Source organism: Skermania sp. ID1734 (genome assembly GCF_007489285.1).
Taxonomy (GTDB): Bacteria; Actinomycetota; Actinomycetes; order Mycobacteriales; family Mycobacteriaceae; genus ID1734.
Window position 1 is genome coordinate 286,840 of record NZ_VLIY01000002.1, and the last position, 57,671, is coordinate 344,510.

The 57,671-nt window shown below is 63.8% G+C and carries 42 protein-coding genes and 1 pseudogene (1 of these 43 running past the window's edge); 22 read left to right on the forward strand and 21 right to left on the reverse strand.

Going from position 1 to position 57,671, the window contains the following annotated elements:
* Positions 1–61: 61 nt before the first annotated feature.
* The 4 genes from FOS14_RS03385 to FOS14_RS03400 are packed head-to-tail and all read left to right on the forward strand — an operon-like array spanning position 62 to position 3,414.
* On the forward strand, positions 62–892 hold the full coding sequence (locus FOS14_RS03385; protein WP_221936650.1) for an alpha/beta fold hydrolase: 831 nt from the start codon (positions 62–64) through the stop codon (positions 890–892).
* A 5-nt stretch (positions 893–897) separates the two neighbouring features.
* Complete coding sequence (locus tag FOS14_RS03390; protein ID WP_143768841.1) at positions 898–2,556, forward strand: alpha/beta hydrolase; 1,659 nt, start codon at positions 898–900, stop codon at positions 2,554–2,556.
* On the forward strand, positions 2,549–3,022 hold the full coding sequence (locus FOS14_RS03395) for a MaoC family dehydratase N-terminal domain-containing protein (RefSeq protein WP_143768842.1): 474 nt from the start codon (positions 2,549–2,551) through the stop codon (positions 3,020–3,022). The genes FOS14_RS03390 and FOS14_RS03395 overlap by 8 nt, the downstream gene beginning before the upstream one ends.
* Entirely contained in the window at positions 3,019–3,414 is a 396-nt protein-coding gene (locus FOS14_RS03400; RefSeq protein WP_143768843.1) for a MaoC/PaaZ C-terminal domain-containing protein, read from the forward strand. The genes FOS14_RS03395 and FOS14_RS03400 overlap by 4 nt, the downstream gene beginning before the upstream one ends.
* Before the next feature lie 54 nt (positions 3,415–3,468).
* On the opposite strand, the gene FOS14_RS03405 is transcribed toward FOS14_RS03400, so the two are convergent.
* The 8 genes and pseudogenes from FOS14_RS03405 to FOS14_RS03445 form a co-directional block, all read right to left on the reverse strand.
* Positions 3,469–5,121, reverse strand: a complete 1,653-nt coding sequence (locus FOS14_RS03405; protein WP_143768844.1) for a long-chain-fatty-acid--CoA ligase — start codon at positions 5,119–5,121, stop codon at positions 3,469–3,471.
* A gap of 329 nt (positions 5,122–5,450) precedes the next feature.
* Entirely contained in the window at positions 5,451–6,608 is a 1,158-nt protein-coding gene (locus FOS14_RS03410) for a site-specific integrase (protein WP_221936651.1), read from the reverse strand.
* Positions 6,609–6,954: 346 nt separating this feature from the next.
* The gene (locus FOS14_RS03415; RefSeq protein ID WP_370512154.1) at positions 6,955–7,248 is read right to left on the reverse strand and encodes a helix-turn-helix domain-containing protein; all 294 of its coding nucleotides are present in this window, start codon (positions 7,246–7,248) and stop codon (positions 6,955–6,957) included.
* 38 nt (positions 7,249–7,286) lie between these two features.
* On the reverse strand, positions 7,287–7,565 hold the full coding sequence (locus FOS14_RS25415; protein WP_143768847.1) for a tyrosine-type recombinase/integrase: 279 nt from the start codon (positions 7,563–7,565) through the stop codon (positions 7,287–7,289).
* Between the two features lie 1,477 nt (positions 7,566–9,042).
* A pseudogene (locus FOS14_RS25120) lies at positions 9,043–9,508 on the reverse strand (DUF5134 domain-containing protein).
* Positions 9,509–9,712: 204 nt separating this feature from the next.
* Positions 9,713–11,140 carry a hypothetical protein gene (locus FOS14_RS03435; protein WP_143768850.1) on the reverse strand — a complete coding sequence of 476 codons (1,428 nt, stop codon included), beginning with the start codon at positions 11,138–11,140 and terminating at the stop codon, positions 9,713–9,715.
* A 34-nt stretch (positions 11,141–11,174) separates the two neighbouring features.
* Positions 11,175–11,729 (reverse strand): hypothetical protein, encoded by a 555-nt coding sequence (locus FOS14_RS03440; RefSeq protein WP_143768851.1) that lies wholly within the window; start codon positions 11,727–11,729, stop codon positions 11,175–11,177.
* Complete coding sequence (locus FOS14_RS03445) at positions 11,726–12,052, reverse strand: hypothetical protein (protein ID WP_143768852.1); 327 nt, start codon at positions 12,050–12,052, stop codon at positions 11,726–11,728. Before FOS14_RS03445 ends, FOS14_RS03440 begins: the two co-directional genes overlap by 4 nt.
* A 93-nt stretch (positions 12,053–12,145) precedes the next feature.
* Here FOS14_RS03445 and FOS14_RS03450 point away from each other — a divergent pair, with 93 nt between their 5' ends.
* From FOS14_RS03450 to FOS14_RS03465, 4 genes are read left to right on the forward strand one after another with little or no spacing between them, the layout of a single operon-like run.
* Complete coding sequence (locus FOS14_RS03450) at positions 12,146–13,618, forward strand: site-specific integrase (RefSeq protein WP_255450033.1); 1,473 nt, start codon at positions 12,146–12,148, stop codon at positions 13,616–13,618.
* Positions 13,615–15,351, forward strand: coding sequence for a hypothetical protein (locus FOS14_RS03455; protein WP_143768854.1), 1,737 nt, complete (start codon positions 13,615–13,617; stop codon positions 15,349–15,351). The genes FOS14_RS03450 and FOS14_RS03455 overlap by 4 nt, the downstream gene beginning before the upstream one ends.
* Positions 15,348–17,456 carry an integrase gene (locus FOS14_RS03460; RefSeq protein WP_255450034.1) on the forward strand — a complete coding sequence of 703 codons (2,109 nt, stop codon included), beginning with the start codon at positions 15,348–15,350 and terminating at the stop codon, positions 17,454–17,456. The genes FOS14_RS03455 and FOS14_RS03460 overlap by 4 nt, the downstream gene beginning before the upstream one ends.
* On the forward strand, positions 17,453–17,863 hold the full coding sequence (locus FOS14_RS03465) for a hypothetical protein (protein WP_221936652.1): 411 nt from the start codon (positions 17,453–17,455) through the stop codon (positions 17,861–17,863). Before FOS14_RS03460 ends, FOS14_RS03465 begins: the two co-directional genes overlap by 4 nt.
* Before the next feature lie 424 nt (positions 17,864–18,287).
* On the opposite strand, the gene FOS14_RS03470 is transcribed toward FOS14_RS03465, so the two are convergent.
* A complete protein-coding gene (locus FOS14_RS03470) occupies positions 18,288–19,580 on the reverse strand; it encodes an alpha/beta fold hydrolase (RefSeq protein ID WP_143768855.1) in 1,293 nt (430 codons plus the stop codon).
* Positions 19,581–19,907: 327 nt separating this feature from the next.
* Between FOS14_RS03470 and FOS14_RS03475 the strand changes: the two genes are divergently transcribed.
* The 3 genes from FOS14_RS03475 to FOS14_RS03485 all read left to right on the forward strand — a co-directional run bounded on the left by FOS14_RS03475 (position 19,908) and on the right by FOS14_RS03485 (position 22,316).
* Entirely contained in the window at positions 19,908–20,579 is a 672-nt protein-coding gene (locus FOS14_RS03475; protein ID WP_143768856.1) for a hypothetical protein, read from the forward strand.
* A gap of 199 nt (positions 20,580–20,778) precedes the next feature.
* Positions 20,779–21,288: an SdpA family antimicrobial peptide system protein gene (locus FOS14_RS03480; protein ID WP_185981589.1), complete on the forward strand. Its 510-nt coding sequence runs from the start codon at positions 20,779–20,781 to the stop codon at positions 21,286–21,288.
* Positions 21,273–22,316 carry a sporulation-delaying protein SdpB family protein gene (locus FOS14_RS03485; protein ID WP_255450035.1) on the forward strand — a complete coding sequence of 348 codons (1,044 nt, stop codon included), beginning with the start codon at positions 21,273–21,275 and terminating at the stop codon, positions 22,314–22,316. Before FOS14_RS03480 ends, FOS14_RS03485 begins: the two co-directional genes overlap by 16 nt.
* A gap of 353 nt (positions 22,317–22,669) precedes the next feature.
* On the opposite strand, the gene FOS14_RS03495 is transcribed toward FOS14_RS03485, so the two are convergent.
* Positions 22,670–23,707 (reverse strand): hypothetical protein, encoded by a 1,038-nt coding sequence (locus FOS14_RS03495; protein WP_143768860.1) that lies wholly within the window; start codon positions 23,705–23,707, stop codon positions 22,670–22,672.
* A gap of 88 nt (positions 23,708–23,795) precedes the next feature.
* Here FOS14_RS03495 and FOS14_RS03500 point away from each other — a divergent pair, with 88 nt between their 5' ends.
* From FOS14_RS03500 to FOS14_RS03525, 6 genes are all read left to right on the forward strand, one after another.
* Positions 23,796–24,341 carry a TetR/AcrR family transcriptional regulator gene (locus FOS14_RS03500; protein ID WP_143768861.1) on the forward strand — a complete coding sequence of 182 codons (546 nt, stop codon included), beginning with the start codon at positions 23,796–23,798 and terminating at the stop codon, positions 24,339–24,341.
* Positions 24,342–24,678: 337 nt separating this feature from the next.
* Entirely contained in the window at positions 24,679–26,115 is a 1,437-nt protein-coding gene (locus FOS14_RS03505; protein WP_143768862.1) for a serine hydrolase, read from the forward strand.
* A gap of 207 nt (positions 26,116–26,322) precedes the next feature.
* Positions 26,323–28,092: a glycoside hydrolase family 15 protein gene (locus FOS14_RS03510; RefSeq protein ID WP_143768971.1), complete on the forward strand. Its 1,770-nt coding sequence runs from the start codon at positions 26,323–26,325 to the stop codon at positions 28,090–28,092.
* 36 nt (positions 28,093–28,128) lie between these two features.
* Positions 28,129–28,836 carry a DUF4282 domain-containing protein gene (locus tag FOS14_RS03515; RefSeq protein ID WP_143768863.1) on the forward strand — a complete coding sequence of 236 codons (708 nt, stop codon included), beginning with the start codon at positions 28,129–28,131 and terminating at the stop codon, positions 28,834–28,836.
* 98 nt (positions 28,837–28,934) lie between these two features.
* On the forward strand, positions 28,935–30,212 hold the full coding sequence (locus FOS14_RS03520; protein WP_143768864.1) for a DUF445 domain-containing protein: 1,278 nt from the start codon (positions 28,935–28,937) through the stop codon (positions 30,210–30,212).
* 32 nt (positions 30,213–30,244) lie between these two features.
* Positions 30,245–31,123: an Abi-alpha family protein gene (locus FOS14_RS03525; protein WP_185981591.1), complete on the forward strand. Its 879-nt coding sequence runs from the start codon at positions 30,245–30,247 to the stop codon at positions 31,121–31,123.
* A gap of 59 nt (positions 31,124–31,182) precedes the next feature.
* Here FOS14_RS03525 and FOS14_RS03530 read toward each other — a convergent pair whose 3' ends face one another.
* The 3 genes from FOS14_RS03530 to FOS14_RS03540 form a co-directional block, all read right to left on the reverse strand.
* Complete coding sequence (locus tag FOS14_RS03530) at positions 31,183–31,638, reverse strand: hypothetical protein (RefSeq protein ID WP_143768866.1); 456 nt, start codon at positions 31,636–31,638, stop codon at positions 31,183–31,185.
* 148 nt (positions 31,639–31,786) lie between these two features.
* Positions 31,787–32,500, reverse strand: coding sequence for a rhomboid-like protein (locus FOS14_RS03535; protein ID WP_370512155.1), 714 nt, complete (start codon positions 32,498–32,500; stop codon positions 31,787–31,789).
* Between the two features lie 13 nt (positions 32,501–32,513).
* Positions 32,514–32,918, reverse strand: a complete 405-nt coding sequence (locus FOS14_RS03540) for a VOC family protein (protein WP_143768867.1) — start codon at positions 32,916–32,918, stop codon at positions 32,514–32,516.
* A 120-nt stretch (positions 32,919–33,038) separates the two neighbouring features.
* Between FOS14_RS03540 and FOS14_RS03545 the strand changes: the two genes are divergently transcribed.
* Complete coding sequence (locus FOS14_RS03545) at positions 33,039–34,907, forward strand: Na+/H+ antiporter (protein WP_143768868.1); 1,869 nt, start codon at positions 33,039–33,041, stop codon at positions 34,905–34,907.
* Positions 34,908–35,017: 110 nt separating this feature from the next.
* On the forward strand, positions 35,018–35,641 hold the full coding sequence (locus tag FOS14_RS03550) for a hypothetical protein (RefSeq protein WP_143768869.1): 624 nt from the start codon (positions 35,018–35,020) through the stop codon (positions 35,639–35,641).
* Here the strand turns inward: FOS14_RS03550 and FOS14_RS03555 are convergent.
* Entirely contained in the window at positions 35,638–35,961 is a 324-nt protein-coding gene (locus tag FOS14_RS03555; protein WP_143768870.1) for a hypothetical protein, read from the reverse strand. The two genes, FOS14_RS03550 and FOS14_RS03555, sit on opposite strands and share 4 nt — an antisense overlap.
* A gap of 181 nt (positions 35,962–36,142) precedes the next feature.
* Here FOS14_RS03555 and FOS14_RS03560 point away from each other — a divergent pair, with 181 nt between their 5' ends.
* Positions 36,143–36,493 carry an RNA polymerase-binding protein RbpA gene (locus FOS14_RS03560; RefSeq protein ID WP_143768871.1) on the forward strand — a complete coding sequence of 117 codons (351 nt, stop codon included), beginning with the start codon at positions 36,143–36,145 and terminating at the stop codon, positions 36,491–36,493.
* Positions 36,494–36,549: 56 nt separating this feature from the next.
* On the opposite strand, the gene FOS14_RS03565 is transcribed toward FOS14_RS03560, so the two are convergent.
* The 7 genes from FOS14_RS03565 to FOS14_RS03595 form a co-directional block, all read right to left on the reverse strand.
* A complete protein-coding gene (locus FOS14_RS03565; RefSeq protein ID WP_370512156.1) occupies positions 36,550–37,374 on the reverse strand; it encodes an ABC transporter permease in 825 nt (274 codons plus the stop codon).
* Positions 37,371–38,354 (reverse strand): ATP-binding cassette domain-containing protein, encoded by a 984-nt coding sequence (locus tag FOS14_RS03570; RefSeq protein WP_143768872.1) that lies wholly within the window; start codon positions 38,352–38,354, stop codon positions 37,371–37,373. The genes FOS14_RS03565 and FOS14_RS03570 overlap by 4 nt, the downstream gene beginning before the upstream one ends.
* Position 38,355: 1 nt before the next feature.
* On the reverse strand, positions 38,356–38,589 hold the full coding sequence (locus FOS14_RS03575; RefSeq protein WP_143768873.1) for an MbtH family protein: 234 nt from the start codon (positions 38,587–38,589) through the stop codon (positions 38,356–38,358).
* Positions 38,586–52,061, reverse strand: a complete 13,476-nt coding sequence (locus FOS14_RS03580) for a non-ribosomal peptide synthetase (RefSeq protein WP_255450036.1) — start codon at positions 52,059–52,061, stop codon at positions 38,586–38,588. The genes FOS14_RS03575 and FOS14_RS03580 overlap by 4 nt, the downstream gene beginning before the upstream one ends.
* Before the next feature lie 212 nt (positions 52,062–52,273).
* Positions 52,274–53,788: an apolipoprotein N-acyltransferase gene (gene lnt / locus FOS14_RS03585; RefSeq protein ID WP_143768874.1), complete on the reverse strand. Its 1,515-nt coding sequence runs from the start codon at positions 53,786–53,788 to the stop codon at positions 52,274–52,276.
* Positions 53,778–55,352: an amidohydrolase gene (locus tag FOS14_RS03590; protein WP_255450037.1), complete on the reverse strand. Its 1,575-nt coding sequence runs from the start codon at positions 55,350–55,352 to the stop codon at positions 53,778–53,780. The genes lnt and FOS14_RS03590 overlap by 11 nt, the downstream gene beginning before the upstream one ends.
* Before the next feature lie 18 nt (positions 55,353–55,370).
* Positions 55,371–55,832: an FxsA family protein gene (locus tag FOS14_RS03595; RefSeq protein ID WP_143768875.1), complete on the reverse strand. Its 462-nt coding sequence runs from the start codon at positions 55,830–55,832 to the stop codon at positions 55,371–55,373.
* 77 nt (positions 55,833–55,909) lie between these two features.
* On the opposite strand from FOS14_RS03595, the gene FOS14_RS03600 reads away from it, so the two are divergent.
* On the forward strand, positions 55,910–57,424 hold the full coding sequence (locus FOS14_RS03600) for a TldD/PmbA family protein (protein WP_143768876.1): 1,515 nt from the start codon (positions 55,910–55,912) through the stop codon (positions 57,422–57,424).
* Positions 57,425–57,624: 200 nt separating this feature from the next.
* A protein-coding gene (locus FOS14_RS03605; protein ID WP_143768877.1) for a metallopeptidase TldD-related protein crosses the window boundary here: on the forward strand, positions 57,625–57,671 show its beginning. 1,324 nt of this gene lie beyond the right edge of the window; only the first 47 of its 1,371 coding nucleotides appear in the window; the start codon lies at positions 57,625–57,627; the stop codon falls past the right edge of the window.

The window sequence follows — 57,671 nt, forward strand, 5'->3', positions numbered from 1 at the left end:
CCCGGCGAGGAGACCCCATGACGGAAGTACTCGAGACCGCGTTCAGCGCGCTGGACGAGCAGTGAAGGCAGCCATGACAGAGCCGGGGAGAACGTCGTACGTCGAGCAGGTCGATCTCCTCGGTTGTCGCGTGACGGTCACGCGATGGCCCGGCGGTGGCGATCGCACGCCCATCCTGCTGCTCAACGGCGTGGGGTCAGGCGCCGACCTCCTCGCGCCGCTGGCGGAGTCCCTCAGGGACGTCGAGGTCATCACGTTCGACTTCCCGGGCGCTGGATCATCGCGTCCGCCGCTGTTGCCCTACCCGATGGCGGCGGCGGCCGCCTTCACCGCCGCGCTGCTCACCCGGCTGGGATACCCGCGTGTCGACGTGTTCGGGGTCTCCTGGGGAGGAACCCTCGCGCAGCAGTTCGCAATCCAGCACCCCGCCCGCTGCCGGAGGCTGGTCCTGGCCGCGACCGCGGCGGGGATCCCCTCGATGCCGGGCCGCCCCCGCACGATTGCGCGGATGCTCACGCCCCGCCGCTTCAACGATGCGGACTACCGCCGCCGGATCGCCGGGAGCCTGTACGGCGGCTCGGCCCGCAACGACACGAGCGTCGTGGAGAACCTCGACCACGCCATGGCGTCGATCAGCTGGCGGGGCTACCTCTACCAGGTGCTCGCGGTCCTCGGCTGGAGCAGCCAGCCCGCCCTTCCGCTCCTGCGCCAACCGACGCTGATCCTCGCCGGCGACGACGACCCGATCATCCCGCTCGTCAACGCCCGCTGGATGGCCCGGCTGATCCCCGACAGCACCCTGCACGTCATCCACGGCGGCCACCTGTTCGCGGTCTCGGACAGCAAGCACGTCGCGGAGATCATGAACGAGTTCCTCCAGCAGGAAAGGTGAGACCGATGGCGATCGATGTCGAAGCAGCAGGTGAGGCGATCGGTGGCGGCATCGCCACCGCACTGGATCCCCTGGAGTTCCGGGAGGTCGCGCGACTGCTCGTGCGTCCCGGGGCTGTGCCGCGAGAGGCGGCCCGGTTCGCCGCAGACCTGCTGACCGTCGCCCTCGGCGTCTCTGACATCGACATCCCGGCCAAGGATCCCCTCTACCGCGATGAAGCCTGGCGCCGGCATCCGCTCTTCCGGCGGCTCGCGCAAGGCCACATCGCCTTCACCCGGGCGCTCGAGCGGGCGACCGAGGACAGCGAAGCCGACTGGAAGGCGGCGGAACGAACCCGCTACGTCCGCGAGATCATCGGCGGCGCGCTCTCCCCGGCCAACCTGCTCTTCACCAACCCGACGGTGTGGCGCCGGACCATCGAGTCTGGCGGCCGGTCCCTGGTGCGGGGAGCGCTGAACGCCGTCCACGACTTCCGGCACAACAACGGCATGCCGCAGATGGTCGACTCGAGCCCCTTCAGGGTCGGGGAGAACCTCGCGTGCTCGCCGGGTTCCGTCGTACACCGGGAGGAGATGTTCGAGCTCCTGCACTACCAGCCGGCCACCCCCGAGGTGCGCTCGCGACCGCTGGTGTTCATCCCGCCCGTGGTCAGCCGCTACTACGTGCTCGACCTCGCCCCCGGGCGATCCATGGTCGAGTACGTCGTGGCGCAGGGCATCGAGACGTTCATGGTCGTCTGGCGCAACCCCAGCCTCGACCCCGCTCAGGGACACGGCGCCTGGGGCATCGAGGACTACCTCGACGCCCAGATCCGGGCCTACCGAATCGTCAGCGAGATCACCGGCTCCGAGGACGTGAACGTCGTCGGCGTCTGCTCCGGCGGCGCAACCACGGCGCTGACCCAGGCCCACCTCGCAGCCAAGGAGAGCAAGCTCATCCACGCTGCGACGTACCTCGTGACGATGCTCGACGCTCGGCAGCCCAACATGGTGACGATGTTGGCCACCGAGGGTGCGGGGTCGGTGTTGGCGGAGCGGGCGCAGACGCGGGAGGTGATCCCGGCGCGGGCGATCTCCCGGAACTTCGCGCTGATGAGGCCGCGCGACCTCGTCTTCAGCTACGTCGTCAACAACTGGTTGCTCGGCCAGACGCCGCCGGCCTTCGACGTGCTCGCCTGGAACTGTGACGGCACGAACGTGTCGGCGACCTTCGCGCGCGACATCAACGCGCTGCTGGCCGACGGCAGCATCGCCGAACCCGGCGCCCTCGAAGTCCTCGGCACGCCGGTCGACCTGACGGCGGTAAAGGAGGACACGTTCATCGTCGCCGGCCTGACCGACCACATCACGACCTGGCGACCCTGCTACCAGACGACCCAGCTGATCGGCGGGAAGTCGGAGGTCGTCATCGTGAACAGCGGCCATATCCAGAGTCTCGTCAACCCGGTCGGCTCCTCCCGCTACATGTACTGGCACGGGCCCGGAGACACCTCCGACCCCGACGCGTGGCGCGCCGGCGCACAGAAGCAGCAGGGATCCTGGTGGCCGGCGTGGTCAGACTGGCTGATCGAGCGCTCCGGCCGGTTGAAGGTGGCACCGACCGAGCTGGGCAGCGCCGAGTACCCGGTGATCGCCGAGGCACCGGGGAGCTACGTCCATGAGTGACACAGTCGGAACGATCGACCGCGAGGCAGCGTTGGCCCTCGATTTCGCACCCGTGCGGACGATCGTCGAGCGCGGCCGCCTTACCTTCTTCGCCCGCGCGACCGGGCAGACCGACCCGATCTGGACCGACGTCGAGGCGGCACGCGCCGCGGGATATCGCGACCTCCCGGTCCCGCCCACGTTCTTCTTCAGCCTCGAGCTCGAGCGCCCGGCACCGTTCGGCTACCTCGACCAACTCGGCGTCGACATCGGCCGCATCCTGCATGGCGGCCAGAGGTTCCGGCACCACGCGACCGTGTACGCCGGCGACGAGCTCGTCCTGCAGACCAGGATCGTCGACGTGTCCGTCCGCAAGGGCGGGGCGCTCGAGATCCTGGTCAAGGGCACGGACGTGTTGCGCGGGGACGAGCTGGTCGCGGAGGCGACCGCTACCATCGTCGTACGCAACCCGGGCGCCTCTTCATGAGCCGCGCGCTACAGGTCGGTCAGGAGCTCGAGGCGCTGACGCCCGGCCCGGTCACTCGCACCCAGCTGGCTTTGTTCGCAGGCGCGTCCGGGGACCACAACCCGATCCACATCGACCTCGACTTCGCCCGCGCCGCCGGCATGGAGGATGTGATCGCACACGGCATGCTGTCGATGGCGTACGTGGGCCGGATGCTGACCGACGCGGTGCCGATCGGGAACCTCCTCGAGTGGGAGGTCCGCTTCGTGGCGATCACCCCCGTGCACGCCCGGCCCACCTGCCGCGGGACGGTCACCGCCATCGAGGACGACATCGCGACGATCGACGTCCGGGTCGTCCTCGAGGACGGGACCACGACTTTGACCGGCACCGCGAAGGTCCTGGTGGCCTGACCCAAGACCGAAGCGGGGCCCGACTCGTCGAATCGGGCCCCGGTGATTCACCGATCAGTCCGCGTAGACGTCCTTGTAGCTCTCCCGCATCACCTTCTTGTCGAGCTTGCCCACGCTCGTGCGAGCTAGGCTGTCGACGAATAGGACCTTGTCCGGCATCTGCCAGGTCGCGAACTGGGGCGCGAGAACGTCCTTGATCTCGCTCAGGGGCAGTTCGACTCCGCCGTCGGTCACGACTACCGCGATCGGACGCTCCTGCCACTTGGGATGGGGAACGCCGATGACGGCGGCCTCTCGCACCAACGGGTGCGAGGTCAGCGCGTTCTCCATGTCGATCGAGGAGATCCATTCGCCTCCGGACTTGATCACGTCCTTGATCCGGTCGACGATCTTGAGGTACCCGAAGGTGTCGATCGTCGCCACGTCACCCGAGCGCCAGTACCCTTCGTGGAACCGTTCCGGCTCGTTGAGGTCGTGGTAGCTGGCGGTGATCCAGGGGCCGCGCATCAGCAGTTCCCCCTGGGCCTTGCCGTCGAAGGGGACGTCCCGGTCCTCGCCGTCGACAAGACGGAAGTCGACGCCGGTCAGCATGACCCCCTGAGACCGCTTGCGGTCCCACTTCTCCTCCTCGGGCAGCTGGGCCAGCGAGGGCTTGATGCCTCGGTTCACACTGACCAGCGGCGTGGTCTCGGTGGCCCCGTATGCGTGGATGATGTCGGCGCCGGTCAGCTCGGCGTATCCGCGCATGAGGCTCAACGGCGGCTCGGATGCGCCGCTGAGGAACCGTGCGCGGCTCAGATCCGGCTTCGTCTCAAGCGTTTTGATGTAGTCCAGCATCGGGCCGAAGATCGCGGGTGCGCCGTTGGCGACGGTCACGGTCTCCTCGATAATCGCGTCCACCAGGGGGGAGAGCTCGCCGGCGGCGTAGCGCCCGGGGAGCACGACCTTGGCCCGGGCCTGAACCGCTGCCTGGGGCAGTCCCCAGCAGTTCGCGTGGAACATCGGAGTGATGAGCATGACGGAGTCGTAGGCGCTTATGCCGAGCTCGGCCACCATCGTCATCGTGTGCAGGTAGATGCAGCGATGCGAGTAGTAGACACCCTTCGGGCGTCCGGTCGTACCGGTCGTGTAGCAGGCGCTGTAGGCGGACGTCTCGTCGATCATCGGCCAGTCCGCCTCGGTGCTCGCTGCGGCCAGGAGATCCTCGTAGTGCAGCGGGTCCGGCAGGCTGGTCTCCACCTGCTCCAGCGGCTTGTCGGTCATGATGACCCATCGCACGTCGGGCACGGTGGGTGCGATCTTCTCGGCCACCGCGAGCAGGGTTTCCTCGACGAGGATCCATGACGTGCCGCTGTGCCGGACCACGAAACCGAGATCCTCCTCGCCCAGGCGCAGGTTCATCTGGAGCATGGCCGCTGCCGTCCCCGGGATCGACCAGTACAGCTCGAAGTGGCGTCTGCTGTTCCAGTCCAGGACGCCGACGACGTCGCCGGGCTGGATGCCCAGGTCACGCAGTGCGTTCGCCGAGCGAACGATCCGGCTGTAGGCATCCGCGTAGGTATAGCGATCCCACCTGCCGTCCGAGGTTCGGAAGACGATCTCCTGCTCGGGTGACGTCCGCGCCGCGTGCCGGATGAGGGTCGTGGTGTTGAGCGGGTAGCCGTCGCCCGATGTAGACGGCCGGCCCTTGACGAGTTCTGGGTTCACGGGTGCTCCTGGGATCGGGGAAGTTGCCTTCCATCACACCGACCTTCGCGGCCAGCGGAGTGTTCAGGAATTGAACAGACCTCCCGGCCATCTCGATCCGCCATGCCCTGTTCATGTGAGCACCGGAGTAGTAGTGGAGCGCGGGGAGCGCGCTAACGCCACTGCCGTAGTCGCACTGCTGCGAGCTTCTCGATGGCTCGTACGAGTGCTGCGGCGGAGGTTCTGCAGGTCGACGGCCACTTCCTCGAGGTTGGCGGGGTAGTGGAGAGCGGTCCGCGTGGTTGATTCGTCTGATGCAATACGCAGACTAACACTGGATATCGGTGTTATCAGTATCGGTCGTATTCCCTGTTCAGAGGCCGTTGGGTCGGGCGGTTGATGGCGGGGTAGGTGGCCATTGCCACTGCGGCTCGGGCGGCGTGGATGTTCATGACCTTGGTTGAGTAGCCGAGCAGATCGGCGAGTGAGGCCGGGTCTATTTCTTTGGTGAGGTCGTGCAACGCCGCGTTTCGGGCGGCTTGGATGTCGATGCCGAGGCCGCGTAAACGGTTCATCAGTACTTGTTCGGAGATGTGTTGTCCTGCATTGGTTCCGGGGAAGAGCCAGGTGCTGCCGTGGTTCATGGTCTGGTGGTTTCCCCGGCGCCCGAGGTGCTGGTGGAAGAGGGGGAGCAGGGCTTCTGGGATGGGGGCAGGGAGATCGCCCAGTGCGATGGTGGTTCTTGCTGGTGTTGCGTCGACATCGTCGAGTGTCAGCTGACAGATCCGGCTCACTGGGGTTCCGTAGAGCAGCAGGATCAACGCGGCGATTCTGGTCGAGAGTGCGACCTGCTCGGCTGCCACGACGTTCTTGATCAGGTCGAGGCGCTGTCGCGATGAGGCCAGTGGGGTAGTGCGTGCTGTGCGATACCGCGTTCTGAACGGTGGCGCGATGCCGGCACGTGCGCGCCATTGGATGAAGTTGCGGATGAGGGTGCGGGTCGTCGTTCCCTCGCTGAGATAGGCGTCCAGTTGGGCCTGCCGAAGGTCGTTGATGGTGGTGCTGTGTTCGTCAAGTAGCCAGCGTAGGAACTTGCCGGCTTCGGTGATTTCTTGTTTGGCGCAGCGCGTGGCGTTGTCCATATTGCGTGTGGGGTCGGTGTTTTCGCGCAATCGACGTAGGTGATGCCATCGCGCGAACTGCTCCAGCGGTGTTGCGATGGCGGGCTCGTCGCGCAGAGTCTCGAGCCGGTGGTCGAGCCAGCTTTCGAAGCGGGCCAGGCGTCGGTCTCCGCGGTTGGGCATCATGTGGTGATGAACCAGCATCTCGCGCAAGTGTTCCAAGCTGCGTGATGGCGGCAGGGCGTCGAAGGCTTCGTGGTTGAGTTGCAACTCGCGCGTGCCGATCTTGGTGAGCAGATCAGCGGTGACGGGGTGGCGCATCCAGGTGATGATGCTTTCCGGGCGGGGAACAGCCGCCAGCTCAGTGACCAGCCGTTTGATGCGCATGTCGGGCGGCGTGTGCGGTCTGAGGATCTGTTCAAGGTCGCTGGTGACGACGCAGCGAGCGCAGTGGTCGCCGCGTAGGCGTTCAGCTTCGCGCCCACAGTTGTCACATTCAAGATTGGTGGTGATGCCGGCACATTCGCGGCAGATGGGTTGCCCAGTCGGTGAGACTCCGGGCAGGAGTCGATCGGTTCCGCAGAATGCGCACTGGCCGTAGGTGCGTGCCGCGGTGGTGAAACACGGACCGCAGACCGGGCCCTCCGGCCACCGCACTCGGATCCGGGAGGGCTCATGGCATCGGCTGCATTCGGTAGTGCCGGCAGTGCGGGGCCGGCCACGTCTGCGTGGTTCAGTCATCGGTGATGATTCGCGCCTTCACCGGCCGATACGCATTGAGCAGCGGCACGTCGCTGGGCGCGTTTACGGCTTTCGTGCGGGTGTGACGGGCATCGCTGGCTGTGTAGGTGATCAGGTCGCCGGCCTCGATGCCGAAGATGTCGCATAGCGCCACAAGAACTTGGAACGAGATCCGTTCGGGTTCTTGCCCGACGATGCGATAGATTTGCGACTCGGAGAGCGTGATGCCCCGCTCGCGCAGGGGGCCGACCAGGTCACGGCTATTCTTCATGCCAGCTCGGGCCATGAATTCTCCTACCCGCCAGTGGTATTGAATCTCGCGCCTCATTGCGATTCCTTTCGGGTAGTCCCGGCCAGGTCGGCGTTACTGCGAGTCAGAGTCGTGCTGAGCACCCGCTCGAGCTCGCGTGCCCGATAGTCGGGGGCTGCCAACGTGTAGATCGAGGTGGTCGCGGCGTGCTCGTGTCCGAGCTGCAGCTGCACAAAACTGACGTCGTAGCCGTACTCGGTTTGCAGGTTGGTCGCATACGAGCGGCGAACGAGTGCAGATCGAGGCCGGGCGGAAAACCCAGTTCGTCGACGAAGTTGCGCATGCGCTGCCACAGGTTTCGTTCGGGCACTAGCCCACCCTTCTCGGTGGGAAACAGGTCATTGACTGGCTGGCCGTAGCGAGGCAGCCCGCGCTCGACCCAGTCGGCAACCGCCTCGGCGGCCCAGTCGAATACGGTCAGCACCGTGCGCTGTTTGGGTGGGGAACCGCGCATCGCTTTGCCGTGCCGGATGCGCACCAGGCCCCATTCACCGAAGAACGGAGCACGGGCATTGCGGGAGAAGTCGACCAGTTGCAGGTGTCGAACTTCGTTGCGGCGCAACCCCCATCCGTACAGCGTCTTGAACGCAACCGCATCGCGCCATGCCGCCAGAGCACCTTTTCGCCCGGCGTTGAGTATCCGTTCGGGTTCCAGGTCGGCGAGATCGAAGAACTGCTGCAGCTCGGTAAGAGTGAAGGGCCGTTTCAGCGCCCGCGAGTCGTCGACCTGGACATGCTTGGCCTTGTTGAACTCGGTGACGATTTGACTGAACACGGTGCCAAACAGCCGACCGCAGTGCTCATTCCAGTCGTAGGCCGGGTTGGTGGCGTAGTCGAGAAACACCTTCACGTCGGTCTGGTAGGCCCGCACCGTACTGTGTGCTCGATTGCGAACGCCGCGCATATGGCCGAAATAGTCGTCGGCGTCTACCGGTGTCCATTGCCAGGGGAAGGTACCGACGAAGTCCATCATCCGCATCACCGATGCGCTGCGGCGGGCGACGGTACCGCTCGAATGCCCCTGCGCCAGCTGCGCATGGCGCCAGCCGGTCAACACGTCGTCGAGAAAGGCGTCCGGATCCGGGCCCGATGTACCGGCCGGCAGGTACACCAGCCGACCCATCGATTCGTCCATCCGAGCCTCCTCGTTGAATGCATATTCTGCATTCAGACTGCGAATCTTGCAGGAGATTCGGGTAAACCTGCACGTCAGGCCGGTGTCGACGCCCCAGCGAGACACCCAAATCCAGCCCCAGCCGGCCCGTCGACGCACCAACACCATCGAGGCCAAATACGCTTTACGCCAACGCAACTCGCGCCTTGGTGGGGTGGTATCAGAAGTGGACCTATTCGCATCTGATGCGAATAACCAATTTACAAGATGACATAATGTAGATTATCGGCGTAAACGCTAGGGCCAGTTAAGACGGTGAGATGACTCGCCTCGCGATGACAAAGCTCGTTCCTGCAGCTTGAGTGATTATTCGCTGACCTTGACTACCTCGCCGGTCGTCGGATGCATCTCTCATCTCGTGTGAGTTTTCGCCACTGGCAATCGCTGTCAGCGCTCTTTGAAAAATCGGCCACTGACGCCGCGTGGCCGATTTTCCACAAGCGCTACTGGCCGAAATTCAAAGAGCGTCGACAATCGCGCCGGCGCACCGTCACTTGTCCGGACTCGGCTCCCGTATGGACTCTCAGCTGCCGGCTATCAATTCGTCACTGTGACGTTTATCCGCGTGAAGCGACGGACCTGAATCCAGTGGCTCTTCAGTTGAGTACTGCTCCCATCAGCATGGCCGCTGTACCGATATCCATGACAACGTGCGGGACGACGCTGGCCCGGACTGGGAGGGTTGATCCTGGTGTCGACGCTCGACGATTGTCGGCGGGAAAATCCACGGTGGAGACGATCACAACTGTTGCCACCGCATCGATCGCAAAGAGGACAGCGCAGACGATTCCCAGCACCGGGAGGGGTAATTCCTGCGACTGGACAGATCCCATGTGACTCATGTTGTGTCCCGAGTGGCTATGTTGTGTAAACCATCGCCGCCGCGGCAAGTGGATGGTAGGTCGCAGCTGCCGTGCGTTCGGCTGAGAACCGGGCTGTCCGGCACTGGCGGAGCCTCACGACGAGAATGCACCCGTACAGGGCGGTAAGGATTGCGAAAACGGTGAACCAGAGCCGATGTGAAGCGCTCACCACGAGCATGAGCAGCATCGCGCCGGACATCGCTATGTGTGCAACCTCAGACTCTCGGTCAGCCACGTAGGACACGGCCGTACCCGTGGGCAGCCGATGCCCTGATACGAGCAGCACGACCCCGAAACACAGGCCGAATGCCAGCAGGACCGCGAGCCCAACCCGCAGTGCGTCGTGGTGTTCGAAGAACTCCTGCAAGGTGCTACCCGGTGACGAGCTGCCGATGGTTTGTGCTCATGCCGCCGGCCAGACGCGAACCTCGCATCTGCCTGCAAGATCAACCTCAGCCAACGCGGTGCCGTCGGTTGCCGCAATGAGTTGATCCACCGTTGCCCCAGACACGTGGTAGGTCCGTCCCGGGGACAAGCGCGCAAACTTCAGCGTCGCGCGGGTTGGGCCGTTGCCTGGACGCAGAACCAGTTCCAGCGCGGCCCCATCGGTCACTGCCTTGGCGACGAGCACGTCTGGATAGGCGACTTGGGCAAGCAGTGGCCCGGTCCGCCATTCCAACGGGACGACGCCATTGACCAGATCACGCATACTGTTCCGTCTCCCCCACCGGCCGAGGGCATAGCTGCCGTAGCTCCACGGCGACAGACCCTTGAACTGCCGGGCCCCGTGTGACCAGATGACGTCATGGCGAGCTGCAATCGAACGGTCGAGTGCGTTCAGGGCTTCGTCATCGCCGTGTTCGCAGGCGCCCATCATCAGGCAAGATCGCGCCTGGGCATCGCCACGGTTGACGTTGTAGTTGCCGGCGTCAATTCTGTCGAGCACACTGCGTTCGAGTTCGACGTCCTCCCCCGTTATCGTGATGCACTTATTTCGTAGGACGCGCCAAGTGTTTTCGGCGACATCCGGCATGGTTGGGTTCAACAGCGACGCGATGGAGCCGTCGTTAAACAAACTGGGTGGCACGAGCGGGCGACCGCTGCGCGTGCCGCAGCTCAGGAAGCGCCCGTTCTTTCGGCGCCATCCGTCCTTGTCGTAGCTAAGACGGACCCGCTCGATCAGATCGCCCGTCAAGTTGGTTCCGTGCAGACGGTCGTGCAATCGCAAGGTGTTCAAGGCAAAGGTATTGCACACGGGGTAGACCAGGCGCGGCTCGCACGGGTATTGCGGATGGTCCGGTTCCTGAAGCATGTTCACGCGGATCGCATTGGCGATGCCAGCAAACTCGTATCGATAGCTCTTTCGCTCGTTCCAGCGAAGTGTCAGCGACCCGGGCGCGCTGAAGCGACGATCGTCGTTCAGCGTTTCGTATAGCCCGATCATCATTCCGAAGTAGGCGGTGTACATGATGTTGTGGAAGACGATGGGGTCGGGATTCCACCGACCGTAGCCGACCAGGCGTTCGATCGCCCAGTAGCTCCAGACTCGGCGGTTGGTCATCTTGAGAATGGCGTTCCGTTGAGCCTCGGCGAGATAGCCGGTGAAAGCCGGCGTGCGGGTGTACTGCGCCATAGCCAGCGCGTACTGGCTGAAGTTGAGCTCGTACCGTATCCCTGAGAGGCCGAACTGCTCGATTACCTGGAACCCCCGCCACTCATCCAGTGGTTGCAGGAGAAGGTCGAGAAAGTAGCACTGAGTGGCCAGGTCGTCGGCGTTGGACTCCGCGACTGGAAGGTTTGCGGGTACCGGAGAAGTGTTGGCGGAGTCCATTTTTGCCTTTCTGCGTGTGAACCGTATGCCGGTGTCAGACTCGGTCGTCCATTCGGTAGCGCGGTTGCGCGTCCTCGACAATGACGCCGGGCGGTGCGCTCGAGATGGCGGCAGCGGCGTCGACGACAGCGCAAACCGTCGCTGCCTGCGTGTCCGCGCCTCGGTCGAACCCGATTTGTGCACGCCACGCGGCTGGTGCGCCGGTCACCTTCAGTTCGAATGCGGTGCCCCGCTCGATGAATTCGATGCCGATCACGCGATCAACCATCTGTGAAATGGTGGCACCGATACGGTCGATGAGCACGGTCGAATGGTCGGTGGCATGGAACGACACGCCATTTCGGCGGCAGGCCGAATCGATCTGTTCAATAGTGTCGTCAGCGAATTGACTTAACGGACCAACAAGAACGACATTCTTTTGGGCCTCGATCAGGGCAATGGCGTGGTCCAATCCGCCCTCGCCCGGGATGACGATCACGCTCGTCCCGTTTGCGATCGCTTCGTCCGTGGTGGCAACAGGTGAACATCCAAGCGCTGACGCGATCGCCTCCGCGAGTTGGCCTTCGCCCAGGACAACAGTTTTCGTCATTTGGTGCTCTCCAGGAGATTCCGGTAGTAAGGCGCGGCATCGTCGATCAATACCCCTGGTTCGGCCGCGCAGACTGACGCGACAGAGTCGACGAGGGCATGCACCGAAGCAGTGGTGATCGGATTGCCGGTGGATTCGGTCAGCTCAGTGGTTAACTGCATCGACAGCCGTCCCGGGTCTCCCTCGATTTCCAGGGTGTAGGTGGCTTCTTTGTCGCCCGGGTCGAAGGGCAGGGCATCGCCGCGGTAAGCGTGTTTTGCGCCGAGGTACCAGCACTCTTCGTTGGTGAAGAAACAGTGTTCACCGAGGTAACCACGATGCATGGCTTTCCCTATTGAATGATACGTGTTGGGGTCGGTTGTGTTGCGTCGGAAGGATGAGGTGGGCGATTGTTGGGGTCCTGGTCGGTGCACTGGGTGACAGGTTCGGTACCGGCGATGGATGGGAATCCGATTCTTGCCGCGTGGACCGATCTTGCCGATCGTGAGGTGGCGGTGGGGATCGGTCGTGGGGATCCGTTCATGGTGGGTCCGGATGGGCGGGTGGATCCGCGGCTGACCAGGTTCTTCAGCAGATCGTCGTTCGCGCGCCTTGCGCCGGCGACGAAGGTTTCCTACACCAACGACTATCGGGTGTTTTTCAACTTTTTGTGGATGCGCGGAAAAGTTTGGGATGCAACCGATTACGATGACCTGTTCGATTTCGAGGACTGGCGACGACGAGCACCGCACAATCCGGCACGGATCAGCGGAGCGAAGTGGAACCGCGAACTGGCCGCCCTGCAACGACTGTTCGGCTGGGCGGTATCGCAGCGGTTGCTCGACGCTAATCCGGTGCAGGTGAAGACGGTTCGCAACCGCTACGGTGATCCGATCGAAGTTGCCCAGGCGCGAGCCAAGGATGTGCGCTCGAGCAATGTGCGCTGGTTGACACCGCGGGCCTACCGGTTGTGGCGTGACGTCGGTCTGCGGGGTTACACGGGCGAGGATCGACGCGATCCGTCCTGGCGCGGACGTCACGACGACCGCAATGCGGCGTTCGCCGATGTGCTGTTCTGCAGCGGTCTGCGGCGCACCGAGGCGGCCTCGCTGCTGGTCACCGAGCTACCGCAGGCCACCACGATGGATCGGCGCTATGTCGATGCGCGCCTGGCGTCGGCGGTCGCCAAGAACGGGCGGGCGCGGACGTTCTACCTGTCGGCGCAGGTGGTGGCCGATGTTCAGACCTATGTCGCGACGAGTCGCCGTGCGGTGGTCAGGCTTGCTCAACAGACCGGCCGCTACGAGGACCTGCCCGAGATCCGGGTGCTCACCCATCAGTCTGGGCGGATGGGGCGGGTTTTGCACTGGAAGGACCGTCGTGGCCAGCTCGGGCAGGCTGGTCTGGACAACCTCGACCCCGACGAACGCCGTCTGCTGTTCGTCACCGGACCCGACGGGATCGAACCGCTGTGGTTGTGGCTGGCCCAGGACGGTAGCCCGTCCCGGCCGCACTCGTGGGAGGCGGTGTTCCGTGCCGGATCACAGCGTTGCGCAACGATGTTGGCGGGAAAGGTGACTGATCCACCGTTTTGCACTCCGCACATGTGCCGGCATTCCTTCGCGTTGCACATGCTCGTTGCGTTACACCACGCGATGGATCGCAAATTCGGCCTCACCGCCGAGGAACGCCGTGACTACCGGCTGCTCTACGGCGACCCGTGGCGAATGGTCAAAGACCTCCTCGGCCACGCCAGCGAGCAGACAACCCGAGACATCTATCTCGCGCCGGTCGCTGATCTGCAGATTCGCTCACTGCTCACCGGTGACGACGATCCAGATGTTGCCGAGTTGTTGACGCGGATCGCGGCGGCCTCCGAGCGCATCATCGACCGCGAGGACATCGCGTGACCCCGCCACCAGGTTCGCCGGCCGCCTTGCCCAGCGACGGTCACCGACGTCCATCGACGCTGGACCATACCGGACTGGTGGTGACCCACATCTGCGAAAAGGGTGACACCAGCATGGTTTACGACTTCGCCACGCTGCCCGTCCCGACCGCGCTGCAACGATCGTTGGCAACGGCGTTCGCCACCCAGGCAGCGGCGGGCGGACCGTGGCGCTCGGTGGTGACCAGCCAGGAGGTCTGGAGGCTTTTGAAGATATTCACCAAATTCCTTGCCGCCCAGCCGCATCCGACCGGCGATATCACAGACCTCTCGGTTGCCACGTGGAACACCTGGCGGATCAGTCGTCCCGACACCGCATCGGGACGGCGGCAGATCACGAAAATCGGGGCACTGCTGAGGACGCATCCAGACCTGCCGCAGCAGACGCACACCGCAACCCTGAAACGCATCAGATCCGTCGACAGCACTCAAGCCCCGTATTCGGGCCGAGAGCTGGAAGCGATCAGGTCGGCCGCGGCGGAAATGTTCGAGCAAGCCTGGTGGCGGGTCGTCGACAACAACAGACACCTTCGAGACTGGCAAGCCGGCCGATTCTCCCCTGACAGCACCAACGCACGGCTCGGGGAGGCATTGGAACACCTCGCCCGCACCGGTGATGTTCCACTCCACCCGACATTCCGGCGCTACGGAAGCCGGGTGCTACCAGACCGATACAACCGCGCCGTAGGAGGAACCGATCCTGAATCAAGCTGGCAGAGACTGTTTCTCACTCATGTCGAGATCGTCTCACTGGCTGCGTTGATGGTGATCTCCTACGGGTGGAACTCCACCGCCATTGCCGAACTCAACGTTCCCGACACCACGAGCGACCCCGGTGCCGATGGCGCCACGATCTACCGCGTCGAGCTCGAAAAACGCCGGCGCCGGCAGCCGCTGCGCTACGAAACACGCAACCTGACCGATTGGGGAACGAACTCGCCGGGCCACCTCATCGGCAAAGCGGTCCAAGCGACCGCTCCGGCACGAAACCTGCTCGCTGTGCATGGCACGGTGTCAACGCGATTGATGCTGTGGCACGTGCACTCGCCGCTGCTCGTGGACGACCCTACGACGATGATCCGCAGCGGATTCGACTCCGAGTCCCTCAGGAGGTGGCGCATTGTTACCGGCTTGGAGCTCAACTTGCGCCGGCTGCGCCGAACAGTGGTCGTGCAGCACCGCCGCACCCCCACCCAACACAGTCAGGATGTGCACGACAGCCTCTACGTGCTGCCGGACCCGGCCACACACGACAACGCGGCCCCGATCATCACCGCCGGAATCGACGCCGCCATCGAACAGGCCCGCGCGAGTGTGAAAGCCACGGTAACCCGTGAGGAAGGCGACGACGGACACGACACTGCCACCGCCACCTGCAGCGACTATCACCACAGTCCGTTCGGCGCGCACGGCTCGCCGTGCCGTGCCTCGTTTCTGTTGTGCCTGGCTTGTCCGAACGCCGTGGTGACACCGCGGCACCTGCCGCGGCTGGCCTACTTGCACCGTGCAATCGACAGCCTGCAAGACGTGCTGCCCGCCGCGGTATGGGATCACGACTGGCGCGAGCACCACGCCAGACTGTCGGCGCTGCAAGAATTCTCGTTCACACCCACCGAGTGGTCCGACGCTCTCGGTGAGCTGGACGCCACCGACCGAACCGTCATCGACGCACTATTACGCAGGGAGTTGGAGTGACCGCGCCATTGTCTGCTGGGCCGGCGCCGGGACCGGGACCCGACGATCTCCTCGTCGATCCGTCGACCGTCGAGGAAGCTCGCCGTGAACTGATTCCGCGCTACGGCGCGGCGAGCTGGCGGATCACCTTCGCCAGCGCGAACCCGTCGGTGGGTACTGCCGACCTGCATTGGGATACTTTTCCCGATGCACTGCGCGAGCAACTCCGTCATGCAGGCTGGGTGCTGCTGAAGTTTCCCGTTCCCGATCACCTTCTGAACGGCAGCACGCGCATGCGTGGGCACCTCAGTGCCTTGCGCAATCACCACACCCTGATTCATTGGCGGTGCTTCGCGCATTGGTTGGATCGTCGGGGAATCACCGAGCTGGCCCAGGTGTCCGAAAGCGTCCTGGGCGACTACAGCATCCACCTCGTCAAAGAACGTCGACTGCACCGCAACACCGTCGCGAGCATCCTCGGTGGGCTGACACGCCTGCACGCACATGCACCGTTGCTGCCTGAATCGGCCCGCATCCGACAACCACCGTGGGAGACAGAAGGCGTCGATGACTACCTGCCCGCAGCGACCCCGACCGGTGAGAACGCCTCGGAGGCCATCAATCCGGCAACGATGGGTCCGTTGCTGGTATGGGCGCTGCGGTTCGTGGAGATGTTCGCCACCGACATCCTCGCCGCCGATGCACAAGCCGCCCGTCTACGCGCCGCCACCGCCGCGGCAGCATCCGATCAGCGTTCCCGCGCCGCGGTCGCGGCCTATCTCGCCGATCTCGAAGCACGCGGCTTGCCGCTGCCCGCGCACAACCGTACCGGCACGGTATGGGCGGCCAAAACCTACATCGCCGCAATCACGGGCGCGCCGCTCGGAGTGGTCAGCTACGCGCTTCGCGCGCCCCGGTGGCGGCAATATCTGGCCGAGAACCCGGGACCGTGTCCCCTCGACGTCCCGATCACCGCGACCGTCGACGGACAGAAATGGATCGACGGGATCGACTTCCATGACGTGGCGGGGCTTGTGCAGCATCTCGACACCGCCGCGTTCATCGTCATCGCCTATCTCACCGGCATGCGGCCCAGTGAAGTCCTCGGACTACAGGCCGGGTGCTGTCCAGACCCGCCGGCACGCCAGGGCGGGACCCGCCGGCACCTCATCCGCGCCCGAGTGTTCAAAACCGCCTATGACGAGGACGGAAATCACCTCTCGGCGGGAGAGATCCGCTGCGCGCCGTGGGTGGCTGTCCCGCAGGTGGTCACGGCCATACGGCTGCGTGAGGCGCGGGTGGACGCCACCGGACTCTTGTTCGCCGGAGACCCAACCAATCAGCGTCCCGGTGGCCGCGCAGCGTCGTACGCCACACTGTCCAGACGCATCGAACAGTTCGTGGCCTGGGTCAACACCCATCACGGCGAGGACGCCATTCCCGCCGATCCGCACGGCAACATCGGCACCCGCCGATTCCGGCGCACACTGGCCTGGCACATCGCCCGGCGACCGGGCGGGCTGGTCGCCCTCGCAGTTCAATACGGACACCTGCGGACCATCATCAGCGAGGGCTACGCCGGGCGGCAGCGTGAGGGTATTCACGACATCCTCGACCTGGAAACCGCTCGCGCGGTCGCCGAACATCTCAGCGATGTCGAAGAATCCCTGGCCGACGGCGGCAAGGTGTCCGGCCCCGCAGCGCGTCGTCTCATCCTCGCCGCACACGAGCAACACCGCAGATTCGGTGGCATGGTCCTCAACCAGCGCCAGGCCAAGGCGCTGTTGTCCGACCCCGCGCTCACGGTGTTCCACAATCCCGAGGCCTACCTCAGCTGCAACTATGACCCGGCGCAGGCGCAATGCAATCCCGAAAATCTTGCATCGCAACGAAAGCGACCGACCACGCCGAGTCTTGACCGGTGCCGACCCAGCTGCGCCAATATCGCCCGCACCGACAGTGATGCAAGTCAGCTACGCGAGCGAGCTCAACACATCCGCTACCAGGCAGATACTGCCCTGACACCCGAGCCGATAGCCGAACGGCTGCGCCATCACGCGCGAGAACTCATCGAAATCGCCGACCGGCACGAACGCACTCGACTGGGCGACAAGGAGCCATCGTGACGCCAAACCACCGCGCCGAGATCCGCGCCGCCATGGACCGGTTACTGGCCGGCACCCCGCTGCGATCCGACGGTGCCCTCACCATCGTCTCGCTCGCTGCCGAAGCCGACATCAAAAGACACCTACTGACCCACCGGCACACCGACCTCAAAGACGAGTTCTACGCCCGCGTCCGAGCGCAGCATCACATCCCGGCCAGCGAACAGCAGCTCCGCACGGAACTGCAGGCGCTGAAAACCAAACTCGCCCGGGTCAATCGGAGCAACGCCGAGCTACGCGAAACCATCGAAGCTTTCGCGCGAATCATCAACGTCCTGACCACCGAGAACACGCAACTGACCCACCGACTCCACCAGGACACCCACAGCGTCACACCGCTGCGTCGAGGCGACGCGTCCCGGGTGTGATGGGTACCGACCAAACGAAGCGAGGGTGCCCAGAACGTTGGCACCCAGGAAACGATGCGGGATAGCGGTGCCGGGACTCATGTTCCACGCTACGGTCGAGGCCATGTGGATGCGCTTGACCGAGCAGCCGTGGTTCGGGCCTCAACCCGACTCGGGCTTCGGTTGGGCCCCTCGGTCATGGCAAGGCTGGCTCGTCGCCGTGGGATTTCTGGCGCTGATGGTCGCCAGTTGCTTCGCCTTCTCTGGTACAGCCACGACCGTGGCAATCATTGTCCTGGCGGTGACACTCTGTGGTGTCTGTGCCGTGACCGGTGATCCGCCCGGGATTACTTGAGTCACCACCCGCCCGCAAAGGCGCAATGCCGAACCATCACACCCCGTATCACGGTAGGAAGCCTGCCGATTTTCCCAAAAAATGCGCTATTCACGAATTTCCCTGCGTTGTCAGCCATGTAGCGATGTCGTCGACCACGACCGGGTCCATGTGCTGGTCGGGTTGTCGGTATTCGGCGGGCGAGGATGGCCCAGCGCCTGGAACGAACAGGTGATTGTGCTGTGGATATACCCGGATTGTGACGTTCGGGCGATCAGCCAGTGCCGCCTGCCAGCCCGCTAGATCCTCGGCCACGGTGGCCTGATAGTCGCGACCCCCTTGGAGCACCAGGATGGGTTTATTCAGATCTGCCGCTACCGCCGGCGAGTCGTAGTGGCGCAGGTCGAGCCAGTAATGGGCGGGCACGCCGAACGGCAACTCGTTGTCGGGTGTCTGCGGCGACAGTTCAAGACTGTCAACCAAGGCGGCCTGATTCGACATCGACTCGATGCTCGCCTGCGCAGCCGCACTAGTTTCCGGGTTGAGCGAGGATAGATAACGAGCCTGCCGTAGTGCAGCCCGGTGCAGTGGGTAGGTCCCCCCCGCCATGATCACCAGGCCTGCGATCGATGGCTCGGTCGCCCCGACGCGCGGAGCGGCGGTGCCTCCCAGGCTGTGGCCCAGCACGAAGACCCGCGCTGGATCCACATGTTCGGATAGCGATTGGAGCAGGCGGACAGCGGCCACGGCGTGATCGACGTATTCGTTCGTCAACGAGAACTTTTTGATCTCGGCGATCTCGCGCGGGTGGGCATAGGTCACTTTGTCGAAACGCAGCACGACAATGCCCCGCGTGGCCAATCCCCACGCCAGGTCTTTGAACGGCTTGTTGGGGCCGATTGTCTCGTCGCGATCCTGCGGTCCGGATCCGGCGAGCAGAACCACAGCCGGACATCGATGCGGCAGTCGAGGCATGGTCAACGTGCCGGCGACCGCGAGCTGGCCGGAACCGACGGTCACCTCGCGCTCATCGAGCATGTCCGGGTCCGCGTACTCCGGTACGTGCCAATCCGGTTGCGGCCCGTCCTCAGCGATCAGCGCCAGAGCGACCAGTTGTCCGGAGTCGTCGACCGATACGGCGACGTTCGTTGCGCCCTTTTCACCGGCGACGGGAAGCACGACCGTCGATGCTCCCGGCGGGCCTGCTGGTTGGCGCAGTGGATCCCCGACGCCGCGGATACGGCCGATTCGTTCGATCTCCGTGATCCATCCTGCTCGCAGGGCATCGACAGACAACAAGCCTCTGAGATTCGGCGCGAGCATGTCATAGACGTCCGAAAACTGTTCCCCCGCCAGTTTTTCGAGCACGAGCACCGCGGTTGCCGTCGGTTCAACCTCTGACATCGCCTACCCCCTTCTTGTTGCCGGCACGTCTTCGGATCACCATCGCATACCCCTCGACGCATTCAGCGGGTTCAGCGAAAATCTTCTGCCAATTACGCTCTTCGCTCCGTTCGAAACACCCTCCTACCCAATAGTCGTTCACTGATAACTAATGTTCGGTATGGAAATACGGGGAAAACAGACTGAAAGTTCGTTCACCGCTCAATTAAATTGTTGGTAATATTTACGGAAATTCCGCTAGTTCTGATGCTTGGTCCTCGATGGTGATGTAAGTTCCGATCAAACGTCGGTCAACCAGGCGGCGGCCAATATATAAGGGGGGTCAAAATGAATTTGCGGTCTCGTAAGCTGGGTGTTGCGGCGGCTTTGGCCATATCGATCGCGGGGTTTGCGACATGGAATGAGATATCTCCATCGTCGTCCGCACCCGAGCGCTCGGCGAAGGCGAGCTCCGCCCCGTCCGCGGAGGTCAAAGGCACTCGCGACGATGGAGAGAAAATCTTCCGCGCCCTCGCGTTCGGGCAGGGTGACATGGCCTACGCCTTGGGAGCCGAACCGATTCTCTCCACCTACCGCACAACCTATTCACTTAACAACCGCCCCGACCGCAAGGCTCTGGCTGACCGTGTCATTCACGATATCGACACGGCCGATTCCAACTTCTTCGCGACTTTCTCTATACAGATGCGCTCCGGCGACCCGTTCAAGGTCGGTACCGCAATCGACCGAGCGGAGTCAACTGCCGTTAGTCACCTGGCCGCCCAGCCGATTCCCACGCCTCCGGTCACGCCTCAGGGTATATACATCAACTTTCAAACGAACTTCAACTTGGTATTCAACATCAATACCTTCGTAAACGAGAATCTCGCATTCAATCTCAACATCTATCGCGCCCCCGTTGCACCGGTGCCCAACACGAACAATCTCGACTACAACAACTTCACTCGCGAGACAGCAGTAGCAGCGATAACCTCCGACCTCGGATCCAACCGGATTTGAAAGTTTATCCAGGCGTCATTTGATCTTTCAGATGCAGATTTCATCGGTTGAGACATGCGCGCGTACTGGCGATGAGCAGGGCCCGGGCGAACTCGGGGAACGGTCCGATCTGGTGGCGGAGCCAGCGCGGTCTTCACCACCAGCGCCGCCGCAAACCGTCCCCGTGCCCTTGAAGACACTCGTCGTTCTCATGATTCCCGTGGTACTCGTAGCGCTGTGGGTTGCAGAAGCCCAGTTGCCCGCCAACGTGCTGAGCATCCCGCAGCAGCTTGCGGGCGGAACGCGTGCTCTGGTCCACCTGTTTCCGCAAGGATGGGCGTTCTTCACGCGTACGCCGCGAGAAGAGCAATTCAACGCCTACGCGCCCGACGGCCCGCGATTGGTGGCGCTCGACAGAACCCCGCACTCGGAGATCAGAAATATTTTCGGCTTGAATCGCCGCTCGCGAAAGCAACTCGCCGAACTGACACTGATATTGGATCGTGTGACCGACAAAGACTGGCAATCGTGCACAGCATCGGACCTCGACTGCTTCCGATCCCTACAATCCACAACGTCAGTCGATAATCCACAGCCGTTCCCGAACTACTGCGGAACGGTGATCGTCATCGGCCGAGAGATGGTGCCTTGGGCATATCGTCAGATGACGCAAAGTACGCTCACAAACAAGCGCGTAGTGCGATTGGACGTTCATTGCAAGGCAAAATAGCGGCATGGAGCAAACGAACCGTTCGCATCCCGATTCCATGGTCGAATTGGTACGGCATAGCGCGCTCCACATTGGCATTGAGCCCGCTTCTCACTTTAATGTGCACGCGACCCGAAAACCTCTTTTTTCCAACCGAAGGCATGAACCAGGCAGTTCATTGCGACGGGTTGTCACGATACGGGTTGTTCTGCCTGGACCATGGTGACCATCTGGACCTGCTGCGATGGATCTCGATTCTGACCCTGATTCTCGTCGCCTCCGGTTGGCGACCACGAATAACGTGTATCCCGCACTGGTACGTCGCCATAAGCTTCTTCACCAACTGCGTTATCCCCGAAGGCGGCGATCAGATCTCCGCGATCATGGCTTTGCTGCTCATACCCGCGTGTTTGTCAGATCCGAGGCGCTGGCATTGGGTCGCGATGGCGTCGACTGATGGCGACAGAAAGCAAAGTACAGTCGCGAAGCTGTCGACGACGGCCGGTGCTATAGCTATCGGCGTCGCGAAGCTGCAGGTCTCTTGGGTATATCTGCAGAGCGGGATATCGAAGCTTAGTCACGATGTGTGGATCGATGGCACAGCGATGTATTACTGGTTTCGGCACGCCTATTTCGGCGCACCGGGTTGGTCGCGACCGGTATTGCTTTCGCTCTCGTCACAGCCCGTTACAGAGGCGGTTATCACCTGGTCGCCGATCGCATTGGAAGTCACTTTGGGAGTCAGTCTGCTCCTCCCTCGACGTCTCAAGGTCAAGTTTCTGCTTCCAGCCGGGATCACATTTCATTTCCTGATCGGACTGTCAATGGGGCTGTGGAGCTTTGCCTTCGCGATGTGGGGCGCCCTGATCATCTTGCTGATTCCAGCAGGGAGCCAAATCCAATCGGCGCACATAACGCGCCGCCTGCGAGGAGTCCTAAACCGCGCGAAACCACAGAGCCACGACAAGGACAAAGCCCAACACGTCGAAAACATCGACCGGGGTCGCGATACGAGTCGACGAACCGACGAACACGTCACGGCCTGCTAAATAGCGCAGTGCCCTGCAGTGTTCTCCTTCGCCCGCTCGAGCGACAGCTAAGAAAAAGTCCGCTCACTGATCCTCTCCAGTGTTCTCGAGGCATCCTCGGGACTGCCTATGCCTTGGCTGGGCGCCCGCGCGGCTTCCGCGCGGGCCAATGCGGTGAAAGTTCGGTGAGGAAGCGATCCGGATCCTCCGCGAAAGCCGACAGGCACGCCTCAACGAACCCCCTCAATTCGAGATCTCGAGCCATCAATTCCCCGTGCGCTCGACGCTTGATTTCGGCCGGCACCCGCACGGTCAAAGCAGGATCGGCGTGCTGACTGCTCACCCTTGAAGAGCTTGCCATAAATGGCTTGCCACTAACAAAAAGTCAAGATAGAATAAGTGGCAAGCCACTTAACCACCCATCGAGGTTGGTGGAGGCACAACACGGCAGGAGTTGGCAGGGAAGTCATGTGCAGAGCGGCGGCCGTGCCCTTCGCAATACGGGTGGACCCGACGGTGAAGTCTTGCTTCGCAGGGATAGCGCGCAAAGACCGCTGTACGCGGATATCCGACGTTCCGGCCCCGAACAATGCGTGGCCGACATTTCCCGTGAGATCGCCGTAGTAGAAATCTCCCGCTTTGGCGAGGAAGAACGTCTCGTCGATGTTCTTGGTTAGCTGTCCGAAGCCGAGTGCGTTCAGTCCACCCCACATGCCGTCCGGGGACGAACTGAAGTCGAGCGCCTCGATGAATCGAACGTGTCTGACGCCAGGCATCAGTCGGGCCATTCGGAGCGCGAGTCTTTCGACCATGAAGGTCGGGTGGGCGCCGGTTCCGTGCAGCGTCACGTTCCCTGCCCGGCAGGCCGCCATTAATCGCTGTGTCGTTGCCCGAGGGGGAAACCGCTTGTCGACCCGATTACCGATGACGGCATCGGTAATCGGGTCCATCGGCTTGACCGCGGTGAGCAACCGGGCCGCGCGTAGGGTCCACTTTTCTGCATCATTGCGTGCTGCACCACGTGCCTGGGATAGCTCCCGCAGCCGGGCCGTTGGTGATTGGGCCTGATTGAGCCAGTTCGGCATTGCGACGTTGTGATAGGACGCGGTGCTGACGACATTCTTGCCGGACTCGAGAATTGCGATCACATCATCGTCGAGACCCTCGGGGATTGACTGGGGTCTCGGAGTGACGATGACGCAGTCGGCATCGAGCGCGAGTATGTCTGTCTTGGACGTGGTCGCCGGGACCCCGATCGGATCGAGTCCGATGAGTTCGCCGGCATCCCGTCCATGCTTGTGCGGACTGAAGACCTTCATGCCGACAAGTGCCATGTCGTCCCGAGAATGAACGGCTCGGGCGACGGCTGAACCGACCTCCCCCGGTCCCCAGACGACCACACGTATAGCCATCAGCGGCTCACCTTCCCTAACTTACAAGATGCAAGTTAACTTATTGAGTGTAAGTTAGGATGTCAACATGCCTCCTACACAGACTCGAATGCCGGGACCGGCGCGGCAGGCGCAGATCCTCGACGTATGCCGGCGCCTCGCGGTCACGGAGGGATACGAGGACGTCACCTTGGAGCGCGTGGCGCGCGAGTGCAACATCACGCGCACGGTCATCTACCAGCAGTTCGGCGGTCGAGAAGGCATGCTCACGGCCCTGATCGATCGGGAGATCGCGAACACGGCGGCTGGATTCGCCGAAGCGACGAGCGGTGTCCGAGATGGCGATGTCGCCACGGCCGTGCGGCGTGTGCTCGAGGCGGTCGATGCCGATGCAGACACCTGGCGACTGTTCATGTTGCCGGCGATTGGGGCACCGCCGGAGTTATACGACCGGCTCGAGCGCGGTCGTTCCCTTGTTCGGCGCTATCTCGCCGAGTCGGCACGTCGCCTCGCAGTTGGCGACGCTGTCGACACAGAGATCTTTGCGCGGTTGGTCCACGCTGCCGCGGACGAAGCGGTCCGGCTGCGACTCACCCATCCCGAGGTCTACTCGATAGATCGACTGGTCAAGCAAATAGTCCGGCTAACCGAATGACCGTGTCCACCTGGTCGCGAGATTCTGCCGGTGACCGAAATCCTTATCGTGTTCGCGAAATTACAGAAGAATTGGGTCAACTATTTCGGCCCGGCAAGAATGGAGGCAACGGTGCCCTGCTGTATTGCATTAACGTACCTAGTCGAGTGCATTCGGCGTCTACTGCCGACTTCAGGGCGATCGAAGATGGCGGTTCAGGATTTCGCACCGACAGCAAGCAGGCCGGGTCCAGTAGGTACGACTCCTCGACAAGCCGCATGACGTCCCCGGCATCCATTCGGATCTGCTCAGCGAATAGCGTCGACGCCCCAATATCGGGTTGGAACTCAGGAATCTGATGTCAGATAACAACAATCGTTACGCCGCCGTTCGTCGCGCATGGATGGCACGCATTTCCGCCCTACTATCGGTCGGTGTTCTCGCTGCCCTGAGCCCAACCGCCCTGGCCGCTGCCGATCCTGGTCCTTCGCCGTCGCCGAAGGTCACCGCCGACAGCGCCGAGACACTGCTCTCCGCGGCACAAGGCGGACAACTGCTCGGAGTACCGCCGCTGCGCGACCTCGTCGCCGGCGCAGGCGCCAAGTTCGCGTCACCGGAGTACTGGAACAACTGGGTGTATGAGGCACTGCAGCATAACAAGTACCTCCTCCCCGACTCGGTGGATCCGGTGAAGCCGGACGTCTTCCTGCCGCATGCCCAGATCGACGCCGGCCCCACCGCGTCTCCCCTCCTCTCCGCTTTCGTGGACCTACGCGACGTCACCTACCAGTACGACGGCCGGACCAAGAAGCTGGCGGACTTCCTCAACGACGACGAAACCGACTCGATCACCTTCGTGCACAACGGCAAACTCGTCGGCCAGTACTTCGCCAACGGCTGGCGCCAGAGCGAACAGCACCAGGCGTGGTCGGTCACCAAATCGTTCGTCTCGGCCGCGGTCGGTATCGCCCTGGATCAGGGCCGCATCGCGTCGCTGGACGACCCGATCAACACCTACGTCCCCGAACTCGCCGGGACCGCGTGGCAAGGAACCACGATCCGCAACATCCTTGAAATGCGCTCGGGCATCAAGTGGGACGAGGAAGCCCAACAATTACAAGACAATTCGCAGTTCATGGAGTGGATCGACATGAGTCTGTACCAGTACTCGAACGGGCGGCTGGGCAAGACCCGCAACCAATACCTGCGGTCACTGCCGCGCGTCGAACCGCAGGGAGCGCATTTCAGTTACGACAGCGCCAACCCCCAGGTGCTGGCCTGGATGCTGGAGAAGTTGTATCACCAGTCGTTCGCCCAGATACTTTCCGATCAGCTCTGGAAGCCGCTCGGCATGGAGGCGCCAGCCTTCATCATGACCGACTCGACAGGTGCAGCCGTGGCGTCCGAGGAGCTGTTCGCACGCCCCAACGACATGGCTCGGTTCGGCGAAATGATGCGCAACGACGGCGTCAATTCACAGGGCCGCCGGATTCTGTCAGCCGCCTATATCCGAGAAGCAACAACCGACATGAAACAGGGCGCCAAAGACACCGGCGACGCGCCGTCCGGCGGCTACGGGTACCAGTGGTGGCAAGGCCCAACCCCAGATAGCTTTCAGGCAAATGGATTTCAGGGGAACTACATAACAGTGCAGCCGAGTCAATGCCTGACCGGCGTACGACTCGGTCACACCATAGCCTTCGATAGCACCGGTACATTTGCAGACCAGGCCAACCCCGAGTGGAGCGCGGTATTCCGCGCGGTCGCCGCAAGACTTGGCGGCTGCCCACACTAAGCCCTGCAACTGCTGCGCCGCCGCCCCAGCGATTCATTCGCCGTCAGATCGTGTCCCGGCGAGCGGGTGGCTTGTGGTCGGCGCGTCGTGTTTTTCGGCAAGTGCAGGTTTCAGTTCGCTGTGATGTGGATAACAGACCGATGACCGTGAACGTCGGTTACAGACACAGATGACGCGGACGGGGCTGAAGTGAGCAAATTGCCGGACATGGACGTTGAGCACACCTTCCACCCGCATATTCTGCGGGAGTACGCCGTGCTTGCCGACGGTGAGCGCGGCGCGTTGATCGGCCCGACTGGAAACATCGCCTGGTTGTGCGCGCCGCATTGGCATTCACCCGCGGTATTTTCCGCGTTGTTGGGCGGTGCCGGTTTCTTCGTGGTTCGTCCGACGGCGCCCAGGTTCGCGTGGGGCGGCTATTACGAGGACCGGTCGTTGATCTGGCACAGCAGATGGGTGGTCGATGACGGACTCATCGAGACCCGAGAAGCGCTGGGGATACCGGCCGATCCCGACACGGTCGTGTTGCTGCGAAGGGTGCTGGCAGTCGATGAAGACGCCGAGGTACGGGTCGAACTCAACGTACGCGCGGGCTTCGGCCGCAACCGGATGACCCGTCTGCGTGGGGAGGACGGCATCTGGACGATGTCCTCGGGAAGCCTGCATGTGCGCTTCAGCGGCGCAGCGAATGCAAAGGTTGATTCCACGGGTGCGTTGGTATTCGATCTCCGGGTCCGGGCCGGCGAGCACCATGACCTCGTTCTGGAAATGTCCGATAAGCACCTCGCCAAGGAACCGGTCGATGCTCAGGCATGTTGGGACGCAACCGAGCACACGTGGAAGAAACGGGTGCCCCTGATCCAGCACAGCCTTGGGGACCGAGATTCCGAGCATGCGCTTGCCGTGTTGACGGGTTTGACTAGCAGCGGCGGTGGGATGGTGGCTGCCCCGACATTGGCGTTGCCGGAGCGGGCCCGGCGCGACCGAAACTACGACTACCGTTATTGCTGGATCCGCGACCAGTGCTTTGCGGGGATGGCGGCCGCGGAGGTAGGCAACGAGCGGTTGTTGGCTGAGGCGCTGCGTTTCGTCAGCGAACGCATATTGACCGACGGACCCGACCTCAAGCCGGCCTACACCATCGATGGCGGTCCTGTCCCGGACGAGGCGCCCTTGCAGCTGCCCGGCTATCCCGGTGGACATCCAAAGACCGGAAACTGGGTCAACAAACAGTTCCAGCTCGACGTCTTCGGAGACGTGCTGTTGCTGTTGGCTGCCGGTTCTCGCCGCGATCAGCTCGATGTGGTGCACTGGCACGCCATCGAGAAGACCGTCTCGGTGATCGAGAAGCGCTGGCAAGAGCCCGATGCCGGGATCTGGGAGATCGATGACAAGCGTTGGGCCCATTCACGATTGAACTGTGTGGCCGGGTTGCGAGCGGTCGCCGCTGTTGCGCCGGCCCCGCAGGCGGCGCTATGGACGAGTCTGGCCGAGACGATCTTGGCTGACGTTTCTGGCGATTGTCTGCATTCGTCTGGTCGGTGGCAACGGGCGCCCGATGACGAGCGGGTCGACGCGGGCTTATTGCTTCCGCTGATGCGTGGGGCGGTGCCCGACGACGATCCGCGCACTCGGGCAACACTCGATGCGGTGCGGCGCGAACTCTGTGTCGACGGGTACGTGTACCGCTATCGCCAAGACGCACGGCCGTTGCATGACGCCGAGGGCGCATTCCTGTTGTGCGGCTACGTCATGGCGTGGGCATCACACAGAGCCGGCCACGATGTCGAAGCATTGCGGTTGTTCGAACGTAACCGCGCCGCTTGCGGTCCGCCGGGTCTGTTCACCGAGGAATACGACGTTGTGCAGCGTCAGCTTCGCGGCAACATTCCGCAGGCGTTCGTGCACGCGATCATGCTCGAGTCGGCGCATTGCTTGGCCGATCTCGATCCGGCTGACAAAGAGACCGCATCGTAGAGGTAGCTCGGAGACTCCCGATCGGAGGCAGCGCGCATGTCCGACCACAACATGGACGCCGCGGACGCGGCGAAGACCGCAGCCGAAGGCGTCGTCGAAGGCGTCAAAGGCGCCAAAGGGAAAGCGAAGCAAGCAGCGGGAGCGGTACTCGGCACCGACGAAACGGGCGACCGCGCCGCAGCAGACGAGGACTCGAGCCGTTCGAAATCCGACTCAGACGTCGGCGGCGGAGGCGGCAGAAACGCCGAGAACTCGCCTAGCAAACAATCGCCCGCGCCGGTCGATCGACCGGAAGCCAGCGAGCCGCGAGAGACCCCTGGCGTGTCATTTTTGCGCGGGATCTTCGATTTCAAATTCAAAACAACCCTCACCGAGAGACTTACCCCATCGATCTATGCAGCGGGCTTGCTGCTTGCCGTGGCGGTCCCGGTGTGGTTCGGGCTTTCGATTTTGCACTCGGACTTGATACTCGGCATTTTGTTCTTGTGCATTGCCGGACCGGTCATTTTTTTCGGTCTTGCCGCCCTCATTCGCGTTGCATTGGAGTTCTTCGTGGCGATGCGGCAGTTCGTTCGACAGTTCCAGGAACTGGTGGGACTCGCCCGGTCGCTGCAGACGAGCATGGACAACCTCGACGTCCCGATGTCCAACGTCGGCGAATTGATCGCGGATCTGCAATCGCTGCAGTTCTGGCGACGTTCCGGCAAGCCGGAGAAACCGCTGCGGGAAGAGGACTCGCCGTGACCACGACTTGGCGTGTCGATGCCGCCGCTGTATGTCCGCTTCTTTGAACGAGAAATTTGATGATCCGCTGGTCGTGAAAACTGTCTGATGGGGTGGAGATGCAGAAAATTCTTGAAGACTTCCTTAATGATTGGCGCTGGATTCCCTACCTGTCCGTGATCGTGATCGCCGGCTTGATCGGTTACCTGACGAAGTTGGCCGCAATCGAGATGATGTTCAAGCCGATCGACTACTGGGGCGTCCATCTGGGGCCGATTCCATTGGGCTGGCAGGGCATTATCCCGCTGCGTGCGGCGCACATGACCAGCGTGGCCACCAACAAGATCGTCGGTGATCTACTCACCCCGGCCGAAATATGGTCGAAACTCGATCCCGAGGTGATCATGAAAGAAATCCGCGAGCCGTTGATGGACTCGCTGGATGCGATCACCCAGGAGGTAGCCGTATCGGTTGCCCCGGAGATATGGGGAAACATGCCTGGGCCGGTCAAGGACCGGCTTCTTGTCCGGGTACGGGAGCGAGCGCCCGGTGCGATGCAGCACGTGATGGAGGACGTCGAAGCCAATGTGGAGGACGTCTTCGACCTCAAAGCGCTCACCACCCGCGCATTGGTATACGACAAGCGATTACTGCAACGGATTTTTCGCAAGGCCGGCAAACAGGAGTGGAGATTCATCCGCGGCTTCGGCGGCTTTGCTGGACTGGGCATCGGCGTTATCCAGTTGGTGTTGTACCTCATTCTGCACGTGCCTTTGATCAACCCGATCATGGGTGCACTCAATGGTTTTCTCACCGACTGGTTCTGTATCAAGTTCTTGCTTTTCGAGCCGAAACGACCGAAGAAGTACTTCGGCCTCATCACCTGGCAAGGACTGTTCTTGAAATACCAGCAGGAAGTGGCTCAGGAACTCGCCAACATCGTCGCCGACAAGGTCATCACCGCCGACACCGTCATCGACTCGATCATGCGGGGGCCGAAGTCGGACCGGTTCTTCCTCATCGTCGAACACCACATCGGCAAACTGATCGAAGAAGAATTAGGATTCACCGCACCAGCTGTGAAAACAGTGGTGGGCACCGCGAATTTCGCCAAGATCAAGGCGATGATGGCCGATCGCGTGATGGTGTCCTTGCCGGACACGATGCACGCCGCTAGTGACTACATCGAAGACACCCTCGATATCCGGAACACGTTGGCACAGCGGCTCGCCGAACTGCCGCCAGAGGAGTTCGAGGGAATTCTTCGCCCGGCATTTCATCAGGACGAATGGACGCTGATTTCCACCGGCGCCATCCTCGGCGCGGTTGCAGGTTTTCTGCAGGACGGCGTCCTGATGGTGGCTGGAATCAGCTGCTTCCATCTCAAATGCGAATAGTAGACCACCTTTTACAAATTGAGGATTATGTCATGAACCGGGTCACCGGAGTACACGAACTGCAGACCATTCCTCCTGTTGCACTCGCCCGCGGGATTATCCGTCGAGCCGGGTCGGCCTCTGTGCGGCTGCGGGCATTGCCGATCGACGGCTTGGAGGTCGCGGCTAGGTTCGTGCCGTTCGCGACGGTCCGGTCGTCGATCGCGATGACCGAGGGAATTTTGCGACAAATGCTGGGATCAGAAGACGCCAAGAAAGCCGAGGCGTCGAAGCTGTACCCCGGGGAGACCGAAAGAATCCGGGGGGACGCTTTCACGGCCCCGCCCGATGCCCGTACCTCGGTGCGGTCCATGGTTCACGACTTGCTTGATCGCTCAGTCCGCCAAAGTCCGGAGCAGGCGCTAGAGGCAAGCTACAAGCAGGTGCTGATCCAACTGGTGCCAGATGAAGCGCGCATCTTGCACACTCTCGCCGACGGCAAACCGCGAGCGATGGAACACATCGGCACCGGTCGGCTGGGCGGATCGGCCGACCGAATGCTCAGGCGCTATATCTCCTCGGTCGGCACAGAAGCAGGGGTGCGTTGTCCCGACCTGGTACCGAAATACCTGGCGCATCTGCTCGATCTGGATCTCATCGAAATCGGCGACGAGGAGGAATCGCTGCGCGAGCAGTACGAAATCCTCGAGACCTACGGCGAGATCGAGGGTGCCGAGGAGGAGGGCAAATCGGAAACATCGTTGCTCAAGCTGCAATCGGTGGTCAAAGAGAAGCACTCGGTCACCATCAGCGAACTCGGCAAGAAGATTTGGGATTACGCCCACCCCGACACGCACTCGTTCGCCATCGCAGAGCAGCGCGATGAACCATCCATCGATATGAGCGGTGACCTGCCACCCGAGCCCGAATAGCCAGCTGTCAATGACACGAACCTTGTCACTGCGGCGAACGATTTAAGCGCGAGAATTTCCTAATCCCAAATCCCGTAGTCGACGACCCAAATGCCGCCATTTCCTTGCTTTGCCGGCTGGGTCAGGTGCAACTCGACTCGGCTGCCGCCCGCGGCATTGGTGACGAACGCGATGTTCGGCCGCCCGAACGCGACACTGTCGAGCTGCCAATTGAACCTGTTGCGAACGAATGCTCGCGCGACCGAAGCCTGATCAAGTCGCCACGGCTGGTGTCCGGCGTCAACCGACTGCTGCAACTGCTGCGCTGCCGCCCCAGCGATTCCTTCGCCGTCGAATCGTGTTCCGGCGAGCGGGTGGCTCGTCGTCGGCGCACTCGTCGCTGGCGCCGACGTCATGGGGGCTTGCGACTGCGCTGGCGCATTCGACGAATTGCTGCCCCCGCACGCGCTCACGACCGCCGCCGCGGCCAACGCAACGATCAACCCCATTCGGGTCCGCGTAACAATCGGCGCCATGGCTGCACACCTCAGTGTCGACGGAATTCCACGTATCTTTAGTGCGTCTAATGAGCTGCGAACAAAACCTCTTTGTGCCTCTTTGCCCCGACGCGTACCCGAAGTTCGCAAAAATAAAACGTGGGTTTACGACCCCACTCCCCCAGTGTCAATGTTGTTCCTGCCCAGACGTTCCTGTGTGTTCGAACCAACTCTTGAGGGTCTCCACAGGATCCCAGACTTCCCTGTTGGCTCGCGTCAGTGGATAACAGGCAAGGCCGAGCAACAGCGCGGTGAAGTGGCCGATGTCGGTGAACGTGATGCGCCCGACAAATCCGAGTCCGTACCAGCCAAGCGCCCCAAGGAGATACACATAACGCCACGGCGTCGCGATCCGGTACGTCAACACTCCGACGACGCCGGCCAGCGCATAGCTGACGCCCACATCCAATGTGTTGACAGCCGACGGTCGGGCCACGCCGTCCCTGATGGCCATATACAGCACACCTTCGCTGATGTACGTGGCGCCGACATGCGCGACCGCCACTACCCACAGCCATCGAAGAGTCCCGAGCCAACGCTCCGCCGGGACATGAAAGATGTTGTACAAGAACAGATAACTGACCCAGAGCCCGCCGTCGATCCACAGCGCGCTGAGCAGCAGAACTCGAAGCGGATCTTCGGCGAGATGGTGCAGGTTCGTCGACCGGTTTCCGAGCACCACGTGCAAATGTTCCGGCGACAAGCTATGCGCCACGGCCGTGGTCGCGAACAGGATCGCCAGCCAGATCATGGTGCCAGGCGCGCGCCGCACGTAATGCCACACGCCCAACGCGACCGACGAGATGTTCCGTCGCGCCCGGACGGACGGCCGTTCGGTCACCGGGCCGGAATTCTCACTGCGCAGCGATGTTCACCATCCAGCCGATACCGAACTTGTCCTGACACATGCCGAACACGTCACCCCACATCTGCTTTTCCAACGGAACCGTCACCGTGCCACCGTCGGACAATTTTTCCCAGTAGCCGCGAAGCTCTGCTTCATCGTCGCCGCTGAGGCTGATCGACATGCTGCCCGATGGTTGCGCGTTGCCCTGGGGGTCGTCGGCGCCCATCAACGTGAAACCGGCTGGGGTTTCCAGCATCCCGTGCATGATCTGATTGGCCAGCGGTGACTCCTTGTCGCCGAATTCGCCGAACGTCGACAATGCCAGCTCGCCGCCGAAGACCTCCTGGTAGAACTCCATCGCTTGGCGCGCATTGCTGTTGAAGCTGATGTACGGATTGAGCCGAGAGGCCATGAGGAAAGCTCCTGGTAGTCGCATGTACAGGACTTATAGGACGCCATCAGCCTAGTCGCGGCGAGTTGTTCGCGGGAAGCGATCTTCGGCGGCGCTGATTCGGCTGCAAGGATTGCAGGCGTGCATCTTGCTGTTGGGCTTGTGATCGTCGTGGCGGTCTCCGCGTCGCTGGCGGCCATAGCGAGGCGATTCGGACTATCGGAGCCGCTGGTTCTCACCGTCGCCGGTGTCATCGGGTCGTACCTGTGGTTTGTTCCGGAGGTCCATATCGATCCGGAATTGATCTTGCTCGGCCTGCTGCCGCCGTTGCTCTACACCGCCGCGATCCGGACGTCACTGGTGGATTTCAAGAACAACAAGCGGGCGATCGGCTTGCTTTCGGTCGGGCTCGTGTTGTTCAGCACCTTTGCCGTCGCCGCCGTCGTTTGGGCGCTACTGCCGGTCTCGTTCGCGGTGGCGGTTGCCCTCGGTGCCGTCGTCGCGCCACCCGATGCGGTGTCCGCGACCGCGGTGGCCCGCCGCATCGGTATGCCGCGTCGGATAGTCACCATTCTCGAGGGCGAGTCGCTGCTCAATGACGCCACCGCGCTTGTCACCCTGCGCACGGCGATCGCGGCGTCGAGTGGGGCAGTGAGCCTTTGGAAGGCCGGGCTGGACTTTTTGATCGCCGCCGGCGGCGGCGTGCTGGTCGGCGTCGTCGTTGCGGCGGTGCTTGCGGTGCTGCGTCGGCGGATCACCGACCCAGTGCTCGATACGACACTCTCATTTTTGGCGCCGTTCCTTGCGTATCTACCAGCCGAGGGCATTCACGCGTCGGGCGTGATCGCCGTGGTCGTGTGTGGCTTGATCTTGGGACACGGTGCGCCCGCATGGCAAAGCGCGGCGTCGCGGATTTCCGAGCGCATCAATTGGCGCACCATCGAGTTCATTCTCGAGAACACGGTGTTCCTCATCATCGGCCTGCAAGTCCGCACCATCGTCGAGGGCGCGTGGAACAGCGGCCTGGACCACCCTGCGTTGATCGGCGCGTGCCTGGCTGTGCTGGCCGCGACGATGCTGGCCCGGCCGATCTGGGTATTTCCCGCAACCTACCTTGCGCGACTCATTCCGCGCGTCGCACGCAAGGACCCGGCACCGAGCTGGCGACACCCCGCGGTGATCTCCTGGGCGGGCATGCGCGGGGTGGTCACCCTGGCGGCCGTGCTGTTGTTGCCCCAGGACACGCCCGAGTTGGCGGTGCTGAGACTTCTCGCGCTCGTTGTCGTGGGCGGAACGCTACTGGTGCAGGGCACCACGCTGCCGTGGCTGGTGCGGTTGCTGAAATTGCGGGGTCCGAGCCGCGCCGAGGATGCGTTGCAACAAGCGGCGTTGCTCCAGCAGGCCGGGGAGGCTGGTCTGCGCATTCTCGGTGAAAACATCACTGCCGATACCCCCGACGATGTCGTGCAGCAGTTGCGCGAACGAATCGCCAAGCGCACCAACGAGTCCTGGGAACGCCTCGGACCCAGCGAGGCGGATCGGCCCACGCCGAGTTCGGAATACCGGCGGTTGCGCACGGCAATGCTTGCCGAGGAGCGCAAAACCGTGCTGGAAGTGCGAGATTCGGGCGCCGTGGACCAGGAGGTGCTGCAGGCAGTGATGGGCATGCTCGACCTCGAAGAGTCGACGATCGACCGGCTGGATGAGGCTGAGGAGGAGATCCGCGCGGAACCGCTGAAGCCACCGGCTAGTGGCATCTGTGAGCACCTGCAGTCGGCGCCGCACACCGCCATTGCCGACCGGCCCGGCGAATGCCGCGAATGTGTGGCAGAAGGTCTGGCCTGGGTGCACCTCCGAATGTGCCTGACCTGCGGGCATGTCGCGTGCTGCGAGTCGTCGGTGGGCAATCACGCCACCAAACACTTCCGCACCAGCCAGCATCCGGTGATGCGCAGTGCCGAGCCGGGCGAAGCCTGGCGTTGGTGCTATGTCGACTCGCTCCTCGGTTGAGACACGACTCGCCGGACGACGCGCCGAATCCGCCTGGCGAATACGACGGGACTCCTCGGCAGTTCACGTAGCATTCAAGCTGGTCAGTCACCGAAATTGACGAGGTTGCCGTGCGCGGAATTGTGCTTGTCACGAGCTCGCTGCTCGCGCTCTTTTTCATGGCCATGGCCGGGTCCCCCTACGCCAGCGCCCGCGCGGGCGGCGACCCGCAGCTCGCCGCGGAATGGCAGCGCGCATGGCAGTTCGAGGAGACCTATGAGGCGTTGGTGGCGCCGCTGCCGACAAATCCGCGCAGTTCGGTCACCCGCGAACTCAGCGTCGAGGTCAACGCTCCGGTCGACCAAGCCATGGCGGCTTTCGCGGCGGTCGAAAACGAGGCGCTCGGGGCGGGTGGCCGTAGGTACGTCACGCACCGGACCTGGACCGACGACGCCGGCTCACACGCCGATTTCACCGCGATTTCCGAAGCCACTCGCGGTCATGCCGAGACCCGGATTCACGTCAAGCAAATCGTGCACCGCGACCAACCGGTCATCGAGCTGCACACCTGGGCGGCACCGAACATTGCCACTCACCACCGCTTTGAATTCACCGACTTGGGCGGCGGCCGGACTCGAATCACCCAGCAGCTCATGCTGCTTGCGCCGCGCCCGCTTGTCGACGCGGCGGTGCTGTCTCGGGTCGCGGCGCAGCTGCGTGCAAACGCGACCATCGCCCGGGCTCTGTCGCGCTAGCGCAACCGCTCTGCGTCTCTGGCGAGCGCCACCAGTTGCTCGCATAGTTCGCGCAACTCTTGCGGGTCGGCGCCCTCCCCCAGCGCCGTGACGACGTCTTCGGCTGCGCAACGCGCGGCAAATGATCGGTCGGCAAGATCGGCGGCTTCCTGCGCCGACAAAATGACGGCATCGGCGGGCAGTCCGGTGTCCTTCGTCGCATGGCGATGCTCGTAGGCGCGTTGCCGACACGACTGCCGGCAGTACCGGCGCCGCCGTCCCATTTCCGCTTCGGCGACCTCACGGCCGCACCAGGCGCACGATTGCGAACGTCTCCGCATGGTTGCAGCGTATTCGCTAGGCTCGCTCAGCCCGGAAAGGTGCAGACAGCGTTATTGGCCGTGTCGCGGTTCGCACGGGTAGAATTTCGCAGTTCGCGCTGTCCGGGGAACCTTTTTCGCCACTGTGACGTTGGACAGTGCAGATACAGCGCTTAGTCGGGCGAATGTGGAGAGGACCAACATGGCAGATCGCGTACTTCGGGGCAGCCGGCTCGGGGCCGTGAGCTACGAGACTGACCGAGACCATGATCTGGCGCCGCGTCGTGTCGCGCGGTACCGGACGGACAACGGCGAAGAGTTCGACGTGCCGTTCGCCGACGACGCAGAAATTCCTGGGACGTGGCTGTGTCGCAACGGCCTCGAAGGCACCCTGATCGAGGGTGCGGCACCGGAAACCAAAAAGGTAAAGCCGCCGCGCACGCACTGGGACATGCTGCTCGAGCGCCGTTCGGAGGCTGAGCTGCAGGAACTGCTCGAGGAGCGGCTCGAGTTGCTGCGCGTCAAGCGCCGCGGTGGTGCAGCGACGCGTTAAAGACATCAGCAAAAAGGCGGGTGACCTCCATGTCACCCGCCTTTGTTGTTTGGTTCTCAGTGACTGGCCACCTTGCGGTACTGCGCCAATGCCAGCGGGGCGAATACGGCCAGGATCACCAGCGAACAGATCACCCCATACAGCGTTGCGTGCTCTGCCGGCCACCCCGTGGGCCGCGGGAAGAACGGCGGCGCCGCGTTCTTGAACAGGTCGCGACCGGAAGCGGAGATCGCGGTGATCGGATTCCATCGCGCAATGAACCGTAGCGGACCCGGCAGCGACTCCGAGGGAATGAACGCCGAGGAAATGAACGTCAGCGGGAACAGCCAGATCAGCCCCACACTCTGCGCAACCTCGACGCTGCCCGCGGTCAGGCCGGTGAGCGCACCAACCCAGGACATCGCGAAAGCGAACAACAGGATGATGCCGAAGGCGATCGCCGCGTCGGCCAGGGTGCCGTGAATGCGCCAGCCGACGATGTAGCCGCAAATGGCCATGACGATCAGGCTGATAAAGCTGACGAGTAAGTCGGACAGTGTTCTTCCCAACAGCACCGCCATCCGCGACATCGGGAGTGCGCGGAACCGATCGATGATGCCCTTTTGCAGGTCGCTGGCCAGACCGACGGTGGTGAACGCCGCATTGAACGCCACCGTCTGGGTGAAGATGCCGGCAAGCAGGAATTCGCGGTAGGCGCCGCCGCCCAGGGACGCGCCGAAAACATAGGCGAACAAGAACACGAACATCAACGGCTGAACGGTGGCCGTGACCAGCAGTGTTGGCACCCGAGCGATCGTGAGGACGTTGCGGTAGGCGACGATCGCGCTGTCCCTGAACAGGCGTGTCGATCGAGACGGCTCCAGAACAGCAACATGAGTCACGCGGTGACCTCTTCCGGTTCGTTCGGGATCGGAGTGGCTGGCTCGCCGGTCAGCGAAAGGAAAACCTCGTCGAGCGTCGGCTGATGCACGGTGGCGTCCTGCACGTACACCCGCGCGTCGTCCAGCCGGCGGAGCGCTTCGACCATGGTGCGCGAGCCGTCGCCGACCACGACGACGATCTCGCGGCTGGCCGGGTCGTGGGTCGGTTCGCCGATGCCGACCTCGGCCAGCACCCGTAGCGCGGCCCGCACGTCCTGACCGTCAGCGAGGGTGACGGTCAGGCGCTCACCGCCCACCGTCGATTTCAGCTCTTCCGCCGAGCCGCTCGCGATCACCTTTCCCTTGTCGATGACGGTGATGCGATCGGCGAGTTGATCGGCCTCTTCGAGGTACTGGGTGGTGAGCATGACGGTGGTGCCGTCGTCGACGAGGTCACCGATGACCGCCCACATGTCGCGGCGGCCGCGCGGATCCAGGCCGGTAGTTGGCTCATCCAAAACCACCACTCGAGGACGGGCGACCAGCGCCCCGGCAAGGTCGAGGCGTCGCCGCATGCCGCCTGAGTACATTCCCGCCCGCCGATCGGCCGCCTCTGTGAGGCGGAACGACGACAACAACTCGCGCGCGCGAATGCTGGCCTGGCGCTTGGACATTCCGTACAGCCGGGCCACCATCCGCAGGTTCTCGAAGCCGGTGAGGTTCTCGTCGACAGCTGCGTATTGACCGGACAAACCGATCCGGCGGCGCGCTCCCATCGGATTGCGCAGCACGTCGATGCCTGCCACGTGAACCGACCCGGAGGTGGGCCGCAGCAGGGTGGTGATGATCCGGACGGTGGTGGTCTTGCCCGCGCCGTTCGGTCCGAGCAAGCCGAGCACGGTGCCGGACGGCACCTCCAGATCGATACCGTCGAGCGCGCGGACGCCGCTGCGGCCGCCGTATTCCTTGACCAGGCCACTCACTTCAATTGCGGCGCTCATCTTATTGCGGCCCCGTTTCCATCGCGTCGTCCATAGCATCGGCAAGGCTGCGTGGGCGCATATCAGTCCAATTCCGATCGACGTAGTCGACACATTCCGGCCGCGACCCCTCGAACACCTCGTCCCAACCGGGCGGTACCTCCGCGAACGTCGGCCACAACGAATGCTGGCCTTCCTCGTTGACGAGGACCTTAAACGTCGCGTCGGGATCGTCGAAGGGATTCGTCCCGGTCACGACCGGTGTCCCTTCAGGTAGCGGCGCAGGATCGGTCCGATCTGCGCCAGCGACTCGGGTGTGGTCATCGCCGAATGTGCGCAATCAACGGTGTAATCGTGGATTCCACCGCGGATGAACGGTCGCCAGGCCGAGGCGTTGCGCATCGGATTCGCCATGTTGATGGGATCTTTGGCGGCGGTGAAGAACAAAACGTCGCCATCGAAGGTTCCGGGCTCGAACTTGTAGGCGAGTTCGAAGCCGCTCTCGTAGCCGGCGTACAGCCGCTCCAGATGTCGGCTGGTCAACGCCTGGAAAGGACCAGACCGTTTCTGAATGGCCGCGGCTGCGTCCTCCAGCGAAACGGCGGTGTCCACCGGCAAATCGAGGTCACCGCCGAATTCACCGATCAGATCCGCGATCGACGGGTTCGACTGTGCCACAAGGTCGGCCGACAGCAAGAAGCTGTCCATCATGGAAAGCAGTGCGACATCATCACCGGCCGAGCGCAATTGCACGGCCATCTCATGTGCGATCAGCCCTCCCAACGACCAGCCCAGCAGGTGGTAGGGCCCGCTGCCCTGGACGCGCTTGATCTCGGCGATGTAGCGTGCGGCGAGTTCTTCGATCGAGCTGTAGGAAACGTCCTCGACCACAAGCGGTGACTGCAAGCCATAAAGCGGCCGTTCGGAATCGATGTGCGAGAGCAGACCCGAATAACACCATGCCAGGCCGATCGCCGGATGAACACAGAACAGCGGCTCGTGAGTCCCATTGGAGCGCACCGGCAATAGCGGTTCGAGCGCGGAGGAGAGAGCGATCTCCGCGGCGTTGCCGGGCGCGGCCATGCGTCGCGCGATACCAGACGGTGTGGGGTCGGTGAACAGCAACTGCACCGGAACCTCGGTGCCGTGTTCGTCGGCCATCCGCGATGCAACCCGTGTGGCCAGCAGCGAGTTGCCGCCGAGTTCGAAGAAGTTGTCTTCCGCGCCAACACTTTCTGCGCCGAGCACAGTCGAGAACGCCTCGCACAGCGCTGTCTCCAGCGGGGTGGCAGGCGCTCGGTACTGTTCGCGTGCCGCGAAGACCGGTGCGGGAAGCGCCTTTCGATCCAACTTGCCCACCGGAGTGAGCGGCAACTCATCGATGAGCATGATCGCCTGCGGGACCATGTAATTCGGGAGCCGCTTGCCCACATGCTCCAGGAGTCCGGCTACCTCGCTGACCGCGTTGTTGCGCAACTTCACATACGACACCAGCGCCGTGCTGCCGTTGTCGCTCTTATGTCCGATGGTCGAGGAGAACTCGATGTCCGGATGGGTTGCCAACGCAGCATCGATGTCACCTAGTTCGATGCGGAAACCGCGGATCTTCACCTGATGGTCGGTGCGCCCGACGTATTCGATCGCCGGTGACTCGGTTCGGCGCGACCAGCGAACGAGGTCACCGGTGCGATACATCCGCTCCCCCGGCTTGCCGTACGGGTTGGCGACGAACCGGCCGGCCGTGATGCTGGGCCGCCGCTGGTACCCGCGAGCGAGGCCGGGCCCGGCGAGGTACAACTCGCCGACAACCCCGACCGGTACCGGGTTGAGTCGAGAATCCAGGACCACGGCGCTGACCCCACGGATCGGGCCGCCGATGGTGATGGGTCCGTTCGGCGCCATCGGCTCGCTCATCGTCGTGATGATCGTGGTCTCGGTCGGACCGTAGACGTTGTGCAGGCTGCGTCCAGCGGTGTGCGGGTGATCCGGCGACGTCCAGCGTGTCACCAGGTCCGGCGGGCATGCTTCGCCGCCCACCAGGACGTGCTTCATGTGGGTCACGCGCGTTGGATCGACGGTCGCAAGGGCGGCTGTGGTGATGAACGCGTGCGTAACCTGTTGCTCGGACAGCAACTGTGCTAGCGGATTTCCGCCGTACACGCCGACCGGAGTGATGACCAGTGTCGCGCCTGCCGCGAAGGCGAACAGCATGTCGAGCACCGACGCGTCGAAACTCGGGGTGGCGAAGTGCAGTACCCGCGAGTCCGGTCGCACGTCGAACCGGTCGGCGGTCTCGTAACCGAAGTTCGACAGCCCGGCATGCGTCACCACCACGCCCTTGGGGATACCGGTGGATCCGGACGTGTAAATCAGGTATGCCGGATGTTCGAGCGAAAGCGGATACCTCCGTTCGGAATTCGTGACTGCGCCGCCCGGCTGCAGCGCGATCTCGTCGGCGAATCCGGGCTCGTTCAGCTCGAGCCAATGCGTTTCCCCGCTGCCGAACCGGTGCCGGCTTTCGCTGAGGCAGATGCCGATTCGCGCCGCCGAGTCCGAGAGCATGTGTGCGATCCGATCGTCCGGATAACCGGGATCCACCGGAACAAAGGCCGCACCGGCCTTGGACACGGCCAGCGCACCCAGCACCGATTCCATCGATCGTGGAATACCCAGCGCTACATAGTCTTCCGGCCCGATGCCGCGCTCGATCAGTGCGCGGGCCAGTTGGTTGCTGCGCCGGTCCAGCTCGCCGTAGCTCATGGTGTCCGCGTGCAACTGCAACGCGGTCGCCGTCGGGTCCTTGGCCGCCGCGATGGCGAACAGCTCGGGGAATGTCACCATGTGGCCGGGTCGCCGGCCCGCCACCGGCGCCAGAGCGCGGAACTCGGTGTTGTCGAGCAGGTCGATATCTCCGACCGCTCGGTCGGGATCTGTAACGGCAGCCGCTAGTAGGCGCGCGAGGCGCTGCGCGAACGTTTGTGCCGTCGACCGATCGAACAAATCACTGCTGTAGTTGAGTGACAGCGCGATTCCGCTCGGTCGCTGGTTTTCGCGACGCTCGGTCAAGGTGAACTGCAGGTCGAACTTGGCGATGCCCGTGTCGATTTCGACCGCTTCGATATCGACCCCCGGAAGCTCGACCCGGCTCGGTACCTGGTTGTGCAGGGACAGCATCACTTGAAACAGCGGATGGTGCGACTGCGAGCGAGCCGGGTTGAGCACTTCGACGAGGCGCTCGAACGGCACATCCGTGTTTGCGAACGCATCCAGATCGCTTTCCCGGACGCTGTCGAGTAACGCGGCGAATGACGTCCCACCCTGAACTCGGGTGCGTAGCACGATGGTGCCCACGAACATGCCGACGAGCCGGTCCAGCACGGCGTCACCGCGTCCGGCGACCGGGCTGCCGATCGCGACGTCGTTCGTATTCCCGAGCCGGTGCAGCAACGCAGCAAGGCCGGTGTGCAACACCATGAACAAGCTGGCGTCGTGGTGACGAGCCAGATCGAGCAGGCCCTGGTGCACCGACGCGTCGAGTTCGATATCCACCGAGCCACCGCGGAAGCTGGCCACCGCTGGGCGCGGGCGGTCGCTAGGCAGATCGAGGTGTTCCGGAAGGTCTGCGAGTGTGTGCCGCCAGTAGTCGAGTTGGCGGGTTGCGAGCTCTGAAGGCTCCTCGTCGGTGCCGAGCAACTCGTGCTGCCACATCGCGAAATCTGCGTATTGAACGTCGAGTTCGTCCAACTCCGGGCGCTGGCCCGCCGCGCGAGCCGCATAGGCGGCCGCGATGTCCGCGGCCAGTGGCGCGAGCGACCACCCGTCGATGGCGATGTGATGAACGACCACAACCAGCACATGCTGATTGGCTGCGGTGCGCAGCAGCAGGGCTCGAATCGGCACGTCGCAGGTGAGGTCGAATCCGTCGGCGGCATATCGTGCCGCGCGGGTTTCGACGTCGGCCGCAGTGATCTCCTCGACGAAAAGTTCCGGTGGAGAGTCCGATTCCAGGACGAGCTGGTGCGGGCCCTCGGCGGCAGCAGGATAGATCGTGCGTAATACCTCATGGCGTTGCTGCACGTCACCAAGTGCGTCGCGGAGCGCGTCCACGTCGATGCGGCCGGTCATCCGCAAGACCATCGGAATGTTGTATCCGCCCGATAGCGGGTCCAGGCGGTTGAGGAACCAGACGCGCTGCTGAGCGTGCGACAGCGGTATCCGTTCGGGCCGTTCACGCTTGGTGATCCGGGGACCGATTGGTTCGGTCGATACCCCCGCGGCGTCGAGTAACCCCGCGAGCGCGGTCACGGTCGGGGCCTCGAACACGGACCGAACCGCGAAGCGGGTGCCGGTCGCGTTTGCGATTCGGGACACCAACTGCGTTGCCAGCAGCGAGTTTCCGCCGATCTCGAAGAAGTTGTCGTCCGCGGTCAAAAGCGTTGCACCCGTCACGTCGGACATGATGCGGGCGATCAGCCGCTCGTTCGGCGTGGCCGGTTCGCGACCCGTCGTCTGCACCGACGTAAATTCCACGTCGGGCAGCGCCGCTTTGTCCAGCTTGCCCACCGGGGTGAGCGGTATTTCATCCAATGCTACGAAGCCATTGGGCACCATGTGCTTGGGCAACCGCGCGGCGACGTGCTCGCGCAGTTCGGGCACCGTCACGCGGCTCGATTCCTGCGCCCTGAAATAGCAAGCGATGCGGTCGAAACCATTGTCGTCACGGCGAATCTCGATGTGCGCAAACGTCACTGCCGGGTGGGTGGCCACGGCCGCGCTGATCTCACCGAGTTCGATGCGGAAACCGCGCAGCTTGACCTGATCATCCTTGCGGCCGACGAACTCGAGGTTGCCGTCGACGTTCCAGCGAACGACGTCGCCGGTGCGGTACATCCGTTCGCCGCGCGCGCTCGTCGGGTCGGCGACGAAGCGTCCCGCGCTGAATCCGGGCCGGTTGAGATAGCCCTGTGCCAAACCGTTTCCACCGAGGTACAGGTCACCAGGTACGCCCGGGGCCACCGGCCGCAGGCGTTCGTCGAGGACCAGGGCCCGAACCCCGCGCAGCGGTCGGCCAATGGCGATCCGACTGTCGGCCAGCAGGGGTTCCGACGAGGTGGCGACGATCGTCGTTTCGGTTGGTCCGTACACGTTGTGCCAGCGCCGGTTCGGTGTCCAGCGTGAAATCAGCTCGCTGCCATAGGCTTCTCCACCGACCATCACGTCTTGCAGACTCGGCAGCGACCACCGTTCGGTGTCGATCGTGGCGACGGCCGCGGGCGTGATGAAAGCGTGCGTGACGCCCTCGCGGTCGATGACCTCGGCGAGGTCGTCCCCGCCGACCACGTCGGTCTCGGCGATGATCATCGTCGCGCCGGGGCGGATGGCCAACAGCAGTTCGAGCATTGCTGCATCGAAACTCGGTGTCGCGAAATGCAATGTGTGCGAGTCGGGACCGATGTGGAACCGCTCGACCTGTTCGTCGGCGTAGTTCGACAGTCCGCGGTGGGTCAGGGCGACGCCCTTGGGTTTTCCGGTGGATCCGGAGGTGTAGATGACATATGCCAGGTTGTCGACGCGTACCGGGTGGAGCCGTTCGCGATCGGTGATTGCAGCGTCCGACACCGCATCCAGAGCAAGCTCGTCGAGCAGCATCCAGGCGACCTCGTCGGGCAGCGATTCGGCGATGCCGGTCGCACTGAGCCCCACCGCCGCTCCGGCGTCGGAGATCATGTGCCGCACGCGGGCCGGCGGATACCCGGGGTCGATAGGCAGGAATGCCGCGCCGGCCTTGGTCACGGCGAGAACCGCGCCGACCGATTCCATGGATCGGGTGAGGCCGACCGCGACCATATCGCCGGCACCGATGCCGCGTTCGATCAGCCTGCGCGCCAACCGGTTCGACCAGGCGTCGAGCTCGGCGTAGGTCCATTCGATCTCCCCGCGGCGCAGGGCGACCCGGGACGGATGTTTCGCCACCGTCTCGGCGAATATTTCGTGGAGCACGATCGGCTGCGCGCCGGTCTTTCCGTACGCCGGAACCAGCAGCGTCCGCTCGTCGGCGCTGAGCAGTTCGATGTCACCGACGGCGCGGTCCGGTGCGGCGCTCACCGAAGCCAGCAGGGCGGACCAGCGCGCGGCCAGTGTTTCGATGGTCGAACGGTCGAAGAGCTCTTCGCTGTAGATGAACTCGCAACGCGTGTCTGCGCCCGCGCCGCTCACACGGAGCTCGAGGTCGAACTTTGCCAGTCCCAGGTCGATCTCTTCCGCCCGCGCCCGCATCCCTGCGACAGCCAGATCAGGAACCGCCATGTCTTGCACCGTCAAGGCAACCTGGAACACCGAATGCCGATTGGTCGAACGATCGGGACGTAGCTCTTCGACGATCCGCTCGAAGGGGATGTCCGCATTTGCCATCGCGGACAGGACGGTCGCGCGGTCCTCGGCCAGCAGCGTGGTGAAGGGTGCGTGCGGGTCGACGTCGGTCCGCAGCACGAGTGTGTTGACGAACATCCCGACCAGACCGTCCAGCGCGACGTCGCGGCGGCCGGCGACAGGCGTGCCTATCGCGATGTCGCGAACCCCGGTTACGCCGCGCAGCAGGACAGCTAGGGCTGTATGCAGCACCATGAAGAAGCTGACCGTCTGGTCGGCGGCCAGCGCATGCAGGGCCGCCGCGTGTTCGGCGGGGATCTGCGTGGTCACCCGCGCGGCGCGCAGCGTCGGCGTGGCCGGCCTCGGCCGGTCGTAGGGCAGCGGAAGTTCGAGGGGCAGATCGGCGAGCCGGTTACGCCAGAATGCGAGCTGGCGCGACGCCCGGCTCTCCGGATCTTCGTCTACGCCGAGGACGTCGCGCTGCCAGATGCTGAAGTCGGCATATTGCACAGATAGTGCGCGCCAGCCAGGTCCGGTGCCGTTGTGCCGGGCGTTGTAGGCAGTGATGAGGTCGCCGGTCAGCGGACCCATCGACCATCCGTCGGCGGCGATGTGATGGATCACGACCGCGAGCACATACTCGTTGCGACCGGTGCACAGCAAGCTGGCCCGGAGCGGGGTCTGGATCGTGATGTCGAAGGGCGTGGTCGCCAATTCCCTGAGCACCGTATCGATTTCGGCGGAGTCGACGTCCCAGGAATAGATGTCGACGAGTGCATCGGCGATCGAGTGCACAAGCTGGTGCGGTCCGGAGTCGCCCTCCGGGAATGTGGTTCGCAGCGATTCGTGCCGGGCCACGACGTCGTCGAGCGCTGACTGCAGAGCGGCCTCGTCGAGTTCACCGAACAGGCGAACCGCGAACGCGATGTTGTATGCGCCGGAGTGCGGGTCGAGGCGATTGAGGAACCACAGGCGTTGCTGAGCGAGCGAGAGCGGAATGTGTTGGGGCCGGGGCGACACCACGGTCAGCGCCGGACGAGCGCTGTCAGTGTGGCCGGTCACCAAGGCCGCGGCCAGGCCGGCGATCGTCGGTGTGTCGAAGATCGTGCGAACCTCGATCTCGATGCCCAGCTCCGACCCGAGACCGGCCGCGACCTGGGTGGCCAGCAGCGAGTTGCCGCCGAGGTCGAAGAAGCTGGTGTCGACGTCCGGGGCCGCGCAGCCGAGAACGCGCGCAAAGACATCGGCGACGAGTTGCTCGGATTCGTTGGCGGGCTTGTGGGCAGCGAGATCGCGCCGGCCGAAAGTCGGCGCGGGCAGCGCCTTTCGGTCGAGCTTTCCGGCTGGCGTCAGCGGCACCGTGTCGAGCACGGTGATCGTGGCGGGCACCATGTAGTCGGTCAGAACCCGCTTGGCTGCCTGCAGAATGCTCGCGGTGCTGGTGAGGCTGCGGGTCGTCACATACGAGGCGAGTCGCTCGACGCCGCGGTCGTCGCGATGAACGATGGTGTGCGCGAAGGTGACTTCGGGGTGCGTGTGCAGGGCGGCGTCGATCTCACGCAGTTCGATCCGGAAGCCGCGCAACTTGACCTGGTCGTCGGCGCGGCCGATGAATCGTAGGGTCGGAATCTCGTCGTTGCGGGCGGTGACCACCACCAGGTCGCCAGTGCGGTACATCCGCTCGCCCGGCTTGCCGTGCGGGTTGGCGACGAATCGCGTTGCGGTCAAACCCGAGCGGTTCCCGTAGCCACGGGCCAATCCGGCACCGGTCAGGTACAGCTCGCCGGGAACGCCGGGTGGCACCGGATTGAAACGCTCGTCGAGAACCAGCAAGCGCGTGCCGCGGATTGGCTGGCCGATGGTGACCGCCTGCCCGGGGACCAGAGGCGTGCTCATGGTGGCCGCGACCGTGGATTCCGACGGCCCGTATGCGTTGAACATGCGTCGGCCCGTGGCCCAGGTACGCACCAGGTCGTCACTGCAGGCATCGCCGCCGACGATGACGTCGGTCAGTTGGTCGAGGCCTCGCGGTGAAACCGTGGCCAACGCGCCGGGGGTCACGAATGCGTGGGTCACGGCCTTGGTGTTCAACAATCGGGCCAGATCCTCGCCCCCATACACGTCGTGCGGCGCAACGACGATTTCGGCGCCCGCGGCGAACCCCATGAGCAACTCGAGAATCGAGGCGTCGAAGCTCGGCGAGGAAAAGTGCAGAGTCCGCGATGATGGCTGGATTCCGAATCGTTCGACTTCTTCGCGCGCGAACGACGAGAGCCCGCTGTGGGTCACCATCACGGCCTTGGGCTTTCCGGTGGAACCGGACGTGTAGATCAAATAGGCCGGCTGCATCGGGTTGAGCGGACCGCGTCGGCACTGGTCGGACAGCGGCCGATCGGAGTAGCCGGTGGGATCGGTCGACAACCACCAGACGTGTTCCGGAAGGCCCGGTCCGGTGTTGTTGGCAATGCCGAGGTGCACTCCCGAATCCGCCACCATGTAGGAGATGCGTTCGGCGGGATAGTTCGGGTCGATCGGCAGGTACGCGGCGCCGGTCTTGGCCACCGCCCACAACGCCACCACGGATTCGATGGACCGCACCATGGCAACCGCGACCACCGATTCCGGTGCGGCGCCGAAGTGGATAAGCTTGCGCGCCAATCGATTCGAGAGCCGATCTAGCTCGCGATAGGTGAGCTTGCGGCTGCCGCACCGTACTGCTTGAGCGTGCGGAGTCTGGTCGACGGCGGTGGTCAGCAGTTCGTGCAGGAGCACAACGGGCTCGGCGTCGGACGCAGCGATCGGAGTGAGCTCCGCGCGTTCGCGGCTGCCCAGGATCGGCAGGTCACCGACGGCCGTCGACGGGTTCTGCACGGCCGCGCGCAGCAGCATCATCAACCGATCGGCAAAGGTGACCACCGTTTGGTGTTCGAAAAGATCACTCGCGTAGCCGAATTCGGCGTGCAAGCCGTCTTCGCGTTCGGTCACGGTGAGTTGCAAGTCGAACTTGGTGGCATCGAACGGAATCGGCATGACTTCGGCTTGCAGATCACCGAGGCGCAACGTTGTGCCGGAAAGGGTTTGCCCCGCACGCTCGTAGGACAGCACCACCTGGAACAGCGGATGGCGGGCTGCCGAGCGCTCGGGCGCCAACGCCTCGACAAGCCGCTCGAACGGCACATCCGCTCGGGCGAACGCGGCCAGGTCGACGTCGCGGACCTGGGTGAGCAAGTCATCGAAGCCGTGGCTGAGATCGAGACGGGTCCGCAGTACCAGTGTGTTGACGAACATCCCGACCAGGTCGTCGAGTTCGCGCGCCACGCGTCCGCCGATCGGGGTACCGACCGCTATGTCGGTGGAGGCGCTCAAGCGGGCCAGCAGCACCGCCAGCGCGGCGTGCAGCACCATGAAGTTGCTGACGCCACGGTCCCGCGCGAGGCCGCTGAGGCGGGCGTGAACGTCGCTGTCGACCGTCCAGCGGTAGGTGCCGCCCGCCAGGGTGGCCCGGGCCGGTCGCGGGTGGTCTGTCGGGAGGTCGAGGTGGTCGGGCAGACCGGCAAGCGTGTCGGTCCAGAAGCCAAGCTGCCGGCTGAGCAGGCTTGCGGGGTCGTCGTCGCTACCGAGCATCTCGCGCTGCCAGACCGCAAAGTCACCGTACTGGACCGGAAGTGGCGCCCACTCCGGTGCCGACCCGGCGCTGCGTGCCGCGTAAGCGAGCGCGATGTCGCGTGCAAGTGGGACCTGCGACAACCCGTCCGCGCACATGTGGTGCAACACGACGGCCAAGACGTGTTCCGAATCGCCGGTTCGCAACAGCGCCACGCGAAGCGGCAGATCGACAGTAAGGTCGAAGCCGCGTCGGGCGAAATCGCTCAGCGTCTGCGTGAGATCGGCCGGCGCGACAGCGACCGGCTCCAGTTGTGGATTCGCCCGGTCGGGGTCATGCACCAGCAGATACGGTCCGTCGGCCGACGCCGGATACGTGGTGCGCAGCGTTTCGTGGCGGGTGATCACGTCGGCCAATGCCTGTTGCAGCGCCGTGATCTTCAGCTCGCCGTGCATCCGCACGGCGAACGGCAGGTTGTAGGCAGGCGACGTCCGGTCGTAGCGGTTGAGGAACCACAGCCGCTGCTGAGCGAGAGACAGCGGCGGGTGCTCGGGCCGCGACCGGACGCCGAGCGGAATGTGCTGCGGCGCTGTGCCGGAGCCGCCCTCGGCGATTCTGCTCGCCAGTGCGAGCACGGTGGGCGTCTCGAAGATGTCGCGCAACACTATCGAGCACCCGAATTCTGCGTTGATCCGGGACACCGCGCGTGCGGCGACGAGCGAATCTCCACCGAGTTCGAAAAAGTCGTCGTCGAGGCCGACGTCGGCGCGGCCCAACACCTCGGCGACCAGTTCGATCAGCCGCTGCTCGACGGCATTGCGCCCGGCGCGGTGCGTCCGCTGTGTTATTACCGGGGCGGGCAACGCTTTTCGGTCGATCTTGCCGTTCGAACTTAGCGGCATCCGATCGAGCACGACGATCGTCGCTGGAACCATGTAGCTCGGTATCGCGTGGGCAACGTGGCGTCGCAGCGCCGGTACATCGACCTTCTCCCCCGGCCTGGCCACCACGTAGCCCACCAGTTCATTGCCGCCGTGGCTGGCCGATCGTGCCACGCATACGGCCTGATCCACCGTTGCATCAGAGAGCAGTGCGGCCTCGATCTCGCCGAGTTCGATTCGCAGACCCCGGATTTTCACCTGAAAGTCTGTGCGCCCGAGGTACTCCAACGTGCCGTCGGTTCGCCACCTCGCCAGGTCACCGGTGCGGTACATTCGCCCACCCGCGCGCGAGAACGGGTTGGCGACGAACCTGTCCGCGGTGAGCCCCGGCCGCTGCAGATACCCGCGCGCCAATTGCACACCGGCCAAATACAACTCGCCCGCTGCGCCCGGCGGCACCGGCTCGAGGCGTGCGTCGAGGACATAGGTCTGCGTGTTCCACACCGGTGCCCCGATGGGTACGACCGGCTGTGTCAGGTCACACTGCCAGTAGGTGACGTCGACCGCAGCCTCGGTGGGACCGTAGAGGTTGTGCAGTTCGGCCGGTACCGTTTCCAGAAACTTGCGGGCGGTCTCCGCTGGTAGTCCTTCGCCGCTGCAGAAAACGCGTCGCAGATCTGTGCACCGGTGCAATTCGGCCTCGGCCAGAAACAGCGACAGCATCGACGGCACAAAATGCGCCGTGGTCACCTCCTCTTCGCCGATGATCCGCGCGAGGTAGAGGGGGTCACGGTGGCCGTCGGGTGCGGCGATGACCAGCCTTGCCCCTACCTGCAAGGGCCAGAAGAATTCCCATACCGACACGTCGAACGTCGCGGGTGTTTTCTGCAGCACGGTGTCGGTCGGGTCGAGAGCGTATTCGTGTTGCATCCATTGCAGACGGTTGACTATCGCACGGTGAGTTACCGCTACGCCCTTGGGTTTTCCAGTGGAACCGGAGGTGTAGATGACGTAGGCAACGTTGTCCGGCGAGAGTGGCGCACGGCGCTCGGCGGCGGTGATCGGTGCCGGGCTGTAACCGGACAGGTCTATGGCATCGACGTCCAAGCTGGTCAACTCGGGGGGCAAGACCTTTGGGTCCCGGGTGACGGTCAGGGCACAGGCCGGCTTGGCGTGGTCGACAATGTAATCGACGCGTTCGCGCGGATTGTCGAGATCGATCGGGAGGTAAGCCGCGCCGGCCTTGTGGATCGCGTACATTCCGACGACCAGCTCGATCGAGCGCCGGATTGCCAGGGCGACAATGGATTCAGGGCCAACTCCGGAGTCGATGAGCGCGCGGGCCAGCTGGTTGGCGCGGGCGTCGAGCTCGGCATAGCTCAGCGCGGTGCCGGCGTAGCTGAGGGCCACCGCATCAGGGGTGCGAGCTACCTGTTGGGTGAACAGCGACGTCAGCGTGGTGGGTGGGACGGCGACGTCGGTGGCGTTCCATTCACGCAGGACAAGGTCGATTTCCGCGGCACTCATCAGATCGACGCCGGCGGCCATCTTGTGGCTGCCGGCCTGCAAGAACCGACTGAGAAAATCGAGGAATCGCTGGTGGTGCCCGGTCAGCTCGTCGGAGGTGTAGCGGTTGGGATTCGCCTCGAAGTCGACGTGTGTGCTTGTCCCGGCGACACTTTGGTAGACGTTCAGCGACAGATCCTCGACGGGCCCGGTCGAAATGACATTGAGCGCACCGGTCGCCGTGCCGAGCCGGATCTGGCTGTGGAAAAGCATTATGTTGGCCATCGGGCCGAAGAAGCCGCGCTCCTCGGCGCCACGGCCGGCGTCCCGGCGCATGTCTTCGTGCCGGTACAGCTGGTGCCGCAACGCGCCGGCCAGCTGATTGTGCACGGTGTGGATGTATTCCCCGATGTTCACAGTCGGGCCCGGACGCAGCCGAAGCGGCACGACATTGGAGATGACGCCGCCGGAGGCGCGCAGTTTCGAGGTGGTGCGCGCGGATACGGGCAGGCTCATCGTCACGTCATCGGTGCCGGCGATACCGCCGAGGTAGCAGCCGAACACCGCGATGAGCAATGTCGGCACCGAGGTTTCGTGGCGACGGGCAGCCGACTCGAGCAGATCCATTGTTTCCGCGTCGAGCGTGCCCGACGCCAAGAGCCGGCCCGCTGCCGCCGGCGCGGAGCGGCGGGCCAGCGTCGACGGCTCGGGCAGGTCATGTAGGTGCTGGGACCAATATTCGCGATCCGAGGTGAATCGCGCAGAGCGTCGATAGGCGGACTCCCACTCACCGATGGCAGTGAGTTCCACTGCAGCGCACCGCGGCGGCTCCGTGTGCTCGACCATCGCGGTATAGAGCTCTGCCGTCCGCTTCAGCGCGGTCATGGCGCCATAGCCGTCGATGGCGATGTGATGCACCCGCGTGTACCAGAAGTAGTCGGCGTCGCCGAGTCGCAGGACTGTGTTGAAGACCAGGTCGTCGGTGTCGAAATCGATGGGTGAACTGGAATGGCTGTCCATCCACCGCATCGCCGCATCCCGGGGATTCGGTACATCGCTGAAGTCGATGTATCCGATGGTCGGATGAAATCCCGGGTCGATCAGCAGTTGCAGTTCGCCGGCGTCGTCGCGGATGACCCGCATGCCGCCGCCCTGCAGTTCGACCATGCATCGGTCGAGCGCGCGCTCGAGCACGGCTACATCTATAGCGCCACGCACCTCTACGTACTGGGCCACGGTGAGCGGAACGTCAGGGGCCAGATGCTGCGCGTTCCACAAACCGCGCTGCGTCATGGTTAACGGAAGGGTGAAAGTGGTGGTTGATCGGATGAGTCCTGGTTCGTCGATGTTCGTCGGCGAAATGGTCATCAAATCGCTCCGTTCCGTCAGCGAGCGGTGGCCTGTAACGGGGATCTCCACCGCCCACGTTCCATAAACCGGGCTAAGCGTACGTTTTTTATCCCTGTTTCCGGGTAGTTATTCGGCCAGCTACCGTCGTTGGATGGCGCTAGATTTTGCAAATTTCTCAGTTAGCGCCCTGTGCGCCCGCGAGGCCTGAAATAGTGCAGCTGCAAGTGCATTCACGCAGCATGACGCCGGCGCAACCACAGCCCGGCGAGGGTGGCCGCTACGCCAATTGCGCACAGTGTCAGCTCTGGCACGGGCCCGAGCGTTGTAGCCAGGGTCGATTCCGAGCGCAACGGCAGTCGCATGACCATTGCGGCTGGCACGAAGAGCGGAGTTTGTTCTTCCACTGCCCCATTGGGCGAGATGATGGCGCTGACGCCACTCGTCGCCGCGACGACCAACGCACGTCCGTGCTCGACGGCCCTGATCCGAGACATTGCCAACTGTTGGTAGGTCATTTCCGTGTCGCCGAAGGTCGCGTTGTTCGTCGGAACGGCCAGCAGTTGAGCGCCGTTGCGCACGGATTCCTCGAGCGCCCGGTCGAAGGCCACCTCGTAGCAGGTTGCCACGCCGATGTCGATGCCGGCCGCGTGGACGGTTCCATTGCCATGGCCGGGTACGAAGTGTCCGGCGCGGTCGGCGTATGCGGAGAAATGCCGAAAGAAGCTGCGCCACGGTAGGTATTCGCCGAAGGGCTGAATTATCTTCTTGTCGTGGCGCTCGCCCGGACCGTCGGCGCCGTTCCAGACAATCACCGAATTTGTCGTCGTGCCATCGTCGTTGACCAATACCGCGCCGACAAGGATCGGCGCGCCGACGGCTTCGGACGCTTCGGTGATCTCATCGGACGCGTCGGGGTTGCGCAATGGGTCGACGTCGGAAGAGTTTTCCGGCCAGATCACCACGTCCGGCTTGGCCACCCGCCCAGCTGCGATGTCTCTGGCCAGTTCGAACGTACGCCGAACGTGATTGTCGAGAACGGCCCGGCGTTGCGCGTTGAAATCCAGGCCGAGTTGCGGAACGCTGCCCTGAATCGCGGCAACGGTGACATAGCGGTCGCCAGAATCCATGCCCGGCAACGTGGTCCAGGTAATTGCCGCGACGACCGGCATGAGCACGGCCGCCGCCAGTGATCCGGCGATGAGTCGCACGTCGCGGCGGGTGTCGCGATCGACAAGCGCGCGCACCAACGCGGCTATTCCGCAACCGGTCAGGGCGATACCGAAGCTAAGGAACGGCGCACCGCCGAGGCTGGCCAGTGCCCGGAGAAATCCATCGGATTGGCCGAATGCCAAGCGACCCCAGGGGAATCCGCCGAATGGAAAGCTCGACCGCGCCCACTCGGTGAGCGACCATACCGTGGCGATCCAGATCGTCGCAAAAGGTAATCGCGCGACGATCCGGGCCAGTACACCGAAGGCGCCGACGTACAGTGCGCTTCCCGCGGCCAGTGCCAGCCACGGCAGCGCCCCGACGTACACGCCAACCCAAGGCAAAAGGGGCACAAAGAAACCCAGACCGGCGAGCAACCCGTAACCAAAGCCGCCGCGCAGCGACGGGCCGGAACGCAGCACCCATACCAACGCCGCGAACGCGAACGGCGCCAGGAACCAGAGCGGTCGTGGCGGAAAGCTCGCGTAGAGAACGTATCCGGCGGCCAGCGATCCGACGATGCGGCTAGCGCGCATAGATAACCGTCCCGCGGTGCACCGTACGCAGGCACTGTGGATCCTTCGAGTCCGCTTCCAGCCGCGGCAGTGGAGGCACCCGAGAGCGCGGGTCGGTGGACCACCGTTGCACGGAGTCGCGGGGTGCCGCAACGACGAGATCGTCGGCGTCCCACACCGCATAGGACGCGGGTGCGCCGGGCACGAGCGTTCCCGCCACTCCGTCACGCACCCCGCCGGCCCGCCACGCGCCGCGGGTGGCGGCCGCGAAGGCGGCGCGCGGCGAAATCGCGAACCCCTCGGTCCGGTGATTCACCGCCGCGCGGATGGTGGCCCACGGGCGCAACGGCGCTACCGGCGCGTCCGAACTCAGAGCGAGCGAAACCCCGGCCGCGGCCAACGGCGCGAACGGATTCATCGACGCGGCGCGGACGCTGCCCAGCCTTCGGGCGTACATGCCGCCGGGGCCACCCCACAGCGCGTCGAATCCTGGCTGGACACTGGCGATGATCCCCCAGGAACCCAGCTTCTCGATGTGCTCGGGGGCGATCATTTCCAGGTGCTCGACGCGATGCCCGCACGCGGCGACCGCGGGCGACCCCAATTCAGCGACAACACGCTCGAAGCCGGCCACGACGGCATCGATGGCCGCATCACCGATCGCGTGGAAGCCTGCCTGCATCCCTGCCTCGGTGCAGGCGCGAACATGCGCGGCAATGGTCGCGTCGTCCAGATAGCTGTTCCCCCTTCCCGCGTGGTCGCAGTACGGTTCCCGCAGCCAGGCCGTGCGCGCGCCAATCGCGCCGTCGACGAACAGATCCCCGGCCAGTCCATGGGCGCCCGTCGCCGACAGCAACGCGGAAGCCTCCGCGGCCGACGCGACGGCTTCACCCCAGTACGCGCGGACCTCGACACCGTGGTCGAACGCCAAAAGCTCCACGAGATCGGTGCGTCCATTGATCTCCGGACCCGCGCATTCATGCAGTGCGACAACGCCGTTGACTGCCGCGTCGTCCAGGGTATGGCGCCGGGCCCGGTCGCGCTGGGCCTCGGTGAGCGCGCTAAGGGCGGCGCGGCGCACCGCGTGATGGTCTTCACCCGTGAGCAGGCCGTTTCCGGCGGCTCCAGCTTGGCGCAGCAGCGCTGACGAGCACACCGCCGAATGCGCGTCGATACGCGACAGATAGACGGGTCGGTTCCCGACGACCTCATCGATTTCGGTGACGGAGGGTGGCCGTGAATCCGGCCAGCGGGAATCGTCCCAGTTCTGTCCCCAGATCAGCGGGTCGGCCGTCCGTGCCGCATAGGCACGCAATCGATCGAGGCAATCCGGCAGCGACGTCGAGTCGGCCAGATCGAGACCGGTGGCCGCTAGTCCGGTGGCGGTGGTGTGCACGTGGGTGTCGACGAAGGCCGGCGCAACGAAGGCGCCATCAAGATCAATGACCTCGGCGTCTGGATGCAGTGCACGGCCTGGTTGATCGGCTCCGACCCAGACGACAATTCCGTCGGTAACGGCCATGGCCGTCGCGTCCGGCGATGAGGGCGTGTAGATCCGACCGTTGACCAGCAGCTGCGTTCCCACGACAGGTGAGTCTGCCGGTTAGCGATCGGTGACCGGTCGCCAGGTGGAGGAAATCACCTCGCCCTCGATGACCTCGCCGGGTTCATCGACGTACACCCGGGTGCTGCGTCGCTGCACTGGTGCGCCGAGCTGGCGGGCGCTGAACCTGGCGACGACCGGCCGCACGAGCGCCCGAGTGGGCGGCAGCAGCAGGAGCAGACCAGCCACCGAGGTCACGATTCCCGGCACGAACATCAGCACCGCTCCCCCGGCCACCAGCGCGCCGTCGGCGAGCGTGCTGCTTTTGGGGCGTCGTTGGCCGTTTAGTGTGCCGCGCATGGCCTCCATCACATGGCGCCACTGCGACTTGACTAGGGCGGATCCGAGCAGCGAACCCGCAAGGACGGCGAGCACTGCCCACCCCCAGCCGACGGCGTGTGCGACGGCGAACAGCGCGACCGCCTCGACGACCACGTACAGGACGAACAGCGGGGCGAGCATGGGAATCCTTCCGGTGTAGCTACCTGGTCAACGACGAGCCGGCAGCAAAAGTGCCCGGACCCGCTAGCGTGTCGGTCGTGGCCTCTCTCGCAACCGTGGATGCCGAGTTCGTCGCGTTGCCGCTGCACGCTCTCGCGGACGCGGCGCTGTCGACCGCGCGTGCCGCCGGCGCAGAGCACGCCGATCTGCGCGTGCACCGCCTGCTCACCGAGTCGATCCGGTTGCGCGACGGCAAGGTGCAAGCGATCACCGACTCCAGCACGCTCGGGTTCGCTGTTCGCGTCTTGGTGGATGGCACGTGGGGTTTCGCCTCACACGCCGAACTGTCGCCGAACACCGCCGCTGAAACGGCCCGGACCGCGGTTTTCGTTGCGACCCGACTGCGTCGGCTGAACCGGGAACGGGTCCAACCCGCCGACGAGCCTGTCTACCCGAATGCCCAGTGGGTCTCGACGTACGAGATCGATCCGTTCACTGTGCCGACGGTTGACAAGGTGGATCTGCTCGCGACCTACAGCGACCGGCTGCTGGCCGCCGACGGTGTCGACCATGTGACCGCACATGTGCTGACCGTCAAGGAGCAGACCTTCTACGCCGACCTGGCGGGCTCGTCGATCGTTCAGCAGCGGGTGCGGCTGCATCCGCAACTCGAGGCGGTCACGGTCGACCAGGAGGCCGGTGAATTCGAAACCATGCGCACGCTGGCACCGCCGGTGGGACGCGGCTGGGAGTATGTCGCCGACGACGCGGTGTGGGATTGGGGCGGTGAACTCGAGCGGATCCCGCACTGGCTGGCGGAAAAGGTGCTGGCGCCGACGGTTACCGCCGGTGCGACCGATCTGGTGATCGACCCGACGAATCTGTGGCTGACGATTCACGAGTCGATCGGCCACGCGACGGAATACGACCGGGCGATTGGTTACGAATCAGCCTATGCGGGAACCTCTTTCGCAACGCCGGACAAGCTCGGTACGTTGCAATACGGGACCGCGATCATGAACGTCACCGCCGACCGAACCGAACCATACGGGTTGGCCAGCGTCGGCTACGACGATGAGGGCGTCGCGAGCCAGCGGTGGGACCTGGTGCGTGACGGCGTGCTGGTCGGCTATCAACTCGACCGCGAGTTCGCGCCGCGGCTGGGTCTGGCCCGCTCGAACGGCTGCTCCTATGCGGATTCGCCGCACCACGTGCCGATTCAGCGAATGGCGAACGTCTCGCTCCAGCCGGGCAGCGACGAACTGAGCACCGCGGATCTGATTGCCCAGGTGGACAACGGGATCTACATCGTCGGCGACAAGAGTTGGTCTATTGACATGCAGCGCTACAACTTTCAGTTTACCGGTCAGCGGTTCTTCCGGATCCGCAACGGCCGCCTCGATGGCCAGCTTCGCGATGTTGCCTACCAGGCCACCACCACGGATTTCTGGGGCTCGATGACCGCCATCGGCGGGCGGGAGACGTGGCGGCTCGGCGGCGCATTCAATTGCGGCAAAGCGCAACCCGGTCAGGTGGCGGCGGTCAGTCACGGGTGTCCGTCGGCGCTGTTTCGGGGTGTGAATGTGTTGAATGCGCGGGAGGAGGCGAGATGAGCGAGCATCGAGCGCTCATCGGAGCCGACCGGGTGTGGGTGTCCCGCAAGGCACAGGAGGCGAGATGAGCGAGAATCGAGCGCTCATCGGAGCCGACCGGGTGCGGGTGTCCCGCAAGGCACAGGAGGCGAGATGAGCGAGAATCGAGCGCTCATCGGAGCCGACCGGGTGCGGGTGTCCCGCAAGGCACAGGAGGCGAGATGATTTCTCCTCAGGAACTCACTGAGTACGCTCTGAAAACCTCGCG

Excerpts from the sequence above, each read along its gene's own strand:
- FOS14_RS03390 (WP_143768841.1), top strand. The coding sequence starts at position 898 with ATGGCGATCGATGTCGAAGCAGCAGGTGAGGCGATCGGTGGCGGCATC.
- FOS14_RS03395 (WP_143768842.1), top strand. The coding sequence starts at position 2,549 with ATGAGTGACACAGTCGGAACGATCGACCGCGAGGCAGCGTTGGCCCTC.
- FOS14_RS03400 (WP_143768843.1), top strand. The coding sequence starts at position 3,019 with ATGAGCCGCGCGCTACAGGTCGGTCAGGAGCTCGAGGCGCTGACGCCC.
- FOS14_RS03410 (WP_221936651.1), bottom strand. The coding sequence starts at position 6,608 with ATGCGCATCAAACGGCTGGTCACTGAGCTGGCGGCTGTTCCCCGCCCG.
- FOS14_RS03415 (WP_370512154.1), bottom strand. The coding sequence starts at position 7,248 with ATGGCCCGAGCTGGCATGAAGAATAGCCGTGACCTGGTCGGCCCCCTG.
- FOS14_RS03435 (WP_143768850.1), bottom strand. The coding sequence starts at position 11,140 with ATGGACTCCGCCAACACTTCTCCGGTACCCGCAAACCTTCCAGTCGCG.
- FOS14_RS03440 (WP_143768851.1), bottom strand. The coding sequence starts at position 11,729 with ATGACGAAAACTGTTGTCCTGGGCGAAGGCCAACTCGCGGAGGCGATC.
- FOS14_RS03445 (WP_143768852.1), bottom strand. The coding sequence starts at position 12,052 with ATGCATCGTGGTTACCTCGGTGAACACTGTTTCTTCACCAACGAAGAG.
- FOS14_RS03470 (WP_143768855.1), bottom strand. The coding sequence starts at position 19,580 with ATGTCAGAGGTTGAACCGACGGCAACCGCGGTGCTCGTGCTCGAAAAA.
- FOS14_RS03475 (WP_143768856.1), top strand. The coding sequence starts at position 19,908 with ATGAATTTGCGGTCTCGTAAGCTGGGTGTTGCGGCGGCTTTGGCCATA.
- FOS14_RS03495 (WP_143768860.1), bottom strand. The coding sequence starts at position 23,707 with ATGGCTATACGTGTGGTCGTCTGGGGACCGGGGGAGGTCGGTTCAGCC.
- FOS14_RS03500 (WP_143768861.1), top strand. The coding sequence starts at position 23,796 with ATGCCGGGACCGGCGCGGCAGGCGCAGATCCTCGACGTATGCCGGCGC.
- FOS14_RS03505 (WP_143768862.1), top strand. The coding sequence starts at position 24,679 with ATGTCAGATAACAACAATCGTTACGCCGCCGTTCGTCGCGCATGGATG.
- FOS14_RS03510 (WP_143768971.1), top strand. The coding sequence starts at position 26,323 with ATGGACGTTGAGCACACCTTCCACCCGCATATTCTGCGGGAGTACGCC.
- FOS14_RS03515 (WP_143768863.1), top strand. The coding sequence starts at position 28,129 with ATGTCCGACCACAACATGGACGCCGCGGACGCGGCGAAGACCGCAGCC.
- FOS14_RS03520 (WP_143768864.1), top strand. The coding sequence starts at position 28,935 with ATGCAGAAAATTCTTGAAGACTTCCTTAATGATTGGCGCTGGATTCCC.
- FOS14_RS03525 (WP_185981591.1), top strand. The coding sequence starts at position 30,245 with ATGAACCGGGTCACCGGAGTACACGAACTGCAGACCATTCCTCCTGTT.
- FOS14_RS03530 (WP_143768866.1), bottom strand. The coding sequence starts at position 31,638 with ATGGCGCCGATTGTTACGCGGACCCGAATGGGGTTGATCGTTGCGTTG.
- FOS14_RS03540 (WP_143768867.1), bottom strand. The coding sequence starts at position 32,918 with ATGGCCTCTCGGCTCAATCCGTACATCAGCTTCAACAGCAATGCGCGC.
- FOS14_RS03555 (WP_143768870.1), bottom strand. The coding sequence starts at position 35,961 with ATGCGGAGACGTTCGCAATCGTGCGCCTGGTGCGGCCGTGAGGTCGCC.
- FOS14_RS03560 (WP_143768871.1), top strand. The coding sequence starts at position 36,143 with ATGGCAGATCGCGTACTTCGGGGCAGCCGGCTCGGGGCCGTGAGCTAC.
- FOS14_RS03570 (WP_143768872.1), bottom strand. The coding sequence starts at position 38,354 with ATGAGCGCCGCAATTGAAGTGAGTGGCCTGGTCAAGGAATACGGCGGC.
- FOS14_RS03580 (WP_255450036.1), bottom strand. The coding sequence starts at position 52,061 with ATGACCATTTCGCCGACGAACATCGACGAACCAGGACTCATCCGATCA.
- lnt (WP_143768874.1), bottom strand. The coding sequence starts at position 53,788 with ATGCGCGCTAGCCGCATCGTCGGATCGCTGGCCGCCGGATACGTTCTC.
- FOS14_RS03595 (WP_143768875.1), bottom strand. The coding sequence starts at position 55,832 with ATGCTCGCCCCGCTGTTCGTCCTGTACGTGGTCGTCGAGGCGGTCGCG.